Genomic DNA, 57,671 nt, shown 5'->3' on the forward strand with positions numbered 1-57,671 from the left:
TGGTGATCCGGGATATAAATTTGACGATGAGTTTCATCCAAGTTTGAAACACGATCGCCCGGGAGTTTTAGCAATGGCGAATTCTGGTCCTGCAAGTAACGGTTCTCAATTTTACATTACACACGTTCCAACTTCTTGGTTAGATGGAAAACATACTGTTTTTGGTCATGTAATCGAAGGTCAGGATGTTGTTGATGCAGTAGCTCAAGGAGATTCTCTTGATAATGTAGAGATTATTAGAGTTGGAGAAGAAGCAGAAAAATTCAATGCTATTGAAGCTTTTATTGCTTTAAAAGGAGCTCGTTTGAAGCGTGATGCTGCTTTAAAAGCAGAATCAGAAGCGAAGATGGAACAATTGGCTGCAGGTTTTGATAAAACGGATAGCGGATTACGTTATAAAATGATTCAAAAAGGAGAAGGTAAGAAAGCTGAAGCTGGTAAAACAGTTGCTGTACATTACGAAGGTTCTTTAGAAAATGGAAAAGTTTTTGATTCATCTTACCCACGTAAAAAACCAATCGAATTTAGATTAGGTCAAGGACAGGTGATCGAAGGATGGGACGAAGGTATCGCTTTGCTGCAAGTAGGTGACAAAGCTCGTTTTGTAATTCCATCTGATTTGGCTTATGGAGCTGCGGGTGCAGGAGGAGTTATTCCACCAAACGCAACTTTAATTTTTGACGTTGAATTAATGGACGTAAAATAAAAAATTTACAAACAATTTAGTATTGTTTTAAATAGTAATCCCATTCGCCTGCCGAATGGGATTTTTTTTATATTTACTTTAAAAAAAACAAGAACAATGAAATTAAGGATCTTAACTTTAACCGCTGTGACGTTGCTTTTGGTTTCGTGCGGTATTAAAAAAGCGGCTGAGGTTGCACCAGTTGCACCGGTTGTGACTGAGACAGTAAAAACTACAGAATTAACTCCTGCATTGGCGGAAGGTAAAAACTTGTACGAAAACAGTTGTGCAAGATGTCACAAACTATATGATCCGAAGAAATTTAGTCAGGAAGACTGGAAACCAATTCTGGTAAGAATGCAGAAAAAAGCGAAAGTAGACGATACTCAGATCGCTTTAATATCAAATTATATCACTTCTCAATTGTAAGAAGCTGATATTTTAGATTCATAAAAACTATTCAATTAAGTTGGATAGTTTTTTTTTGCTTTAAAAAGGACATAAAAAAACACCTTCACGCAGGAGGTGTTTAAAAAACTAAGATATGCTTTCAGGTAAATTGGTAACGGCTGTTATTTTTAATGTTTTTATTCCGGCCGGTAATTCCCAATCGACAACATCATTTTCTTTAAAGCCAATAATAGCAACACTAAGCGGTGCTAAAATGGATATTTTTCCCTCTTTTACATCGGCAAAGGATGGGAGGACAATCTGAACCTTCATGCTTTTATTTGCTTTTACATCTTCAATAGTGACCTGCGAATTGATTCGTATAACGGTTTCGTCCAATTCACTTTCTTTACGGATAATGGCTCGGTCTAATTCGTGCGAAAGCTGTCCAATTTCTTTGGCATTTGTTGTGTTTTTACTTTTTAGTATCAATTCTCTTAAAAACTGATAATCTGTCTTACAGAATGTAGGGGTTGGTTTCATATCGATTCTAATTTATTGTGATTTGAATGTTCGGAATTTTCAGATGCAGTTTATAATGAAAGTCATTAGCGGCGGCCTTTAAAAGGAGACTGCGACTGAAGACTACAAGTTGTAACTGAAAACTAATAAATAAATCCTCCGTCTGAGAGAAGAAATTGAAATAGACGGAGGCCTAATTGATAAAGGCCTTACTATGTGAAGTAAATACAGCAGTAAGCGTTCTTCTTGTAAGAGAAAACGATAGCGAGGAAGCTGTAAATAGATTGATAGTAATCACTAGGAAAATAATTAATTGGATTGGTAAAGATAAGCAAACTTTTTGAAAACACTAAAGAGTTGTTTTCCATTTGATGTTACAGCCAATACTTGGTTTTTGAGGATCTTTTAAACTTCTGTTGTAAATAAGGGCGTCAATTGCGCTGCGAAGATCGCTTCCGCTTAACGGAATTCCATTTCCTGGTCTTGAATCGTCTAATTGACCGCGGTAAAACAATCGGTCCTGATTGTCAAATAAATAAAAATCAGGAGTACAGGCGGCTTCATAAGCTCTGGCAACGTCCTGACTTTCGTCAAACAAGTACGGAAAATCAATCTTGTTCTGAAAAGCAAATTCAGTCATTAATTCAGGAGCATCTTGTGGATACTTCTCAATATCGTTGCTTGAAATTGCAATAATACCAATTCCCTGTACACGATAATCATTGGCGATCATTACAACTTCCTTGATAACATGAAGTACAAACGGACAGTGGTTGCAAATAAAAATAACCAAAGTGCCTTTTGATCCTCTCAAATCTTCAAATGAATAAACATTATTAGAATTGGTATCTCTTAATTTGAATCCCGGAGCTATTGTTCCAAGGGGGATCATATTTGAAGGAGTTCGTGCCATTTTGTAGAAATAAGTTTCTCAAAAATAGCTTTAAAATTCTGTAAAAGAAAGCGTATAGTCTTGTTTTTGATTTTTTACCACAGATTATACAATTTAAACAGCATTGCTTGCGAGCGACTGGAAAATCATCAGAATTGTATTAATCTGTGGTGTCTGGAATAAATTAGGCGTTTAGAAAGTCTAATAAATCTTTGTTTAATTTGTCTTTATGGGTGTAAAATAAGCCATGTGGAGCACCTTCATAAATAATGTAGGTGTTTTCTTGAATCGCTTTGGCTGCTTTTTTTGAGGTAAGATCAATAGGCACAATTTTGTCATCGTCACCATGAATAATTAAGGTAGGTACTTTTACAGCATCTAGTTCATCTCTAAAATCAGTAAAAGAAAAAGATTCGGCACATTTTAGCGTAGCACGCGGTGAAGCAAAAGAACACAGCATTCTATAGTATTCTAACAAGGGTGTGCTTAAAGGTCTGTTGATGATATTGATGCCAAAAAAGGTCTTGCCAAAATTATCTATAAAACCAATTCGGTCTTCCTTGATGGTGTTTGCTGTAACTTCACTTTTCTCTTTCGGATGTCCGTCGGGATTATCGTGGGTTTGTAATAAGAATGGAATGATAGAAGAAAGTAATGCAGCTTTTGTAACGCCTTTACCTCCATAGCGGCTAAAGTAGCGAACTACTTCACCACCACCCATTGAAAATCCTATCAGAGTAACGTTTTCTAATTGAAGCTGCTCTATTATTTCTTTTAAATCATCGGTTAGTGTATCATAATCATAGCCGTCATAAGGTTGTGATGACTTGCCAAATCCACGACGGTCATAAGCGATGACGCGATAATTATTCTGAACCAGAAAATCAATTTGATATTCCCACATTTCATTCGAAAGCGGCCAGCCGTGAATTAGAATTACCGGTTTACCTTTTCCGTAATCTTTTACATATAGCTTTACGTTTTTGGCAGTTTCTATATATTTATCGGTATTTGAAAGTTGAATATCAAAGTCAGAATCTCTAAGGGAGGTACTGTTATTTAGGGTGTTATTTTCCATTTTTATATTTTTTTGCGTTAGCGTACCAATTTGATTCGTAAAGTTAGAAGCTACTCAAAAAAAGCAGTTATAGAATTAGGGATAATAATTACAAAATTAATAGGTTTGTAAATCATTAAATACTGAAGCAAAAATGGATTTAACCTGGAATGAATTTGAAAGAACAGATATGCGTGTCGGAACTATTATTGAAGTAAATGATTTCCCCGAAGCCAGAAAACCGGCCTATCAGCTTACGATTGATTTTGGTTCCGAAATTGGAATTCGTAAATCATCCGCCCAGATAACGACACATTATAAAAAAGAAGATTTATTAAACCGACAAATTATCTCAGTAGTAAATTTTCCCAGAAAACAAATTGGAAAATTTATGAGCGAATGCCTGGTTCTTGGTGCCATAGGCAAGGAAGGAGATGTTATTTTACTCGCTCCTGATTTTAAAATAGAAAACGGATTAAGAATCGGGTGATTTTTTTAGTCGCAGTTTTCAGTCTCAGTCTCAGTTTTCAGTATGCGACTGCGACTGTAAACTGCGACTGAGAACTATCTTATTTTCTCGATCAATTGTTTCAGAATCAATTGTCCTTCTTCCCAGTATTTTAAATCTGAATCCGAGTTGATATGTCCTTTTTGTCCGATATTAACAAAATCACTTCCCCACATTTCAGCAAAATACTTTTTTCTTTCGAAAGTTGCGTAAGGATCGTTTTCACTCGCTACAACAACTGAAGGAAAGGGCAATTTTGAAATGGGCATTGGCGAAAAGTTTCGAATAGAATCGGGTGTATGTTGAGGTGAATCTACATCGGCAGGGGCTACGAGCAAGGCTCCAACAATATTTGGATTTTGGTTTGCCTGTGCCCAGTGCAGGACAAGTGAAACTGCTAAGCTATGTGCCACCAGTACGGTTGGACTGTTTAGTTTCGAGATTTCGTCGTTTAAGCGTTCGAGCCATTCTTCACGGATAGGATTGTCCCACTCGGCGTGAGCAATGCGGGTTGAATTTTTGAATTTTTTATGCCAAAATGTTTGCCAGTGTCTGATTCCGGAATTTCCAAGTCCAGGTAGAATTAATAGTTGCGTTTCCATTTCTGGTATTTTATAAAAATATTTGAATAGCTCCGTTTTGGACAACAAATAAATGTCGACTAAAATGGTAGAGTTTATGTATTTAAAAAAAGTCCAAAATGTCAAACAGAATGGACTTAAACTTTTAAAAAGTATTTTTTTGACTAAATATCGTCAAAATCAATATCGGTAAAACTGGTTCTTTGCCCTTCAGGCTTGTCAGAACCGTATTCTTTTTTGAAATCTTTTTGGTGTCTTTCAGAAATTACTTCTTCGCCTTTGTGGTTCAAGACGTATGAAGTCATTTCTTCTAGTATTTCGGCAAAAGCACTAAAGTCTTCTTTGTACAAGTAGATTTTGTGTTTTTTAAAATGAAAAGAACCATCCTCCTCAGTAAATTTTTTACTTTCGGTAATTGTGATATAATAATCGTCAGCTTTAGTAGCTCTCACATCAAAGAAATAAGTTCTTCTTCCTGCTCGTAATACTTTAGAAAAAATCTCTTCTTTTTCTAACATGTCATTTTCTCTCATAATACGTTCTATCATTTTTGGAATTAATAGTACTCAAAAATCATAAAAAATTATCGATTACGCAACAATTAAAGTAATTCTTTTTCCGAAAGTTGTTTTAAATATAACGATGCATAATAGCCTTCCTGATTTATTAATTGATTATGAGAGCCTTGTTGAATGATCTTACCGTCTTCCAGAATGATTATTTTATCGGCGTTCTTTGCAGATGATACCCGGTGACTTACTATTATTGTAGTTTTATCTTTACAAATTTCAAACAAATTGCTTAAAATGGTTTCTTCTGTTTCTGTATCTACTGCTGACAAACAATCGTCGAAAAGTAAAATTGCCGGATTTTTAATAATGGCGCGCGCTATAGACACACGCTGCTTTTGTCCGCCCGAGAGAGTGATTCCTCTCTCTCCTAAGATCGTGTCGTATTGTTTGTTAAAAGCAATAATATTATCGTGAACTACCGCATTTTTGGCGGCCTCGATTACTTCTTTATCTGTAGCGTTCTGATTACCAAATTTTATATTGTTTTTAATAGTGTCCGAAAATAAAAAAGCGTCTTGAGGTACAATGCCAACATTATTTCGCAAATCGTATAGGTTCAGTGTGCTGATTTCATTTTGATCAATTGTGATTTTCCCTTCGGTTACATCATACAAACGGGAGATGAGTGATAATATTGTAGATTTACCTGAACCTGTTTTTCCTAAAATGGCCAATGTTTCTCCTTTTTTGACTGTGAAAGTAACGTTTTTCAGTGCCTCGATATTGGTGTCTTCATAGGTATAACTTACGTTTTCAAAGGCAATCGTGCCCTGAATGTCAGAATGATTTTCGTTTTTGTTTTTTATTTCAGGTTCAATCTTTAAAAATTCGTTTAAACGTTTCTGAGAGGCTTCAGCTTCTTGAACCATTGAGGAGACCCATCCTAATGAAGCCACCGGCCAGGTTAGCATGTTTACATATAGAATAAATTCGGCAATAGTGCCTATATTCGGAATCGTTCCGTTAATGTACATAACGCCGCCAAAATAGATTACGACCAAATTACTGATTCCGATTAAGGCAATCATCAAAGGACCAAATAGGGATTGCACTTTAGCTAAATCTAAACTCTTTTTCTTGCTTTCCTCCGCCAGAGCGATCATATTGTTTTGATGCTGATTCTCCAGTGAGTTAGCTTTTATAACCCGGATACCCGAAAAAATTTCCTGTGTAAAACTGGATACTTTAGATAAGTATTGTTGAAAGGTGGTACTTCTTTTATTGATTTCCGAACTTAGCTTGAAAATGCAATAGGAAAGAATCGGTAAGGGTAAAATAGTGTACAGTGTCAGTAATGGTGAAACATTATACATATATATAATGACGATGGCAAAACGGATGAAAGTATTAATGGTGTACATTACCGCAGGACCCACATACATACGAACTTTTGAAACATCTTCGCTAATACGGTTCATTAAATCTCCGGTGCGATTTTGTTTGTAAAAGTTCTGCGAGAGTTTTTCATACTGTTTGAAGACCTCATTTTTTAAATCAAACTCAATATGACGCGACATTACAATTAAAGTCTGACGCATTAAGAACGTCAGAAAACCGGCAACAATGGTAGTAGCAATGATTAACAGTACGTTATGGATTAATCCTTCGCGGTAAGTATTGATAACTATTTGAGAAGTCTGATCGGCTTCGGGAAGTTTATCGAACTTTTCAATCGCGTTTAACGACTTGCTGATTAGCTTTGGGGTGAACAGAGAGAATATTTGTGCGATTATGGTGATTAAAATTCCTAAAGAGAAACTATATTTATATTTGATAAAATATTTGTTTAAATAGCTTAATTCTTTCATTTTTTTAAGAGATTCAATGTTAAAATGTTTTGATTTAGGGAAATATTATGAATAAAAATTAATGTAATGTATAAATTTCTCAAAACAAAACGATTGTTAGATTGTTATTTTAAAGATAATAAATTAGCACATGTATATTTTTTATATAAATTTGAGAAGTCTTTTTGACAAATTCATAATTTTAACAAATAATATAGTAGCGCTATGGATGCAACTTTCGCAACTGGAAAAGAACTTCAAAAAATGGATCCTGTTTTTGGTCAATTGTCTTTTGACGATCACGAACAAATTGTATTTTGCAACGACAAAGATACAGGTTTAAAAGCAATTATTGGTATTCATAATTCGGTTATGGGACCAGCTTTGGGAGGTACTAGAATGTGGAATTACAATACTGAATGGGAAGCATTAAACGATGTTTTGCGTCTTTCAAGAGGTATGACATATAAATCTGCCATTACCGGATTGAATATCGGTGGAGGTAAAGCAGTAATTATTGGTGATGCTAAAACGCAAAAAACACCTGAATTAATGCGTAAGTTTGGTGAATTTGTTCACTCTTTAGGTGGTAGATATATTACTGCTGAAGATGTTGGAATGGAAACAAAAGACATGGATACTGTTAGAGATGTAACGCCTTATGTTACTGGTATTTCTGAAGAAAGAGGTGGTTCAGGAAACCCTTCTCCAATAACAGCTTATGGTGTTTATTTAGGAATGAAAGCTGCTGCTAAAAGTCAGTTTGGTACTGATGTTTTAGAAGGTAAAAAAGTTTTAGTTCAGGGAATTGGTCACGTAGGAGAAGCTTTAGTAGAATATTTAACTAAAGAAGGAGCAATCGTTACAATTACTGATATCAATGAAGAGAAATTGTATCAGGTAGCTTCAAAATACAATGCTTCAATCTATTCTGGTGAAGATTTATATACAGCTGATGTTGATATTTATGCGCCATGTGCTATGGGAGCAATCATTAATGATGCAACAGTAGATAAGATTAAAGCTAAAGTTATTGCAGGAGCAGCGAACAATCAGTTGGCTGACGAAAATATTCACGGAGCAAGATTACAGGAAAGAGGTATTTTATATGCTCCTGATTTCTTAATCAACGCTGGTGGAATTATCAACGTATATGCTGAATTAGAGCACTACGGTAAAGCTGAAATCATGACAAAAACCGAAAATATCTATAACACTACTTTAGAGATTATCGATTACGCTGTGAAAAACGGAATGACAACACACAAAGCAGCGCTTACAATTGCTCAAAATCGTATCGATTTGAGAAGAATTGAGAACGCAAAAAAATAATTTTTTTAGTTAACGGTCTCGGTTTTCAGTCTCAAGTTTCGCAAAAAGTGAAAACTGAGACTGAAAACTGAGACTTTTTTTATGTTTTAATTTTAATATCAACTGCGAAATTCATACTTTTGCAGACTAATTTTTAAATGTTCTTACAAGGTGGTAAATAGAAGACACATACGCGTTAAAGTAATGCAATCCATTTATGCAATGCATCAAAGCGGTTCTGATAATATGGAAAAAGAAGAGAAGTTTCTTTTTTACAGTATTGATAATATTCAGGATCTATATCTTATAATGCTTTCTTCATTGATTGAAATTTGCAAAAAAGAATCAGTTTTTTTACATCTTTCTAGTAAAAAACATCTTGCAACCGCTGCAGAACGTAATCCGAATGAAAAATTCGTAAAAAACAAAATTTTCCAACTTCTTGCCGAAAGTAATTCACTTAGTATTGCTTTAGAAAATCGTAAAATCAACAACTGGAATCTGAACGATGATTATATCATTTTGCTTTTAAATGATATTAAATCAAGTGAATTGTATGCAAAATACATGAGCACTACAACAAATACTTTTGAAGAAGACAGACAATTTGTAATTGATTTGTTTGCAGATGTAATTGTTCCAAATGAAAAATTATATGAGTATTTAGAGGATGATAAATTAACTTGGGTTGATGATATTCCAGTTGTAAATACACATATCATCAAACAATTGAAGGCTATTAAAACTGAAGATCCGGATGATTTTAGAGTGCCTAAGTTGTACAAAGATGTTGAGGATAAGGATTTTGCTAAAGACTTGTTTAGAAGAACAGTTTTAAATGAATCGATTCTGGCAAAAGAATACGATGATAAAACACCAAACTGGGACAGTGAAAGGATTGCTGAAATTGATACGATTATCCTGAAAATGGCAATCTGCGAATTTTTAAAATTCCCTTCTATTCCTGTAAAAGTAACTCTTAACGAATATTTAGAAATTGCAAAAGAATATTCTACACCAAAAAGTAGTATTTTTATCAACGGAATTTTAGATAATCTGGTTAAGGAGCTTACAGCGAATAAAAAGATGGTTAAAGTAGGACGTGGGTTAATGTAATTGATACCGATTTTTATAAATAAATTCCAAACTCTCGTTGATGACGTCGCTTTAAGTGAAGTTATGGGAGCTTAAAACGTAAATATTAATAACAAAAATAAAAACTGAATACTATGCAAGATTTAATGAAATTTGCGCCTTATTTACTAATGTTTGTAGTGTTGTATTTCTTTATGATCAGACCACAACAGAAAAGAGTAAAAAACGAAAAAGAATTTGAAAGCAGCCTGAAAGTAGGTGATAAAATAATTACTAAAAGTGGTTTTCACGGAAAAATCGTTGAGCTTGCTGATACAAGTGCAGTAATCGAAACAATGTCCGGAAAATTAAAAATTGAGCGTTCAGCGATTTCTATGGAAATGAGTGCTGCTTTGAAAAAAGCTTAATTTTTTAAATTACAATATTAAAAATCCCAAATTCCAATACAGGAGTTTGGGATTTTTTTTAATTGTCATTTCTACTGAAAGGAGAAATCACACAATCTAATTCAGTAAAAGTAACCACAATATTGTCATCCCGAGGAATGAGGGATCTACGCAAGAAACTCCACATAGTGATTCTTTAATCTTTGTCGAGCTGCTTTCGAAGATTCCTCGTTCCTAAATGACTCGTCTTTGCGTAAAAAAAACCTTTGTCAAAGTTTTAAACTTTGACAAAGGTTTTTGTGTAGCTTGGAATTTGGAGTTTTAAAAATTTGAAATTTAACCCTATCTGTATTTATCATTCAGTCCGATGTTTTGTAGTATCATCGGAATAACTTTTTCGATCCTTGAAAGCTTGGTTTTCTCTTGTTTAGCTGTTTCAATGTATTCCAGGAATTCATATTGCTTGTAAGGGCTAAATTTCTGAAACGCTTCTGCTAAAGTAGGATTCTGAGCTGTTTCTTTTTGAAAAAGCTCAGAAATGATAGCTTCTTTTTTTGTAGGTTTTATGATCTTACCTTGTTTTTCGTTTTCAATCGCTTCTGCAATATAAGCTAAAACGTCGGCTTCGTTTACTTCGTCTTTTGAAGTAAAGCGCCATTGGCGTAACGATTTTGTTTTGTCTTCCTGAGCGTTGATGAGCTTTTTTTTCTCATCTTTCAGAAAAACACCATTAAAAAACCAAATCGTAAAGTACTCTTTAAAACCTCCTATGCCGATAACATTTTTTTTGTTGTAAACATAAACTGGGCCGCCCCATTTTACGGTTTCAATCAGTTCGGTTTTATCAATAATCGATTTTAGGAAAAGAAGTTCTTCTTCCCAGCTATTGACTTTGTCCCAAACGTGTTTCTTATCAGGCATATTTTTTGGATTTATCTTTTTCTTTTAGGCTTTTCAGGTGCGTCAAAAATACCCGGAATTGCAGTTAATTCGACTATTTTTACAATGACATCTGTAGCTTTTTGCATGCTTTCAGCAGGAACATACTCGTATTTTCCATGGAAGTTATGACCGCCGGCAAATATATTCGGGCAAGGAAGTCCCATAAATGACAATTGAGACCCGTCGGTTCCTCCACGAATAGGTTTGATGATTGGTTTGATGTTTAATTCGCGCATTGCTTTTTCGGCAATATCAACAATGTGTTTTACGGGAAGTACTTTTTCTTTCATATTGTAGTACTGGTCTTTTACTTCAGCAGTTACAATATCTTCTCCAAATTGTTTCGCAAATTTCTTATTGATTTTTTTTGCAATTTTAGCAATTAGGTCTTTACGTTTTTCGAATTTTTTCTTGTTGTGATCGCGAATAATCAATTCTAAAACAGTTTCTTCAATACTTCCGGTAAGGTGGTGGACATGGAAAAAACCTTCATAACCTTTGGTTTCTTGAGGAGTTTCCCCTTTAGGAAGTTCGTTGATGAAATCGTTGGCAATCAACATCGAATTGATCATTTTTCCCTTGGCGTAACCCGGGTGAACGCTTTTTCCTTTGAAGGTGATTTTAGCTCCGGCTGCATTAAAATTTTCGTATTCTAACTCACCAATCTGGCTTCCATCCATGGTGTAGGCCCATGCAGCACCAAATTTTTTCACATCAAAATGATGCGCACCGCGGCCAATTTCTTCGTCAGGAGTAAAACCAATTCTGATTTTTCCGTGTTTGATTTCAGGATGCTGAATTAAGTATTCCATCGCTGAGACAATTTCGGTAATTCCTGCCTTGTCGTCGGCTCCTAGCAAAGTGGTTCCATCTGTTGTAATAATGGTTTGCCCTTTGTATTGTAATAAATCCTTAAAGTAGTTTGGTGATAAAACAATGTTTTTCTCAGCATTTAAAAGGATGTCTTTACCGTCGTAATTTTCAACGATTTGAGGTTTTATATTGGCTCCGCTAAAATCCGGAGAAGTGTCAAAATGAGATACAAATCCAATTGTTGGAACTTCGTGATCAACATTAGAAGGCAATGTAGCCATGATATAGGCTTTGTTGTCTATGGTAACATCCGATAAGCCAATTGTTTTTAGTTCTTCAACTAGTTTATTGGCAAGATTCCATTGTTTTTCTGTACTTGGAGTTGTCTTTGAATTTGGATCTGATTCAGTATCAATAGTTACATAACTAATAAAACGATCTATGATATGTTGCATTTTTTTTATTTTTAGGCAAATATAAGTAAATAGTTAAGCGTTGTAAAGCTACAAATTATGAAAACTGTAAATTAGACAGAAAAAAGTTTACTAAAAATTTCACTGATTTACATTAGGTATTCAAAGTTGAAATCCAATTTCACGAATTTAAATTTGTGAAATTGGATTTGCAAGTGATATGAAATGTATTTTAATTCGTGCTAATTTGTTAACTAAAAAAAACTTATTGGACACATCTAAAGCCAATGTGGTTTGCGGGTGATTTGTAATCTCCTTTTCCTCTAGTGCCTACCATGTAGCGAGTGCAATACTGATCGGTACATAAAAAGGATCCGCCACGCTGTACTTTTTTAGGTAAGTTTGGTTCTCCGGGATCATAAGAAGATTTAGGGCCCTGTGGGTTTTTGGCAACCTGGCCGTTTTTACTTATTACTTTGTAATAGTCCGCAGTATACCAGTCGTTTGTCCATTCCCATACATTTCCTCCTATATCATAAAGACCGTAAGAATTGGGCGCAAATTTTGCAGTTGGTGCAATACCGATATAGCCATCTTCGCCAGTGTCTCCCTTTTCTATCGGAAAGTGTCCCTGGTATATGTTGGCTTGAAATTTTCCTTTAGGTTTTAGGGTATTTCCCCAAGCATACAATTCGCCTGATTTCCCACCACGGGCTGCGAATTCCCATTCTGCTTCTGTTGGTAATCTTTTTCCGGCCCACTTCGCATAAGCGGCAGCATCATCATAAGAAATTTGAACAACGGGATAGCTGCCTTTTCCTTTAATAGAACTTCCTGCTCCTTCAGGATGTCTCCAGTCTGCACCATGTACATAGGACCACCATTGCATGTAGTTGTTTAAGTCTACTTTGGCAGGAGTAGGGGTAAATACAGCCGATCCGGCAACAAGATTTTCTATTGGTGCATCCGGGTATTCTTCCTGAGTAGGTTTTATTTCGGCAAAAGTGACATAACCGGTTGCTTTTACAAAGGCTTCAAACTGATCATTTGTAACTTCAGTTTTGTCCATGTAAAACCCATCTACATAAACACGATGTATTGGGGCGGCATCTTTCGTGACTCCTTTTATACTGCACAAGCTTTCGTCTTCAACATTGCTTCCCATAGAGAATTCTCCACCCGGAATCCAGGTCATTCCCGCCGGAGCTTTACCAGAAGGTTTGTTTTTATTTTCGATCGTTGGTTTAAATAATGAAGCTTCTGCTGTATTTGGAATTTCGGCACAATCCATTGAGGCTAATTTTTGTTTCGGTACAATAAGTTTTGTATAGCCATAAGCAATTGTAATAACGAATAGGATTAGGATTGCGAATATCCAGGAAGTTTTATTTTTCATCATAAGTGTTTTTTATGGAGTATAGTAGTTGAGGGTAAAATTAAGAATAAAGTTTAATAGAGGATTTAATATAACTATATTTATTTCATAGAATTACTATTGTTTTTTTGCTCTGTTGCCTTTCAATTGCTTCGTGTTTGTTTTCAGTGTTATATATGTGAGGAAAGAATGTTAGAAACAGTTTTCTATAAATCATAGTCACTTTCAAGTATTATATTTAAATTTGCATCAAAAAAAACAACAACACACTAATATGTATAAATTGATAATTCGTCCAATACTTTTTTGGTTTGATCCGGAAGAAGTACATTACTTTACTTTTTCATTTGTTAAATTCATTTCAAAAATCCCTGGTGTTTCATCAATTATCAGATCGATTTACGAAGTAAAAGACAGCCGTTTGGAGCGCGAAGTTTTTGGAATCAAATTTAAAAACCCGGTAGGACTGGCAGCAGGATTCGATAAAGATGCTAAGTTGTTTAAGGAATTATCAGATTTTGGATTTGGTTTTATTGAGATTGGTACCGTGACTCCTGTTGGGCAGGAAGGAAATCCTAAAAAACGTTTGTTTCGATTGAAAGAAGATCAAGCGATTGTTAATCGAATGGGATTTAATAATGGTGGAGTTCTGGAAGCTGTAGAACGTTTGAAAAAGAATTCAGGAGTTTTAATCGGCGGTAATATTGGGAAGAACAAAGTTACGCCAAACGAAGATGCAGTTAACGATTATATCATTTGTTTTGATGCCCTGTTTGATCATGTAGATTATTTTGTGGTAAATGTAAGTTCGCCAAATACACCAAATTTACGTGCTCTGCAAGACAAAGAGCCTTTGACAGCTTTATTGCAAACGCTGCAAAACAGAAACGTGGAGAAGCAAAAAACAAGCACACAAAAAATAAAACCAATTTTATTAAAGATTGCTCCGGATCTTACAGATGAGCAATTACTGGATATTATTGATATTGTAAAAACTACTCAGATTGCAGGTGTAATTGCGACGAATACTACAATTTCCCGCGACGGATTGCAGTCTGCTAACCAGACTGAAACTGGAGGACTGTCAGGAAAACCATTAACGAAACGTTCTACTGAGGTGATTCGTTTTCTTTCGGAAAAAAGCAATAAAGCTTTTCCAATTATTGGAGTAGGTGGAATTCATACTGCAGATGATGCGATCGAAAAACTAAATGCAGGAGCCAGTCTGGTTCAATTGTATACAGGTTTTATTTATGAAGGGCCAGCGCTTATAAAAGCAATCAATAAAAAGGTTTTAGCACAATTGTAAAAGCAGCGTCTGAACAATTAATCCTATAATAATAGCAATTCCAAAACTCATCAAAGTACCAATCATAACGTACTCGGTGAGTTTTCTGTCTTTAGCTTCTTTTAGGTCTCCAAATCTAAAAATGGATTTAGCTGCCAATAAAAACCCGATAGCTTCAAAATGGTCTGTTAAGATAAAGCAGAAGACAAATAATCTTTCTAAAATACCAATGTAATTTCCTGCTTTGGAGAGTGAATTTTCATTGTGGCTATTTTGACTTTCAGGATTCCAAATCGAGATAATTGTTTTAATGAGAATAGAAGTTGGTTTTGTGAGGAGTAAAACTCCTGTGACTAAAATCCAAAATTGATTGTTGAACCAATGAAAATTGATTGTTTCGTCTTTGTAGAGAAAAACAACTCCAATTAAAACTAGAATGTGCATCAATTGGTCTACTATAAACCAACTGCGTTTCGTTTTATTTTTCTGGAAAAGGAGTTTGATTAAATCAATAATACCATGAGATACGGCAATAAGAAATGCATATGGGAGAAATTGGATTTCTCCAACCAAAACGGCGGCTAAAATTCCATGTAAAAGAATATGAAGATATAGATAAATACTTTTATGTTTTTTGGCTTCTTTGTCGGCTACCCATGAGTTGGGCTGCGCTGTAAAATCACCTAGTAAATGTGCTAAAAGTAGTTTTATAAATAAAATCATAACGTTGCAAGTTGTTTTATTTGTGTTCTAAAATAGCGGTCTAAATTTAATACTAAATCAAATTGAGCTCGTTTTTGTCTTCGGCTTACAGCGGCTCTTTTTATTCCTAATTTCGGGGCTAATTCTTCTTGTGATAAACTTGGATTTTCTATTGCAATTGCTACAAATTCGGCAGATTGAGCTGGCCAATTATCCATAAAAGTGAGAGCAAGCTGAATCATTAAATTCATTTTTTCATCGATAACAGTATCGCCGGTTCGCAGCGCTAAACTTACTTTTAGTTTTTTTAAAGTCTCAAAAAGTTCACCCGAGTGTATAAAGGCAGAACCATTGCTTTCAGAAACTTTTTCAGCATCATGTGTTTTATTTCCAATGCCAATACTCATTCGGGCATCCAGTTTTAAGGCTTTTAAATGTGCTTTGATGAGAATGGCGACCAATAAAGCTTCTTCAGGATTCTTTATTTCAATTTGAAATTCATCCCCTCTGTAAATTTCCCATTGGAGAGGTGTTTGTCCAAAAGGAGATAAGATCTCCTTTAAGGATGTTACCCAGTCTTTTGATTTTTGCTTTCTGGAATCGATTATATCTCCTGTAATTACACTAGTCATAGCTTCAAATATAAATAAAAAGAATAATAATAGTATTACAAATGTAGTTAATATTTTTTTAATGTTACGTTTTTGTGTAACATTTCGGATTGTTACGTTTTTGTGTAACATAATAAAATGTTACTATATCTTGTAATGTAATTAAAGAAAATTATAACTTTTATTTCTTTAAAAAAGAAACTAACTTAGCCACTATAAAAGAGTAAGCTTTGAATAAAGAAATCAAGATTATCGAATGTCCACGTGATGCTATGCAAGGCATCAAAACTTTCATACCTACCCAAAATAAGGTTTCGTATATACAGGCTCTGTTGAGAGTGGGTTTTGATACTATTGATTTTGGAAGTTTTGTGTCTCCAAAAGCCATTCCTCAAATGCAGGATACTGCTGAAGTTTTGGCGCAACTTGATTTATCGCAAACCACAAGTAAATTGTTAGCGATTATTGCCAATACACAAGGAGCATCACTGGCTGCAGCACATGAGCCTATTCAGTACTTAGGATTTCCTTTTTCGATATCTGAAAACTTTCAGATGCGAAACACACATAAAACGATAGCCGAATCTTTAGTTACTCTCGAAGAAATTCTTGAAATCGCCGATCAGAAAAACAAGGAAGTCGTTACCTATCTTTCTATGGGTTTCGGAAATCCTTATGGTGATCCGTGGAATGTTGAGATCGTAGGCGAATGGACAGAGAAGCTGGCCGGAATGGGGGTTAAAATATTATCGCTTTCTGATACTGTTGGTAGTTCTACACCGGAAGTAATCACGTACCTTTTTTCAAATTTGATTCCGAAATATCCGCAAATTGAGTTTGGAGCACATTTGCATACTACTCCAAACAGCTGGTTTGAGAAAATAGATGCCGCTTCTAAAGCTGGTTGTACCCGTTTTGACGGTGCTATTCAGGGGTTTGGCGGTTGTCCAATGGCAACAGATAAGCTCACCGGTAATATGCCTACCGAAAAGTTGATCTCTTATTTTACATCCAATAAAAAAGCCACAGGCCTGAATTCTTTAAGTTTTGAGAGTGCATACAATGAAGCATCAAAATTGTTTGGGAAATTTCATTAGAAAATAACTATATTTACTTAGCAAAGACAAATAATAAGTGATAGCAAATCATCGTTGTTAGTATTTAGATAATGTATAAATACCATGAGACTACATTTTATAAAGAGAATTTCTCAAATACTATTCTTATCCATCTTTATTTCTTCATGTTCCAGTGATTTGGACTTTGATCAGACTAAAGACTTAAAGTTAGAACCTGCTTTTGTGGCTAATCTGGCTTATTTTGATGTCCCTGCAGCTTCGTTTATAGACAATGGAACCGAACAACAAATAGGTTTTGATGTTCAGGATTTTGACATTTTTAAAGAAAAATTTTTTAAGGACAATCTCGTTAAAGCTGAGTTTGATTTTGAAATGGAGAACACCATAAACAGAGCTTTTACACTCAATATATTACTTCTAAACGATAACAATCAAATTCTTCAAACCATTACACTTGCTGTTCCTGCCTATACAGGAGGTAGTAATGTTATAAAATATCCCACCGAAGTATTCGAAAATCAGCGATTAGGTTTATTAAAACAGTCCAGAAAGCTTGGGTTTGTAGTTGTAATGGCACCAGGTCCGCCTTTAAACGGAAACAGTGCAGGAAGTTTAAAATTACGTTCAAGTGCAACTGCTTATATGGTAATCGAATGAGAAAGTTGCATCTGGTCTTAATATTGGTATTTCAACTGTCTTGTTTTGCTCAAAATAAAGAAGTGCTGTATAATTTTACCGCCATTCCACAATCCTCGCTTGTGAATCCGGGTGCTGATGTTGCTTATAAATTTTATTTTGGAGTTCCCGTTTTATCTGGAGTTTCAGCAAATTTGGGCTCAAGCAGCTTTTCGGCTTATGATTTATTTGCCAATAATGGGGTGAATTTTAATGATAAAATCCGAAATGTCATTAATAAATCATCAAGCAAAGATAAAACTCAGATTAATCAGCAGCTCGAGTTATTCTCAGGAGGTTTCAGAGTTGGAGGAAGAGACAGTCAGTCATACATTTCGTTTGGAGCCTATCAGGAATTTGATTTTTTAATGTACGTTCCTAAGGATCTTGGAGTTCTGGCATTAAACGGAAACAAGGATTATATTGGGAAATCGTTCAATTTGGCTGATTTAAACATGAGAGCCGAAATACTCTCTGTGTTTCATGTAGGCTTTCATAAAAAGCTAAGTGAGAAATTGGTTCTGGGTGGCCGTGCCAAAATTTACTCGAGTGGTGCAAATGCAACATCAACCCGAAATTCAGGATTTATTTATACCGGTCAGGCAGCCGGAACCCCTAATTTGTATAATCAGGTAATATCTTCTAATTTAGAGGTAAGGACATCCGGGATCGCTACATTTACAAAAGACGAGTACGAAGGAAGTATTCCAAAAGATATTATACACAATACTTTTTTTAACGGAAGTCTTGGCTTAGGGCTTGACGCAGGATTTACGTATTATTTTAAAGAAAATCTTCAGTTAACCGGAAGTATTGTCGATCTGGGTTTTGTGAGGCAGTCAAAAGATATCGAAACTTTAACCTATAAAGGAACATATCAATACGATGGGGTAAATCCTGATTTTATGAATTCAAACGAACCGAAGAATATCTTTGATGACTTTGATAAGGCAATACCACGCGACACACTTTATAATAAATACACCACCCGCAGACCAACAAAATTCTATTCTTCGCTACAGTACTCTTTTGGCGAATCACATTCTGATGAAGACTGTAATTGCAAAGGAAAAGTCGCCAGAAAATACGTGAATGGTGTAGGAGGGCAGCTGTTTGCTATGGCTTTACCAGTCGAACCTTTTGTGGCGGTAACTGCTTTTTACCGACGCAGTATTTTTGAGAAATTAGATGTTAAGGCTACTTATACAATTGACTCTTATTCTAGTAAAAATATAGGTTTGGGACTTTCAGGCACCCTTGGAAAACTTAATATGTATGTTCTCGTCAATAATGTTCTGGAATTCAAAGACGTTTCAAAAGCCAATAGTATGGCATTTCAGTTTGGGTTCAATTTTATTTTTAATGATAATCAGGAGGAATAAATTTTTTGAAATTCCAAATCTCAAATCCCAAATTCCAAATTTCAGGTTTCAGGTTTCAGGTTTCAAGTTTCAAGTTTCAGGTTTCAGGTTTCAGGTTTCAAGTTTCAGGTTTCAGGTTCTAACAATTGGAATTTGGAATTTCAAAAATTGGAATTTACCATATTAAACATTTGTAAGATTTATTCCTTAACTATAAAATTAAGAATAACTTAGTATTCAAGTTATCAATTTATTCACTATATTTGCACGCAATTCAACTAGAAATTGCACCATGATAGCACACAACTCCAAGATTATCGGCGAAGGTTTAACTTACGACGATGTATTATTAGTACCTAACTACTCTAATGTGCTTCCCCGCGAAGTGAGTATTAAATCAAAGTTTTCACGAAATATAACACTTAATGTTCCAATAGTATCAGCTGCTATGGATACCGTTACCGAAAGTTCAATGGCAATTGCTATGGCTCAGGAAGGTGGAATTGGTGTTTTGCATAAAAACATGACGATCGAGCAACAAGCTGCGAAAGTTAGAAGAGTAAAACGTGCGGAATCCGGAATGATTATCGATCCGGTAACTTTACCAACGAATTCAACTATTGCAGATGCAAAAAATGCAATGAAAGAATTCGGAATTGGTGGTATTCCAATCGTTGATGAAAATAAAATACTTAAAGGAATCGTTACTAATCGTGATTTACGTTTCGAAAAAAACGGAGCAAGACCAATCGCTGAGGTAATGACAAGCACGAACTTAGTGACTGTTGCCGAAGGAACCTCTTTAGAGCAGGCAGAAGTCGTTTTACAAGGACATAAAATCGAAAAATTACCAGTAGTAAATGCTAACTACGAACTAGTTGGTTTAATTACTTTCAGAGATATTACAAAACTGACTCAAAAGCCAATTGCAAACAAAGATGTTTTTGGACGTTTAAGAGTTGCGGCGGCAATTGGAGTTACCGGTGATGCAGTTCAAAGAGCTGAAGCCTTAGTTGCTGCAGGTGTTGATGCTATTATCATTGATACTGCTCATGGACATACCGAAGGTGTTGTAAACACCCTGAAAGAAGTAAAATCTAAATTCCCAAACATTGACGTAATTGTGGGTAACATCGCAACTCCAGAAGCAGCTAAATATTTAGTTGAAAATGGTGCTGATGGTGTAAAAGTTGGAATCGGACCTGGTTCTATCTGTACAACCCGTATTGTTGCAGGTGTTGGTTTTCCACAATTCTCAGCAGTTCTTGAAGTAGCTGCAGCGATCAAAGGAACAGGAGTTCCGGTAATTGCTGATGGTGGAATTCGTTACACAGGAGATATTCCTAAAGCTATTGCTGCAGGTGCTGATTGTGTAATGTTAGGATCTTTATTAGCAGGAACAAAAGAATCTCCGGGAGAAACGATCATTTTTGAAGGAAGAAAATTCAAATCTTACCGTGGAATGGGTTCTGTTGAGGCAATGCAGGGCGGATCAAAAGACCGTTACTTCCAGGATGTTGAAGATGATGTTAAAAAATTGGTTCCGGAAGGAATTGTGGGACGTGTTCCTTATAAAGGAGAGCTAAACGAAAGTATGCTTCAGTTCATTGGTGGTCTTCGTGCCGGAATGGGATACTGTGGTTCAAAAGATATTCCAACGTTACAAGAGTCTGGACGTTTTGTTAGAATCACGTCAAGCGGAATTACGGAAAGTCATCCACATAATGTTACCATTACAAAAGAAGCTCCAAATTATTCAAGATAATTTTTAGTTTTCAATATAAAACAAAAGGCATAAGAGTTAGTTTCTTATGCCTTTTTTTTGTTTTATTATTCGTTTTTATGGCCAATGCGACTATTCATGATGTCTTCGGTTGTGATATCTGAGTGCAGTAAATTCTCCATTTTACAAGTTTCCATTTGTGCTTCTAAAGCGTAGCTAAACATCTTTTGTTCATAATCATCAATGGCATCCTGAAGGGTGATAAATTTTCCGCTGGTTAAATTTTCGGTTAATTGATATGCGTCCATCAATCCCATATTGACCCCTTCGCCTGCAAAAGGAGGCATTAAATGTGCGGCATCACCAACAAGTGTAATGTTAGAATGTTTTTTCCAGGGTTCTTCCAAAGAGAATAAACGTAAAGGCAGTCCGGAAAAATCAGTGGCAACGGCAAAGAACTTTTTATAGTCGTCATTCCAATTTTTAAAAGTTTCATTTAAAAAAGTTCTTGCGGTTGCATGGTCTTCAAAATCAATTCCGTTGTTTGAAATCCAATTTTCATCTGCTTTAAAAGAAACTCCAAAATGAATGGAACCGTCGCGTAAGGTATGAGTATAAAACATTTTCTGTTCGCCCATTGCCATTACATTTCCGTCGCCATATTTGGTTTTGAATTCCGGATAATCACGATCAGGATGGGTAATTTCTCCCTGAATAATATAAGTTCCCGAAAGTTGAGGTTCCTTATGAGTTACAAATTTTCTGGCATTCGATCTTCCACCATTGGCAACAATCACAAAATCGGCGGTTATGGTAGTGCCGTTTTTGAATTCTAAATGGTATTGTTCTCCTGTTTTTTCAATATTGGTTAAGTGACTGTTCCAAACTACTGTGTTTTCATTCAGGTTTTCCAACATGATTTTTCTTAAATCATTACGGTCTATTTCCGGTCTTGCGTAAGCATTTTTTTCGTCGGGCATCTCAGCCGAAGTAATGTTTCCATGCATATCAGCCATTTTTTCGCCGGTTGGACGTGCGTACTGATAGAAGACGTCCATTAAAGCTGCTTTTTCGATTGCTTTTTGACCTGAATCCGAATGAATATCCAATGTCCCACCCGAAGTTCTGGCTTGGGCATTAAGATCTCTTTCGTAAACGGTTACGTCAGCACCGTTAATTTGTAAAATTCTCGCTGTTGTTAAACCAACAGGCCCGCCACCAATAATGACGATCTTTTTGTTTTTTATAAGTGAATTGTTCATGTCTTATTTAATTAGACAGCAAATATATAAATAATAAATGAACGTTTATTCATTTATGGAATAATTTCAAGGTTCCAAGTTTCAAAGATGCAAAGGTTGACAGGTTACGTGGGGTGTAAATTTTATAAAAAAAATCAGTCAGAACCTTTTAAGAGATGGTTTTGACTGATTTTAAAGATGTTGTTTTTTTATAAAATAGAGTTAAGGCGTAGCAATTGGTTCGGCTTCTCTAAGCTTTTGATTTTCTAAGATCTCTTGTATAAAGGACTGGGTTTGGGTTTTTATTTCTGATTCTGATATATCCAGTGCTTTAGGATTTTTTACTAATGCATACCAGGGTTTTGGTGTGTCAAAAGGATAACTTCCAAAAACAATGACTGGAGTTCCTTTTACTTTTACATTTTCGCGGTCCTTTAAAATCCATTCGTCAGCCCATTTGTAAAGATCTTTGGCGTCGTTTTCCTGTAATCTCAAACAAGAATGCGATGCGGGGTATCCTGGTAGATCATACTGGTGGAAGCCGACTCCCAATTTATTTTCGATATTAAAATTCCATTTTAAGTCCCATTCATCATTAAAGGTGCTGGTTGTTTTCTCGGCCTTCCAGTTGGTAAAGAACAATCCTGTTGGTGTGCGATCTTTTTTCCGGCCCATATTGGTTGGACCTGAGTATATTAACTCTCCATTTTCATAAGCAGCAAATGCCTGAGCAGGATAGGAGAAAAGAATCACTTTCGAAACTTCTTCTAAAGCGACGACATGAGTTGGAAATGGGAGATAATAGGCCAAATCACCTGTAAAATCAGCAGGAATAATAACCGAGTCCATTTTGACAAAATTCTTTCGATCTGTTCGATTTATGGCGTATGCAATGCGGAGTTTGCTGCTGTCGGACGCATTGGTTTTAAGCCATTCTTTTGTGTTTTCAAAATGATAGGAAACGGATTTCGGTTTTGTACGTTCGATCGTTTTTTTAAGCTTTGCTTTGCCCTTGGTTTCGGTTGTTTCATTCTTTTTACAAGAACTTATTAAAACCGAAAGAACAAGTAGTAAAATACTTGAGGGGTATCGTAACTTTCTCATAATTGTATTTTTTATACAAGTAAAGTTATTTTATTACCAGCCAAATCGTTTATACAATTACCTGAATAATTTGTTGGATTTTCATTTACAATTTTTCACTGTACCGAATTTATAAATCCTGTGACATCTTTTGTCCATTGAATTTTATTCTTAATTAGATAATTTTCATGTCCGGTTGCTTTATAGATATTAATTCTTTTTTGACCTTTTAAATTTTCATAAATCGCATTTATTTCTTCTCTGCTTACGCTTTTATCTTTTTCTCCGTAAAGTAATAAAGCTGGACAGGAGATGTTTTTTGCATATTCTGCCGGATTGTGGCTAAATCCCCAAAAGCCATTTTGTAAGCCGCCCCAAAACACTAATAAACCTGCCATTGGAAATGTGGGTGCATTCATCTTTTTAAATCTGGCACAGACCGTTTTATACATTGATCCAAAGGGACATTCGATAATTATACCTTTGGGATTTATTTTATAATCATTAATGCATTTCATTATTGAAACAGCTCCCATGGAAGTTCCAAATAAATAAATATTTTGTTCTCCAGTCGTGGTAATGTAGTCAAAACAAGTTTTTACCTGTTTAGCCTCCTTATAACCAATTGTAGTTTGATTTCCTTCCGAATTTCCACTTCCCATAAAATCAACAAGAACGGTATTGAATCCTAATTTGATAAATTCATTTGATCTTTCAATCATTGAGGATTTTTCTCCTCCATAACCATGAAAAAGTATAACAGTTCCTTTAGGTTTTTTATTTTTAATAAACCAGCATTCAATTTCCTTGTTGCTTTTAAGGTTTAAAATCTGATATTTTTGGGTTGGAACTTTATTGTTTTCTGGTTTAGGGTTATTGACTCCCAGGAATAGAGTTTTTGCTTTATCGATTAGAGATAATTTCTCGGGACTTTTAGTTTTTTCTGAGTGATTTTCTGCAAAATGAGTAAACTTATAGGCATGAAAGAAAGCAATACTGTTCATAAGTATTAATATGAATAGTATTATCCTTAAAAATTTATTCTTTAGTAATTTCATTTATTTCTGATCAATTAATTTTAATGTATATTCAAATGGTGTATCCTTATTTTGTATAAAATCGTCAATAGTTTGTTTAACCTCATGATCGGGAATTACACCTCTGCCAAAAAGTTGATTAGGTTTTTTAGGGGCATCCTGTTCGAGGTTAACGATCGAAAATTGCGTTTTTATCTTTGTATTCGGAAGTTCGTATTCCACGGGTGTGTGTCCGTTATGACCGTAATAACCGCCCATTGTTTCTTCACCAATAATTATAGCGTTGGTATGGCCTGCGACTAAAGAAGCAAAGAGTGATCCTGCAGATGCTATTCTGGGGCTTATTAATAAATAGATCTGCCCTTTAAAGCTGTTTTTATCGGGCTGTAACAAACGATTGAATTTAGGATCTTGCAGGTAGTGTTGTCCTTTCAATTCAGGGTATTCTTCTTTAAGTTCGGCTTCAAATTCATGGAGTTCTTCGAGCTTTTTTTGTGACTCTGTTTCTTGATAAACAAAATACTGAGGGTAGGGGATTTTTTGAAAATTAATAAATGCAGATGTATTTTCTCGATACGGTTTTTGTGTCAGATAAGAAAAAGCGACAAGGTCGTTAGGATCGCTTCCGCCGCCATTACTTCGAACATCTACAATTAAATTTTTGATTTCCGGATGCAGTGTGAGAAGCTGAAAACAGCTGTCGAGATATTTTTTATAGACGATATGTTCTTTGTCTTCTGCGTTCCTTCCAATTGCAAAAGTGGGTATAGAAAGTAATGCTGTATTTGGAGCAGCGAGTTTGAAAGTGTATTTGTTTTTAATTTCCCTATAGAACAGGCTGTCAATAGGTAGAGAATGTCGATTTTTGAAATTATCTTTTCGTGTTTCGTTCGAAACTGCAGTAATTGTTTTGGATTGTTTTTGAGTTTGACTTGGTAGTGAATATTCGACCAGGAAATGATTTTTTGGGCCATATTCCAGTTCGAAATATCTTCCAAATGAAGCACTGATTCCGATTGATTTCCCTGAAATATTATAACCGTCTGTGGTGTAATATTTATAGAATCGAGAAATTATTTTCTCGATTTTAATACCGTTGATTTTATGAATTTGAGATCCAATAGGGATTTCGGAATTCTTAAAATTGACAATTATTTTATTGCTGAGTAGTTTTACGGGATACGGAAAGAAAACTTTTCCCGATGTATATTTTTTTTGAAATTCATCGGGAAGAGTGGTATTATTGTGTACGCTGCCTTCAAAATCAGTGATTTTTAGTACTATTTTGTAGAAATCCAGTAGCGATTTTGGTTTTTTTAATTCTGAAAACGCCCACGAATAAATACTGTCGATCTGCTTTTTGGTTCGGTATTTATAAACTCCTGAATTGGCTTTTTCTCTAATTTCCTTAAAAGTAGATAAATCCTGTTTTAGTTTTGCGGTGGGCCATTTTTCATTTTGTGAAAAGAGCAGAAAAGGAAAAAATAGAAAAAATAATGTTTTAAAATGGAGCATCTAATAGATTTTAGTTTTATCTAAAATACTCAAAAAATCTTAAATCAAACCTTTTATTTTGGCATGCTGTAACAATAAAATAGTTTTTGCATCTGTAATTTCACCGGATTGAATCATGGAATAGGCTTGATCAAAGGTGTATTCCAGAACTTCTATGTTTTCTTGTTCTGCGTCTAATCCGCCACCGTCGTTGACTTTCATTGTCTCGTCGTATGCTCCAATAAAAAGATATAAAATTTCGGTTACAGATCCCGGTGACATATAGGTTTCGATAACTTTCTCTACTTTTTGCAGGCGATATCCGGTTTCTTCTTCAGTCTCGCGAATGATAGCTTGTTCCGGATGATCTTGGTCCAAAAGACCGGCACAGACTTCGATCATCATTCCGGTTTTATTTCCGTTTAGATAGGTTGGCAAGCGAAATTGTCTTGTTAGAATAACAGTTTTCTTAGAGGTATTGTACAGTAAAATGGCTGCTCCGTTTCCACGGTCATACACTTCACGAATATGAGATTCTATTTTACCATCTTTCATTTCGTAATCAAAAGTTACCTTGTTTAGTAGGTACCAATTGTTTGATAATAACTGAGTTTCGGTAACTTTAATTTTTGGATTTTTCATCATTAGAAATGTTTTGTATAAAAAAAACGCTCTGATTATCAGAGCGTTTAGAGGTGTTATTTTGTTATCGTTTGCTTTCTGTCTGGTCCAACCGATACAATTTTGATTGGCACTCCAACTTCCGCTTCAATAAACTCAATATATTCTTTTAGCTCGATTGGCAATTGATCGTAAGAGGTCATTCCTGTTAAGTCAGCTTGCCATCCTTTAAATTCTTTATAAATAGGAGTCACGTTTTCCGGCTCGATGTTGTAAGGAAAGTGAGAGATGTTTTGCCCTTTGTAGTTGTATTCAGTACAAACTTTTAAAGTTTCAAATCCGGAAAGAACGTCACCTTTCATCATCATTAACTGAGTCACTCCGTTTACCTGTACGGCATATTTTAGAGCTACTAAATCCAGCCATCCACAACGTCTTTGCCTTCCTGTAACAGATCCAAATTCGTTTCCAACTTTCGCCATTGTTGCACCTACTTCGTCAAAAAGTTCAGTAGGGAACGGGCCGCTACCTACACGTGTAACGTAAGCTTTGAAAATTCCGTATACTTCTTTGATTTTGTTAGGGGCAATTCCTAAACCGGTACAAGCTCCGGCGGCTGTAGTATTTGATGAAGTTACAAATGGATAAGTTCCAAAATCAACATCTAATAAAGAACCCTGAGCTCCTTCACATAAGATTGATTTACCTGCTTTTTGAGCTTGGTACATGTATTCTTCACTGTCAATGAAATCTAATTTTTTTAATTCTTCAATAGCTTCAAAGAACTCTTTTTCAAGTTCAGCAAGGTTGTATTGAATAGCTACATCATAAAAAGCAATCATAGCCTCATGTTTGTCAGCTAGCGCTCTATAACGATCTTTGAAGTCTTCTAATTCGATATCTCCAACGCGCAATCCGTTTCTTCCGGTTTTGTCCATATAAGTTGGTCCAATTCCTTTAAGGGTAGAGCCAATTTTTGCTTTCCCTTTTGATGCTTCAGATGCGGCATCTAATAAACGGTGTGTTGGTAAAATTAAATGTGCTTTTCTTGAAATGATCAGTTTGCTTTTAATGTCAAGTTTAAATTTCTCTAAACCTTCGATTTCTTTTTGAAAAACTACCGGATCTATTACAACACCATTACCAATGATGTTTACTGATTTTTTATGAAAAATTCCGGAAGGAATGGTTCTAAGTACGTGTTTAATTCCGTCAAATTCTAATGTGTGTCCAGCATTTGGTCCTCCTTGAAAACGTGCAATAATATCATAATTTGAGGTAAGAACGTCAACAATTTTTCCTTTACCTTCATCTCCCCATTGTAATCCTAGTAATAAATCTACGGTCATTCTATTTTTAATTTGCGTTGAGGCAATCCGAGTTGCCCTACTGATTAATGTAGTTAATTTTCTTTTTTATATTTCTTGAATAATGCCTTTCGGAATTATTGTTTTTGCTTTTTGTTTCCGTAGAAATACAAAGAATGATTTGTAATTTCAATATCAAATATTTCTTCGATTGTTTTTTTGATGGTTTGAATTCTTGGATCACAAAATTCAATTACCTCACCAGAATCCGTCATGATAATATGATCATGCTGTTTATCAAAATATGATTTTTCGTAGTAAGCCTGATTTTGCCCAAATTGATGTTTTCTAACCAAAGCGCAGTCTAACAATAGCTCAATTGTGTTGTACAATGTAGCTCTACTCACACGATAGTTCTTGTTCTTCATTTTGATATATAAGTTTTCTATATCAAAATGTTCTTCGCTATCGTAAATTTCCTGAAGTATAGCATAACGCTCAGGAGTTTTGCGATGCCCTTTTTGCTCAAGATACATTGTAAAAACATTTTTTACAATTTCTTGATTTCTAGTGTTGTCAGTTGAAATGAGTGTCATATCCGGCAAAGATAAATTTTTATTTTTAATGAATAAAAGTTTCGGGTTTAAAGTTTAGTTATAAAACCCTTATAGATAGGTTAAAAAGTTAGGTTCTGTATTCTCGGGTTACTTTATCAACTCCATCAATTTTCTTAATAGCATTGATCATTTTCTTCAAAATGGTGTTGTTTTGAACGATAACAGCAATCTGTCCGTGAAAAATTCCGGCATCTGTACTTAGCGAAATGCTCTGAATATTTACGCTCATATTGTTCGAAATAACTCGGGTCAATTGATTTGTAAGTCCTAAAACATCCATTCCGGTTATGTTGATAATGGCTTTGAATTCTTCCTGGGAAGAATCAATCCATTTGGCGCTCATAATTCGGTATGCATAATTGGATTGCATGCCAATGGCGTTAGGGCAGTCTTTTTTATGAACTTTGATCCCTTCGTTGATAGTTACGAATCCAAAAACATCATCTCCCGGAATTGGGTTACAGCATGGTGAGAGTTTGTAATCGAGTTTATCATGTTCCGTTCCAAAAACCAACATGTCATAGTTGCTGCTGATGACCGGTTTGTGAATGTCTTCGGAAGCAGTATTGTCTTTGTTTCGTTTAATTTTATTTTTAAAGAAATTGATAAACGTATTGCTTTTTTGTGCTGCGTAATCTTTTAATTGCTGATTTTCGATCGCACCAATACCCATTCTGTAAAATAAATCTAAACTGGTTTTAAGTTTGAAAAAGTTAACCAATTCATTAATCACCTGCTCATTAATAGTGATTTTTAGGTGTTTCAGTTTTCTGGTAAGCAGTTCTTTTCCTTCTTCGGCGATTTTTTTGGTGTTCTCGTTAAGAACGTTTTTGATTTTATTTTTAGCTCGCGAAGTGGTTACATATTCTAACCAGTTGACGGTTGGTTTTTGATTGGCAGAGGTGATCACTTCTACCTGATCGCCACTTTTTAATTCGTGATTTAAAGGAACAAGTCTTCCATTAACCCGGGTTCCTCTCGTTTTTATTCCAATTTCGGAGTGAATACTAAAAGCAAAATCAAGCGATGTGGCACCTTTTGGCAATGATTTGATTTCTCCTTTTGGTGTAAATACGAAGATTTCTTTTGAATATAAATTCATTTTAAAATCTTCTACAAAATCTACCGCATTGGTTTCCTGATTTTCTAATGCTTCTCGAAGTAAATTCAGCCAAACATCCAAACCACTTTCTTCGGTTGCGCCGTTTTTGTATTTGTAATGTGCGGCATATCCTTTTTCTGCGATTTCATCCATACGTTCGCTTCGAACCTGTACTTCAACCCAGCGGCCTTTCGGTCCCATCACGGTAATGTGCAAAGCTTCATAACCGGTTGATTTTGGAGAGGAGATCCAGTCGCGCAAACGGCTCGGACTCGGTCTGTAATGGTCGGTAACAATGGAGTAGATTTTCCAGGCTACGAATTTTTCGTCATGCTGATCGGATTTATAGACGATTCTTAAGGCAAATTTGTCGTATACTTCGTCAAAACTCACATTTTGGGCACGCATTTTACGGCGAATTGAATAGATAGATTTTGGACGTCCCTTGATTACATAATCGATGCCCTCACTGTCTAATGATTTTTTTAAAACATCCGAAATGTCTTTGATGTAAGCATCCTGTTCTTCTTTTGTCTCTCTGATCTTGCTTACGATATCATTGTAAACAGCCGGCTCGGTATATTTTAAACCTAAATCTTCAAGTTTGGTTTTGATATTGTAAAGTCCCAGACGATGGGCAAGAGGAGCGTAAATGTAAAGTGTTTCTGAGGCGATTTTAGTTTGTTTGTATTCCGCCATAGAATCCATCGTTTGCATATTGTGCAAACGATCGGCCAGTTTGATCAGAATAACACGAACGTCATCGTTCAGTGTTAGAATCATTTTTCGGAAATTCTCTGCCTGCATAGAAGCATTTAGGTCTCTCTGAACCAATGAAATCTTGGTTAAACCTTCTACCAATTGGGCTACTTTCGGATTGAATAAACGTTCGATATCCTCCACTGTCAATGGTGTATCTTCAACAACATCATGCAATAAGGCCGCAGCGATAGAGGTAGCTCCCAAACCAATTTCGGAGGCAACTATTTTTGCAACTGCAATAGGATGAAAGATATACGCCTCACCAGATTTACGTCTTTGTTCTTTGTGTGCATCAACAGCAACATCAAATGCTTTACGAATAAGTTTTTTGTCGGTTGGGCTTAAAGTCTGATAACTGATTCGAAGTAACTCTTTATACTCTTGCGCAATTGCTTTATTTTCTTTTTCAATATCTATTTCTATCATAACGGCATAGTTCAAGTACTAAAAATAAGAATAAGTTTGAATATACGCAAGGGAATGGAGGGTTGATTTTAGAATGAAATTATTTTGTTTCAGGTTTCAGGTTTCAAGTTTTTGTAGACCATTTTTAGACGTAGCTTTCGACCTGAAACCTGAAACCTCAAGTTATTCTTTCAAAAAATCCAAATCCTGAAAATCATAACTAAAATCAGTCAATTCGGAGATAGCAAGCATTTTTAAGTTCACCACTTTTCCGCTTTCATCATATTTGAAATTCAAGTGCGCATCAGCATGAAAAAAAGCATTATTCCATTTCACGACATAGTTTTCATCTTTATAAAAAAAGACTTCACCAGCCAATTGTGGCGAGCGTTTAGAAGCAAAGTACAATTTTCCTTTTTTCTCAGAAATCGTAATTTCGCCAAACCAATTGTCTTTATAAGTTCCAACAATATTGGTAAAATCAGTTTTTAATTTGTCTTTTTTATTCTTTGCAATTGTCGCCCAAACTTCATCAGTCACTTTATCGGCTGATGCTTCGCTGGCTTTCATTCGATTGCTGTAAAGTGTTACATAATCATCAGATTTAATGCCAAGATAACTGTCTTTTATGGTATTGGTGATCGCGCTAAAAGCGGCTCCTGATTGTTGATTGGTTAAAACAATGATACCTAAGCCTAATTCTGGAATCAAAGTAGTTTGCGTTACATTTCCTTCTAATCCCCCTGTGTGTGAAACCTGTTTATGTCCTTTTACATCACTCAGGAACCATCCCAGACCATAACCTGAGAAATGAATGTTGTACGGAGGTCTTGTTTTTGCAGGAATGATAGTTTGCAATTGCCACATTTCATCATGTTCTTTTTCTGAAAATAACTGTTTGTTATCACCATATTTTCCATTATTGATTTGCAAAATAGCCCATTTACTCAAATCATTAACACTGGAATAGATTCCGGCTGCTCCATCGAAAAGCTGATTTTCATAACGTTTGATGGTTTTGAGTTTGCCATCAACCGGAACATGAGGAGTGATAACGTTTGTAGTATCTTTTAAACGCTTTACTGAAGCTACACTATTGTTCATTTCCAGAGGTTTCATAATGCGCTCTTCAACAAATTCGGCCCAGGTTCTACCGCTTACCACGTGTACAATCTCACCTGCTACAATGTATAGTAAGTTGTCGTAATCGTACTTAGTTCTAAAACTGGAAACGGGCTTTAAGTATCTTAAATTATGCACAATATCGACTGCTTTAAAATCGCTTCCGTCAGGCCAGATCATTAGATCTCCGGCTCCGAGTCCGAGTCCGCTTCTATGCGTTAATAAATCACGAATCGTGAATTCACGGGTTACATAATCGTCGTACATTTTAAAATCCGGAAGGTATTTTACGACTTTATCGTCCCATTTTATTTTGCCTTCATCTACCAGTATCGCCAATGCTCCCGAGGTAAAAGCTTTACTATTAGACGCAATCCCGAAAAGGGTATTAGCATCTACTTTTTGCTGTGTTGTGATTGATTTTACTCCGTAACCCTTTGCCAGAACTACTTTTCCGTCTTTTACGATAGCGACTGCAATTCCGGGTACATCAAATGCTTTTAGAGTGCGATCGACCAGTTCATCGACTTCCGGATTGGTTATTTGAGCTGAAAGGGTAAGGCTAAATAATAAGGCTAAAAGTGATAATTTGTAGTTCATGACGGTATGTTTTGGTTTAGTTAAATCCGCGCTGACGTTTGGCTTCAAAAATTAGAATAGCAGCCGCGACCGAGACATTCATGCTGTCGATTTCGCCCTGCATGGGGATGATAATATTTTGAGTGGCAGCATCTCGCCAATCCTGTGTTAAGCCAGTGGCTTCTGTACCTACAACCAAAGCGGTTGGGGTTGTGAAGTCCTGTGTATGATAAGAGGTAGAGTTTTGAAGGGTAGCACAGTAAAAGTCAATCTTTTTATCTTTTAGAAAGGCAATGATTTCAGCTGTTGTTCCTGTTGCAATTTGATTGGTAAACAAACAACCCACACTCGAGCGTACAATATTTGGATTGTATAAATCACTTTTTGGGTTTGCAATTAATACAGCATCTAGATTTGCAGCATCTGCAGTTCGCAAAAGCGCGCCAATGTTTCCTGGTTTTTCCGGTGCTTCAGCAACAACTATTAACGGATTGTCTGATAATTTCAGATCAGATAACAGCATCGATTTGGTTTTAGCCACAGCCAGAATCCCTTCGGTTGTATCGCGATACGCTAGTTTTTGATAGACTTCTTTATTGATTTCGATGAGTTGAACCGGACCGTTCACCAATTTTTGAATCTGATTTTCTGTAACCAGTTCGGGTAAAAACAAAACGGTTTCTATTTCGTAGCCTCCTTTTGTTGCCAATTGAATTTCACGTAAGCCTTCAATCAAAAATGTTCCGGTTTGTTTGCGGGCTTTGGCCTTTTCCTGTAGTAAAACAAGTGATTTTATAAACGGATTTTGTATTGAAGTAATTTGTTTCATTTTTTTTTGAAGGTACTTAGGTTCTGAGGGGCTAAGGTACTGAGATTTTTTTTAAAAGTTGCAAAGGTTTTTTGAAGGTACTTAGGTTCAGAGGAGCAAAGGTACTTGGGTTTTTTATAGGGAGCAGAGATGCAAAAAAGATATAAAAAAGTTGCCACGAATTTCACGAATTTTCACTAATTCATATTTTGCTTAAAGCTGGTAAAAATTAGTGAAAATTCGTGAAATTCGTGGCAAAAAAAAAATAAAGTGTTGAGTGAAATTGCTTCGCCTATTCGCTATCGCTCAGGTTTTGGCAAAAAGAACCTTCTTATTTTTGAAGTACTTCCGAAATTTCGTTTGCTACGGGATGTGATGTTTCAAAAGTATATCCCATGATTTTTGCAATGGTTTGTGCGACTTGTTTTTGATACAATTGCGAGTCTGTTTTTATTTCTCCTTTTGGTGCGATTTCAGGTCCCATGGCAGCGAACCAGATTTGTGAAGCACCTTCAACATCAGCCCCATGATCGGTCCACTGTGCTTTTACTTTATCACCGCGTCCGTGATCTACGGTAATTAATATCGTAGTTTTGTTTTTGTATTGCGGATCATTTTGTACAAAGTTCCAGATTTCCTTAATCCATTTGTCTACTTGGTTTGCAGCGTCAAGATACGATCTGTAATGTCCGGCATGTGCCCATTCATCAGTTTCTCCGTAGGCGATGTAAAGTACCTTTGGTTTTTTGGTTTTAAGTTCGTTCAAAGCCTGATAATGTGTAAAAACATCCAGACATTCATCCTGATGAAAAGGTTTGAAAGAGTTGTTGCGCATTTCATTCAACAATTTCTGAGTTTCTGTAGGCTTATCTCCTCCAACGTTGTCAAAAGCAGAAATTACAGGAAAATCACTTCTTTTTTCGTTTAAAATTCGATCAAATGCATCCCAGGCACCAAAAGCGGCAACTCTTCCTTTTAACTTCGATTGCTGGTTTAAAAATTCGAGAACATTCACATTCGGATTGTCTTTGTAATGATTGGAATTGACAGCAACATCAACATTTCCGGTCATGATTTCGCTGTATCCGGGATAACTAAACCAATACGGATTTGAGACGTCTACTTTATTGCCTAAGTCGCGATTGCCATAAATTTGCCCTTTTGTAGCAATTTCAGACCATAGGAAAGGCATGATTTTTTTTCGGCTTTCTTTCAGGTCAGCACTTGCATATTTCTTGTGAATATAAGTACTGTCTCCCTGATTGAATTTTTTATCATTGGCAATTGCAGGATCCATTCCTTTAAAAACTTCCTGCCATCTAAAGCCGTCGGTAGTGATAATAATGATATTTTCTGTTTTTTGTGCATGAGACAAAAAGCTTGTAAAAACGAATACAAGTACAAGTAGTTTTTTCATTTTTTTAGAAATTACAAAGGTTCAAAGTAACAAAGGTTTAAAGATTTTTTGATTAATCTTAATTTTTATAAAGAACTTGATGTTTTAATAATACTTGCAAAAAAAAAGTCTCTGCATTTTACTTCTCACAAAGAAAAGTATTCCTTATTGCTACAAAATTCCTCTGGCTTTAATTTCTAAATACTTATTAATCGCATCCAGAGTTAAATTTTCAGGCTGTGTTAAAACAGAGTGTATGCCGTATTTTTTGAGTTCGTTTGCGATTAAACGTTTTTCGAACATGAATTTTTCAGCGATTACTTTGTCATAAATTTCCTGAATGGTATCCGTTTTTTTGTTGATGATCGCATTGAGCTCTGTATTGCTAAAGAAAACGACAACCAATAAATGACTTTTTGCAATTCCTTTTAAATAAGGCAACTGTCGGTTTAAACCGTCCATCGTTTCAAAGTTAGTGTATAAAATGATCAAACTTCTTTGATTGATGTTTTTCTTGATGTCTACGTACAAACGGCTGTAGTCACTTTCGAAAAAATCGGTTTTGATATTGTATAGGGTCTCCAGAATTTTTTGCATCTGAGAGGCTCTTTTTTCGGCAAAAACACGGTTTTCTACCTTTTTTGAAAATGAAAAAATTCCTGCTTTGTCCTGTTTTTTCAGAATAACATTCGACAAAACCAAGGTCGAATTGATCGCATAATCCAGTAAACTCAGTCCGTCGAAAGGCATTTGCATGGATCGGCCTTTGTCGATTGCCATGTAAACGGATTGCGATTTCTCGTCCTGAAACTGATTGACCATCAGAGCATTTTTCTTGGCTGTGGCTTTCCAGTTTAGCGTTCTGAGGTCGTCGCCCTGAACATATTCTTTAATTTGCTCGAATTCCATGGTATGGCCAATTCTGCGGATTTTTTTGATTCCGTATTGGTATAAATTATTTGAAAAAGCCAGTAAATCATATTTTCTTAATTGGATATAAGACGGATAGGTGGGAATCATTTTATCTTTATCGAATGAAAATCTTCGGGAAATTAATCTTAATGGGGAAGAAACGTAAACGTTCAGGTAACCAAAGTAGTATTCGCCACGTTCTGTAGGTCGCAATTCATAGCCAATCTCTTTTTGCTCAGAAGCTTTGACAGTCTTTACAATTTTAAAATCACGTACCTGAAACTGAAACGGAATTTCGTCAATAATTTTGACCGAAATTTTAAACGTATAATGGTTTTTGATGCTAATAGTAACAGGATTTAGGTCTCCGTTCGAAAGTTTTTCCGGTGTAGTTCTTTCTGCTTCAATACCCGTTTTGCTAAGATAGAGCAGGAGTACGTCGAGCCCCAAAAAAGTCAATAAAATTAAAACGACAAACCAAACTGCGTTGTACAAATTTGGGAAAATAAAAGCACAAACAAACAATCCAATAATGCCCAGAAGCATATAGAAGAAAAAGTTATTAAGGTAAAGGCTTTTGATGAATTTCACGCTTTAAAAGGTTTCAGTTTTTTATCGTTTCAAGTTTCAGTTCTCAGACTCAGTTCTCAGACTCAGTTTTCAGTTTTCGGTCTCAGTTCTCAGTCTCAGTCTCAGTCTCAGTTTTAACTGTATACTGCTAACTGTGACTGAAAACCGGGACTAAAAACTACCTCGGTATTTCGACCGTTTCAATAATTTGCCTGATGATTTCTGAACTTGTAATGCCTTCCATTTCACGTTCGGGAGCTACGATTACACGATGTTGTAAAACCGGAACTGCAGCTTCTTTAATATCTTCAGGAGTGACAAAATCGCGGCCGCGGATTGCAGCGAAACCTTTGGCAGCATTCAAAATAGCAATTGAGGCACGTGGAGAAGCTCCTAAATACAGGAAGGCATTTTCACGTGTGTTGACTACTATTCTGGCTATGTATTCCAATAGATTTTGCTCAACTCTGATTTGTTTTACCAAAGCCTGGTACTCTTTTATTTCAGCAGCAGACAGTATGGTTTTGATGGCTTCCAGTTTTCCATGATCCTGTAGTAAATGCTCTCTTTGGATAATCAGAATTTCTTCGTTTAGTTTCGGATAATCAATAGTGATTTTGAATAAAAAACGGTCCAATTGTGCTTCCGGCAAACGGTAAGTTCCTTCCTGTTCAATTGGGTTTTGAGTGGCAATGACCAAAAATGGAGTTTCCAACTGGTAGGCCAATCCGTCAATCGTAATCTGGCGTTCTTCCATTACTTCAAAAAGCGCGGCCTGTGTTTTGGCTGGAGCACGGTTTATTTCATCGATTAAGATTAAATTGGAGAAAATAGGGCCTTTTTTAAATTCAAATTCAGATGTTTTTAAATTAAAGATCGAAGTTCCTAAAATATCCGATGGCATTAAGTCAGGCGTAAACTGAATTCGGCTAAAGCCAATGTTCAGGGTTTTCGATAAAAGCTTGGCAGTGATGGTTTTTGCAACTCCCGGAACCCCTTCGAGTAAAACGTGTCCATTTGATAAAATAGCAACCAAAAGCTGATCGATCATCTTGTGTTGACCTACAATTACAGTCTCGAGTTCTTTTTTGATCGTGCTAACATGATCTAAAAGTGGAGTTAAGTTTATTCTGGTTTCAAAATTTACATTTTCATTTGTGATTTCGGGTGTTGTATTGCTATCGTCCATGATGGGTTTGTTTTCTTTATATTGAGTTCGGCTGTTTTTTTAATGTAAAATCTTTTCTATCGCAGTATTGATTCGAATTAAATCTTCTTCAAGGCTGCCATGATAACTATTTCGATGTTCATTGATCAGGAATACAAGTTCCTGAATATCGGTTACATTTTTACCTGTTTTATGATGCAATTTTTGAATAAAACTATCGTCTAGTTTTGTCGTGTCGATTAAATACTCATTTCTAATTTTTTCCAAAAAGTAAATGATTTTTTTATCAATGATATTAGCATGATCGCCTTCCTGATAATATAAATTTCCGATGGTTTTTGTAAAATCGACGGTTAAATTGGGCAAAGGTTTCAATATTGGAACAATTCGTTGTTTTCGTTTGGCATTAAAAATAATGAAAATCAACATTCCGAACAAAAAGAAATACCAGGCCCATTTTAAACCGGGCTGACTTAAAATGTAACGTAAGGGCGATTCAGAAATGCTTTCATTATTTTGTCCTTTGGTGTACCAAAAAATATCTCCCTTAGGCAAACAGGAAAGGACGCTTTCGGCATACTCATAATGGTTTGCTTTTAGTAAATGATAGTTTGTAAAAGCAACCGGTTGTGTGTGCAGGTAAAAATAGCCTTGATGATAGGGTACTTTGATAAAATTGACGTGCCTTTTTGCCTTTTTGAATGAAGCAATCTGATAGCCTAAAGCGGTTGTGTTTGCCGTGTCAATTTTAGAAAAATAGTCCTCTAAGGTCTGCGGGAATTTATACTTTTTCTTTTTCAGTTGTGAATTGGCAAGCCAAACGGTTGTATTGCCAGAGCTTTGAAAAACGGAATTTACTTCGACTTTTAAACTGTCTAACAGGTACTGTGGAATGGTTTTCATGCTTAAAAAAGCATTATTCCCGCGTGATACAAAATAAAAAAGCTCGTTTACAGACTCTTCGTCAATCGTATTTGATTCGGAGATGTTTATAAAAGTTCCTTTTATTTTATAGTCTTCTACCAGAGTATCATTGTTATATTTTGAATCTAAATATTCATAGGGCGTTAAAGTTGAAATGCGTTCTACAGCATGATTTTTAAAAAAGCCATTGATTTCTTTGTCAAAAATATAAAGTCCAAAAGGAATTTTATCATTAACAGAGTAGGTTGGTCGCCAGTCAATAGGCTTTGGGCGGTCGTGATCTGCTACCAAAATTAAGGTCAGAATAAAAACCAGTACAGCAATATAAATTTTAAGTGTTTTACTCATTGCTAAACGTTTTTATGGCATTCTTAAATCGGTTTTCTGCCTTTTTAAAAGTGACTTCATCAATTTCAAATTCACCGTACCAGATGTAGTTGTACAGATAAGACAAATAGGTGAATTCTTCTTTGTGTGCGGCTTTTTGAAGTTCGTATAAATAATCAGAATTGGTTTTTTCGATATCCCATTCGATGTAGTGATTTTGTGCCATCACTTTTAAAAGCCAGAGATAATAATATCGAACCGCAGTTCTTTTTTCTCCCGATTGTAAACATTCTTTAATTAGTTTGTCAAAATCTAATAGATGTATGTTTTTCTCGATTTCTGAATAGTAAATGTTTTTCTTTTTAGCGTTTTTTCCAAAAATCCACTGTCCCTCTTTGTTAATTATGGCTTTTACAATTAAATAAATGACAAAAATGATGATTAAAACGGCCAGTACTTTTAATAAAACCGAGACGAAATTAATGGAGGTCTCAGGACTTTCAAACTCAAACCAATTTCCAAAAAGGCTAGCCAGCCATTCTTTAAAACGTTGCCATAGGCCTTTTTCGGGAGTTTTGAATTCGTACACAAAACTAGCATCGGTATATTTTTTTTTGAAGTTTTTACCGAAATTTTTAATTTCTATGGTGTCGGAATCTATTCGAATATCTTTTTCCGTGTATTTTACTGAGGTTATTTTCGGAGGCTCGGTTGTAGCCAAAGTATCCTGTGCACGAATGATGCCCGAGAAAAGGATAAAAGATAAAAGGAATAGAATTTTATTCATTATCGGTTCCGATTAACTCAATGTCGCGATTTGAAATTTTCTCTTTTGCCCCAAGGCTATAGTACATAATTCCCTGATTGACCATGATCATGTTGTTGAAGATATTACCCAATGTAAAGATCAGAATAAACATCGCAGTCAGAAAGAAAATCAAGAAGGGAGAATCGCCCATAGCTTCCGGATTGAACTCTGAAGTACCCATAGCTGTCAGGAAAACCATAAATATTCCGATAAAATAGAAAACCATCGTGATAGATCCCTGAATCATCTGCATCATAATGATAACTAAAAAAGTTGCACCGATCGAAGTCCAGAAATCCTCTCTTAACAAAAGATAAGCATGATTTAAGGACTGGAAGAAACCTTTGTCTTCTGTCAGGTAAGCATAAAAACTAAAATTAACCCAGGTAAATAAAGTGGGGATGGCAATTAGCAACAATGGAATACCTACTATTAAAAAGCACAGGAAGAAGAGTAAAATTATAACAACAAACAATATTGGAACGACCAGAAATATAAGACCAACACAGAATTTGATTATTTTCCAGATGTTTTGTCTAAAGATAGTTGCGACATCTGCTGTTGTGAAGCTATTTTTATTTTTTTGGTCGATTAGTTTTAAGTATAGAATGGGATAAGTCGAATTGAAGAGCGATAAAGCTATTATAACAACAAAAAAAATGACAATAAAACCAATCAAAAGACCAAAATTGTCATTGAAATAACCAGCAAGATTATCAGAGCCTGCATGGTTTAGACTTTCGTTAAATATGGCTTGAAAATTACTTTGTAAAAAGAAAAAGACTAAAGTACCAACAATAAGCAGGAAGGCTCCGTTGATGATAAAAAAGATTTTAAAAAAGTGTTTTCCAAAAGTTTTGAAAAAGCTAAAGGTATCTATGATATAGTCGCCTAACTGTCGTTTTTTGTAAAGCTCAAACATTATAATAAAGTTGTTTTTTTGTGAACAATAAAAGGGTAAATCAAATAATAAAATGAAATTACGGCTAATGTAAGCAAAATGATAAGACTGCTTAACCAATTGGGCATGTCAATTGAATATCGGGTAATGAAACCTTCCAGAAAACCTGCACTGATGGTAAACGGAAAGGTGCTCAGGAATATTTTGAAACTATTTTTGAAGCCTATTTTAAAGGAGTTCATTCGCGAGAAAGTTTTTGGAAACAGGATCGAAGCTCCTAAAATAAAACCGGCCGTCGTTTCGATTACAATTGCAAAAATTTCCATGGCTCCGTGAATCCAGATTCCGCGTACGCTTTTCCAGAAAACGCCCTGTTCGTAGAAGAAATACTGAAAAGACCCCAACATAATACAGTTTTGAAGGAAAATATAAAAGGTGCCAAGGCCGCCAAAAATTCCGTAAATGTAACATCGTGCTCCTACATAAAGGTTGTTCATGGTGATGCCAATAAAACTTCCCCAGTTGCTTCCAGAGCCGTATACAGCCATCGGATCTCCTTTTTTGATATTTTCTAAGGTCATATTAACATAACCGTCACCCAGAATGAGGCGAACAAAATCCTGATCGTATCTTGCGGAGACTACGCCAATTCCTACCGTGATAAAGAATAGAACAAAAGCATACATTAAATAGCGTTTGTATTCATACATAAGCAATGGAACTTCAGTAATAAAAAATTCCAGAAACTTATTTTTTTCTGTTCTTTTGGTTTTATAAATTTTCTGATAAATTTGTGAGGCGAGATGATTGAGGTAAATAACGGTTTTGCTCTTTGGATAATACGTTTGGGCATACGACAAGTCATTCATCATCTGAATGTACAAATTAGCTAACTCATCCGGATTTTTTTTAGCTTTACCAAAAATAGCTAACTCAAATTCCAGCCATTTTTCTTTATTTTGTTTTATGAAGGCGACTTCTCTCATTGTAGGCTAAAATATAAAATATGTCAGAATTATCTATAAATACAACACAAAATGTCAAAATAAATTTTATCGCCGCAACGGTGGGGGAAAGAATAGGCTCTTATTTCATCGATTTGGCTATTAAATTGGCCTATGTGACTGTAATTTCTCTTATATTTTTTTACGGTTTTAATTTTGACAGAGTTCTTGACAGTTTAGACAGCTGGTCGAGAGCATCGGTACTTTTGCTATTGTATTTTCCCTTTATAATTTACACGTTAATCTTAGAAAGTATTTTTGAAGGACAGACCATCGGAAAGAAATTAGTAAAAATAAAAGTCGTTAAAATTGATGGTTATCAGGCAGGCTTTGGTGATTATTTAATGCGTTGGTTTTTTAGACTTGTTGATATTTCGATTCTGGGAGGAATCGTAGGCTTAATATCAATAATTTCAAGTCAAAAAGGACAACGATTAGGTGATATGGTTGCGGGAACAGCTGTAATTACATTAAAAAATAAAATCAATATCAGCCATACCATTCTGGAAGAAATAGGAGATGCTTATGTTCCGACTTATCCTTTAGTAATTAAATTATCGGATAATGATATGCGAATTATCAAGGAAACTTTTCAAAGTGCACTTGCAAAAAACGATCATGAAATCATTTATAAATTGGTGTCCAAAATAGAGAGTGTTACAGGAATTAAAAATCAGTCAGGAAATAATAGTGATTTCTTAAGGGTTATTCTTAAAGATTATAATTTTTACACGCAGAATATGTAGCCGTAAGATGAATGGTTAAAAGGGTGTTATGACAAATATCATTTTTTAAATGCGAGAAATCCCGTAATTTTACTAATGTTAAAATCAACTTATTGTTTATTGTATAGGTTTGATTAGTAGGTTGTTATTTGTTGTTTGTGTTTTAAAAGGAGAAACCGAAAATCCATAAGAGTAGGATCATTTAATTTAGAGAAATAATGAAAATTACAAAGATTTTTGCATTTATAATGTTGCTAATTTCCGTTGCCAATTTTGCTCAGACCGGAAGTAAAAAACTGGATAAAATTATAAAAAGAGATTATCAGATTATTGAATGTACGGTTGCGAAAATGTCGGATAAAACGGTTGAATATTCTTTGCCGGGAGAGACAGTTCAAATCTCGCTTGATGTATCTCAAATTGCCAGAATTGATTTCGCCAGCGGTCGTTCACAAACTTTCGATGTGTCTGTAAATACAGCAGTGTCAAGTACTATGAGTTCCGCTAATTCAGGTCAGACTATCGCTGCGGCAGAAATGAAACCCAATACAATTGCTGTGCTGCCTGTGCCTTATGTGAATTCGGGTACTTTAGAAAGTTCAGAAGAAATGGCAAAATTTGCTCAAAATGATCTTTATAATAAACTATTGGATAAGTCATCAAATCTATTCCCATTAACCGTTCAGGATCTAAGAGTAACAAACAGTTTGTTGCATAAAGCCGGAATTGATTATAAAAACATTGATGAAACGCCAATCGAAGATCTTCAAAGAATTTTGGGAGTTGATAATATTATAGCAACAAAAGTTTCATATACGATAACCGAGGGCTCAACCGCTTCAACGTATAACAGTGGAAGCGCCAAAGTGAGTGATAATAATAAAAAAGTGAAAACGAGCGATATTTCAACTACAAATTCGAGTACACAAACCTACTATAACTACATGGTTTATTTTGATATGTATAAGAACGGAACGAAAATTTACTCACAAACCCGTAAGCCATTCTTAAACATAAAAGACAGTTGGATGGATTCTGTTTCTTATCTGTTAAAAAGAAGTCCGATTTATGTGAAAAAATAAATTCTCAGATAGAAGAGTATCTAAAGAATAAAAAACAAATTTAACCTTTGTACCTTTGCAGCTCTGTATCTTTGCAGCAAAAAAGTAAAAAATGTTTCATTTATTAGATCTTATCGGTACTATGGCTTTTGCTATGTCGGGTGCTTTGACAGCGATGCATAAGAAACTGGATCCGTTTGGAGTTTTTATCATTGCTTTTGTTACGGCTGTTGGTGGCGGAACACTTCGTGATGTACTGATAGGCAGAACACCGGTAGGATGGATGCTGGATTTGCAGTATGTATATGTAATTATCGTTGGTTTTGCCTTTGCCATTCTCTTCAGAAAGAAGTTTGACCGATTGCGTACTTCGCTGTTCCTGTTTGATACGATCGGGTTGGGTGTTTTTACCTTAATTGGACTGGAAAAAGGAATTATGATTGGTTTGCATCCCGTTATCTGTATTGCCTTAGGAACTATGACAGCTTGTTTTGGCGGTGTTATCAGAGATATCTTGTGTACAGAAATTCCAACGATTTTCAGAAGAGAAATTTACGCAACTATCTGTATTTTTGGAGGAATCGTGTTTTTTATCCTGAAAAAACTGAATTTAGAAGACGATATTTTATACTTAGTAACTTCTGTTGTAATGATCATCGCGCGTTTATTGGCCGTAAAATATAAATGGTATTTGCCGGCATTTGAACACAAATAAGATTTTTTAAACGATATTAGCGTGCTGAAAATTTAAGAGCCGCGAATTCACAAACGTAATTTAAATTTTTGTTACCAATAAAAATTAAATTTGTGAATTCACGGCTCATTTTTTTTAATAAGTTTGTTCGGGTAAAACGCAGAAGAAGAACTATAAAACGACCTTCGGGACCATGACAAAATACATCGTAAGGAATTATTATAAAAGCGATCATGAGATTTGGAATGCATTTGTGGCACAGGCTAAAAATGCAACATTTCTATTTCATCGTGATTTTATGGAATATCATCAGGACCGTTTTGAAGATTTTTCGCTTCTTGTTTTTGAGGATCACAAATTAAAAGCAGTTTTACCGGCGAATAAAGTTGGGGATTCGGTTTACTCGCATCAAGGATTGACTTATGGAGGTTTGATATTCTCAAATAAACTGAAAGCGGAGAAAGCAGCATTAATTTTAGATGCCATTTTAGCTTATTTAAAAGAGGCTGCCGTTGCAACTTTTTATTATAAACCTATTCCAAACTTTTATTTTAAGGAAGGAAATCAGGAAATGGACTTTTTTTTATTTAAAAACGATGCCGTTTTAGTACGAAAAGAAATGAATTTGGCAGTTAACCTGAAACTACCTTTGCGCATATCCAAAAGTAAATTGAAGCATTTCAGACGAATTGAAAATCTTTATCTGGAAATTGTCGAGGAGCAGCATTTTCAGCCTTTTTGGGAATTGATTCTTGAGCCAAGATTGCTGGAAAAATTTGATGCTAAACCGGTTCATAAATTGGAGGAGATGGACTTTTTGAAACAAAAATTCCCTCATAATATCAAACAATATTCGGTTTATCAGAATGATGAGATTATTGCCGGAATTACCGTTTTTGAAACTGAAAATGTTGTAAAATCACAGTACGGTGCCACTTCAGAAAAAGGCGAACAAGTTAGGGCTCTTGATTTTTTGTTCATTAATTTAATACATAAATACAAGCGCAAAGGAAAGCTTTTTTTTGATATGGGTATTGTAAATGGAGAAAATGAAAAAGGTTTTAATTCGGGACTTTTGACACAAAAAGAAGAATTAGGCTGTACAATCTATAATCAGGATTTTTATAAAATTGCTATTAAATGATACCATTTCTTGACAAAAAAAAAATAAGTGAGCCATACGAAACTGCCTTTAAGGAGAAACTGAAAGTTCTTTTAGATAATGGCTGGTACATATTAGGAAAAGAAGTAGTAACATTTCTGGGAGATGGCGGAGCAATTGTTACAAATGATTCAAAGTTGACACAAGTACTTTTTTCACTTCGCAATTGTGGTTCTGAAAAAAAATATTGGAATGAATATGTAGGTGTAAATTCGAGACTATACGAATTTCAGGCTTCTTTTCTAAATCTGAAACTATCAAATTTAAATTCAGACAACATTAAACGACCTAATATTGCAAAGCGCTATTTGGCAGAAATTATTGTTAAAATTTTGAATCAATATTAATTCGTGTCTGGCGGTAGAACATATCAGCAAATTTTAAAAATGACTTCGCTCTTTGGTGGTGTGCAGTTTTTTACGATCTTAATTTCGATTTTCAGAACTAAGTTAATAGCGGTTTTTATTGGCCCTGAAGGAATGGGGATTATTACGTTGTTAAATTCAACTTTAAGCGTAATAAATAGTATTTCGGGTTTTGGAATAGAAACCAGCGCTGTGAAAAATATTTCCGAAAATTATGGAAGCGGGAACCTAAAAGGAGTTTCTGCAACCATTCAGGTTGTAAAAAAAATTGTGTTTTTTACAGGTGTTTTAGGAATGGTACTCACAATCTTTTTCTCGAAAGTATTGAGTGTAATTACTTTTGGAGATTCCAGTCAAACGTATTCGTTTGTATTTATTGCTGTTACAGTTTTATTTAAGCAACTAACGTCAGGTCAATTGGCCATTTTACAAGGTTTGCGACAAATGAAATTAATGGCAAAAGCGAATTTGTTTGGAAATCTTTTTGGGTTGCTTTTTTCGGTTCCTCTGTATTGTTTTTTACGGATTGATGCGATACTTCCAACCATTTTGATTGCTTCTTTGGCAGCCTTTGTCTTTTCTTTTTATTATTCAGGTAAAATTAAAATTAGGCAGGAAAAAGTTTCTAAAGATTTTTTTTTATCGGAAGGTAAAACAATAATAAAACTGGGATTCATGTTGACCATTAGTAGTGTTTTGACACTATTATCTACTTATTTGGTTCAGGTTTTTATAAGTAAAAATGGGGGATTGCAGCAGGTAGGTTTTTATAATGCGGGCTTTACTTTATTGAACTCGTATGTTGGAATTATTTTTACCGTGATGAGTACAGATTATTTTCCGAAATTGGCTTCAATTAATTCTGATAATGAAAAAATAAGATCGAGTGTAATGCAGCAGGCCTTTGTTTCGATTATCATCATAACACCAATTATTGTTTTATTTTTGACTTTAATTTCGATCATCATCCCCATTATTTATACGCCAAATTTTAACGTTGTTATCCCGATGGTTTGTTTTGGAATTTTAGGAATGTTGTTCAGAGCTGTTTCATGGGCTATGGGTTTTATTTTGATTGCTAAAGGAGATTCCCGAATGTTTATTAAAACAGGAATAGGTTTTAATGTTCTGTCTTTAGTAATGAATGTTTTTGGTTATTATTTTTACGGATTAGAAGGTTTAGGATGTAGTTTTTTTCTTTACTTTTTATTCCATTTTATTGGATTAAAGTGGATCACAAGGAAAAGATATGATTTTTATTTTGACAATGAATTTTACAAGATATATTTTGCTTGTTTTATAATAAGTGTTGTTACATTTTTACTGCGATATATTGAAAATTCGACTTTAAAGTACATTTTAATGACATGGATGGTTTTGATTTCTATTAGTTTTAGTTTGTATCAAATCAGTAAAAAAGTAAATTTGAAAGAAATGGTAACGTCATTAAAATCTAATAAAAAGAATAATAATGATTCAAAGTAGTTATAGGAAATGTCAATCTTTTTATCATAAACTCAGTTTTTACTATTCGGTAAACTGGAGTAAGACATTGTATTTTAATTTTAAGAAATTTCCTTTTCAGGTCGCTAAAAAACTTCCTGTTTTCTTTTATGGGAGAGTTAAGTTTACTGCTATTTCAGGTGAGATTCAAATTGAAGGAGATATTCAAAAAGGAATGATTGGATTTGGTCAGCCTTACGAGCTAGATTCACTTCATAAAGGTATTGCCGAAGTTTATGTTTTAGGAAAACTTGTTTTCAAAGGGAAATTCCAATTTGGTAAAGATTATTTTATTTTTATTGGAGAAAATGCCTATTGTGAATTCGGAAATATGGCCTCTATGGGATCAGGAGGAAAATTAATTTGTACAGAAAAAATTGTTTTGGGCGATTACGCACGTTTTGGCTCCCAAGCTCAAATTATTGATACCAATTTCCACGATTTAATTGATACTCAGACAGGGGAAAAGCTGCAAAAAACAAGCCCTATTTTTATAGGAAGTTACAATTTTATAAGCAATAGAGTTACAGTTCTAAAAGGAACCCGAACGCCTGATTTTTGTACCATTGCCTCTAACAGTTTGTGTACCAAATCGTATGATGCTTTAGGCGAAAATATTTTAATTGGAGGAGTTCCCGCTAAGTTAATCCGAAATGATATTTCAAGAGACTGGGAAGGAGAAAAACAACAATTAAACGATTTTCTTACTGTTTAGATTAAGCAAACAGAATTCGGAAGCGTTGCTTGATTTCAAGCAAAAGGTATTTCAGTAACAATTTAAAATCAGACATTTTATAAGCTAAAACTATTTCAAAGTGCATTCTCTTTAAAATGGTTTTGTGCTCATTTTTATTTCGGTTTAAGCGAATTGCCTTTTTGAGAATCAAATAAGTAGAGTGATTTATTTTTCTGGATTTTGAATCGTTTTTAATAAAAAAATGAGTTCCTAACGATGTTTCTATGATTCTTTTTTTAATTAAGATTTTGTCGATATAATCAAATTCATAAGAGCGCGAGGCGCGAATCCAAATATCTAAATCTTCATACCCTAAATTCTCGTCGTAGCCATTCAAAGCATCAAAAACAGACTTTTTTATCATCGACGAAACAGAACAAATACTATTTCCACCAGAAAGCACGCTTAAGTAAATATCTCCGGTTTCTCTATTTTCTATTGTTTTCTTTGAGTTATCAACCGGAAAATAATAAGAATCAAAATTGCCATTTTCTGTAATCAATTCAACATTGCCATAAACAACACCAAGGTTTTTAAATGAACTGTTTTTGAATGTATTAATTTGTGATGAAATACAATCCGGAAGTAAAATATCATCTGCGGCGAGATCAATAATATAATCACCTTTTGCAAGTCGTAAGGCCTTATTGAATGATTTTGTATTTCCCAGATTGGTTTTGTTGTCAATGAATTGAACCTCCGGATAATTGATAAGCCAGTTTTTAATTGTTTCTCTTGAATTATCTATGCTAAAGTCATCTACAACAATCAGTTCAGTAAAAGGATAGTCCTGATTGATGACCGAAAGTAAACTCTCTACAACAAATTTTTCGTGGTTATAACACAAGCAAATTACGGTTACTAATGTTTTATCTTGCATATTGTTTTTAAAGAGTTATATATTTGATACGAAAATAAGAAATCACAAATGATATTGTCTCAGAAAAAAAATAAAATTGCTTTAATTGGTTATCGTCTAAATGGGGGAGGAAGTGATAAAGTGATGGCAAATTTATCTGTCTTTTTTGAAAGCCAGGGATTTGATGTGACTATTCTTATTGTTTTAAATGAAATTAGTTTTCCATATTCAGGTACATTAGTGAATCTGGGATTATTGAAAAACGAAAGCAATGGTTTTTTTAATAAAGTAAAAAGACTTAGAGCTTTGCATAAATATTTAAATGAAAATAAATTTGATTTTATCATTGATTTTCGTTTTCGGACAAAAGTGATTCAGGAGTTAGTTTTGGCACGTTTTATTTACAACACCAAAACTATTTTTACAGTTCATAGTTTTTTGATTGATCATTATATGCCAAATAATTCTTGGCTTACACGATTAATGTACAATCACTGTTATGCAAATGTGGCAATTGTGGAAGAGATGAAAATGTTGATTGAAAATAAACATCGACTAGAAAATGTAGTCACAATTCACAATCCCGTTTATTTGGAGGAAATTAATGAGAAACGGAGTGAAATGATTAATATTGAATTTGATTTTATTATTGCGGTTGGACAATATGAAAACAAAATAAAACAATTTGAGCAGTTGATTTCCAGTTATGCCAATTCGGATTTGTCTCAAAAAAAGATCCATCTGGTTATTTTGGGTAATGGTAACGAATCAGATCTTCAGAAAGCAATTTTAGAGAGCAATATTACTGGATTTGTACATTTGTTAGGATATGAGGTTAATCCTTTTAAGTATATTAGTAAAGCAAGGTTTTTAGTGCTAAGTAGTAAAAATGAAGGTTTCTCAAATGTTATTGCAGAAGCACTGACTTGCCAAACTCCAGTTGTAACTTTTGATTGTGATTTTGGGCCGAGAGACTTGGTGAAGAATTTAGAAAATGGTCTTTTAGTAGAAGATCAGAATTGGGATAAGCTAACAGAAGCAATGAATCTCTTTATTGAAGATGAAATTTTGTACGCATATTGTAAAAGAAATAGTTTTGAAAGTGTTCAGCCTTTTCTACTGGAAAAAATTGGAAAGCAATGGTTAAATTTGATGCAGGTACATTAAAAATATGACAACAATTCAAGATATAGATTTATTAAAAATTCCTGTAATAGAGGACTTAAGCGGGAATTTGGCTTTTATTCAAAATGATATTTTGCCATTTGATTTTAAACGGGTCTATTATCTTTTTGACGTGCCTAGTACAGCTTTTCGCGGTGGACATTCGCATATAGAGCAACATGAAATTTTAATTGCTCTTAGCGGAAGTTTTGAGGTTACTGTTAATGACGGGACTAATAAAGAAAGCTATTTGCTTAATAAGCCAAATTTTGGGTTACACCTGCCAAAAGGAATTTGGAGAGAATTGGAAAACTTTTCTTCAGGTTCTGTTTGTTTGGTTCTGGCATCAGATGTTTTTGACGAATCAGATTATATCAGGAATTATGATGTCTTTTTGAACTCCAAAAAATGAGACTGCTTTATATTGTGCCTAAAATAAAAATTGCGGGAGGGGTGGCAAGAGTTACTTCTGTTAAAGCTAATTATTTTATACAACATTTTGGTTATGAAGTGCATATTTTGTCGCAAGATGAAGAGGATACTTTGCCCTTCTATGATTTCAATTCTAAAATTGTTTTTCATTATATGACCTTAAAAGGAAGAGGTTTTAGTTTTTTTGTTTCGTTCCAAAAAGAAATAAACAAAAAGGTTAAAGAAATAAAGCCGGATGTTATTATGATTGCAGATAATGGATTAAAAGCTTTTATATATCCCTTTGTTTGCAGAACTAAAATTCCAATTATTCTGGAGTGTCACGGTTCAAAATTTATCGAAGAAAAAGATCTAAAAGCGGATTTCCTTGCGAAATCGATTCGAAAAATAAAATATCAGTTTAAAGATTTCGGCGCTCGAAAATTCACTAGAATAGTGACTTTGTCTGGAGAAAGTTTAAAAGAATGGAATGTCGAAAATGGAGTTGTAATCCCAAATCCGTTGTGGATTAAAAACAATAAAATTTCTAATCTACAGCATAAAAAGGTAATCGCAATTGGCAGATATTCGTTTGAAAAAGGATTAGACCGATTGTTATTAATCTGGAAAGAAATTATTCAAAAGCACTCTGATTGGACATTAGATATTTATACAGACAACATTCATTCTTTGAAAGAAAAGGCCCTAGATTTAGGTTTAGAATGGGGTATAAATTATCTGGATTTTGTTAAAAATATTGAAGAGAAATATTACGAGGCTTCTATTTATGCAATGACTTCGAGAACGGAAGGTTTTGCAATGGTTTTGTTAGAAGCAATGGCTTCAGGTTTGCCTTGTATTGCGTACGATTGTCCAATAGGCCCAAGGACTCTTATTACCAGTGGTGAGAATGGTTTTTTAATTCCGGATGATTGTATGGAAATTTATGTTGATCAACTGTCTTTTTTAATCGAAGACCAAGAAGTAAAATCAAAATTAGGTAAAAAAGCCCAAGCAACTTCCGAGAATTACGCCGTCGATAAGGTAATGGAACAGTGGAAGTCTTTTTTAGAAACGGTAATAATTAATTAGTCTTTTTTAAGTTGCAAAAATACCCTAGCTTGTACAGATCAAATAAAAATAAAGAAGGTTTTTTAGAAAGAATGTTTTTTTCGATTTTGGATCTGTTATTTTTAAAAAGATAAGCTGAAATAGATATTAGTTTTAGTTTTTTTAAAAGTTCAAATGAAGTTGTAATTTTGCTGTCTTCTTTTTGTATTTTATTTGAATCATAAAGAAAAACAAGATTTTCCAAAGCAATTTTGGTTTTATTTAAAAATACCTGTGAAGTTTCCAGATTCAAATGAAAAGTTGGGTTTTCTATTCGAAGAATTTCAAAATGATTTGCCTTTAAAACAGAAAAGAAACATAAATCTTCATAACCATACCTTGTGATGGATTCGTCAAAAGGAAATCGAATAAAAATATCTTTTTTGACTACTAAATTTGAAGTGAGGAGAGAAAGCGCTTCTCTTTTATTTCCATAAAACCAACGAAGAAATTGTTCCTCTTGAGGTTCTTTGTTCTCGTAAATGATTCCGCCAAAAAAGATATCATTTTTCAAATCAGAAATAATATCAATGTACTTTTTTATGAAATTGTTTTTAGCTGGAAAAGTGTCGCAGTCTAAAATAAGCAACCAATCAAATTTAGCTTTTTGAGCCATAGAATTGATATTTTTTCCTCTTCCTAAATTAGTTTCGTTTTTAAAAAAGAAGCAATTAGGTAAAAGATTTATCTCATGATTGAGAGTGTTTTCTCGAAAATCGGATGCGTCGTCCTGACAAAGAATTTCAAAATTAATTCCAATAATATTACATTGTTTTGCAACTTCTTCGACAAGTGCAAAAACATTATAATTATAAACCGGAATTAAAATAGAAAGCACTATACGCTGCGTTGTACCACTTCAAAAATTCTTTCGTCTTCACATTTTAGGGTTTTAGACGGAAATTTCATCAGTAAAGCATAATCATGGGTAACCATGATCACTGTTTTACCGTTGGCATTAATTTTTTTCAAAACTTCAAGAACTTCTGAGCTTGTTTGCGGATCAAGGTTTCCGGTTGGCTCATCGGCTAGAATGAATTCAGGATCATTTAGTAATGCTCTTGCAATAGCTACACGCTGCTGCTCACCCCCCGAAAGTTGATGTGGCATCTTGTTTAAGAATTCTTTCATGCCTACCTTATCCAAAACTTCATCGATTTTATGCTCCATAGCTTCTTTTTCAGACCAGCCGGTGGCTTTTAAAACAAAAAGCATATTGTCTTTTACCGAACGATCCGGAAGTAACTTAAAATCCTGAAATACAATTCCGATTTTTCGTCTCAAATATGGAATTTCGCTTTCTTTTAAAGTTGCCAAATCAAATTCTACAATATGACCTTCACCCTCAGTTAAAGGTAAATCACCATACAGCGTTTTCATGAAACTACTTTTTCCGGAACCTGTTTTTCCAATTATATAGATAAATTCACCATGTTGAACATCTAAATTAATATGAGATAAAATTTTCTTTCCTTCCTGATATATAGTGACTTCTTTAAGAGACAGTACGGTTTGCGACATAATAAAATTGATTTGAATGGTAAAAGTAATAAGATAACGCTTGGATTCAAAATAAATTTCAATCATTTCTGTGGGAAATTTTTAAAAAGCAGCCACGAATTAAGAGGATTAGAAGGATTTAAGTCTTTTTTTAGACAGAAACGTAAAATTTACTTAGTTGAATCTTCACAATAAAATGTATAGATGAAATGAAACGTAATAAGTTGTATAAGTTTGTTTTATGACAGAGTGTTGACTGTTTTTAGGTTAAATTAATTAAAGGTTGGTAATGGAGTTAAACTCAGTTGATAAAGCATCTAGTTTAGAATTATTTATACGACTGATAGGGTTTAATTAATTTTTTGTTCATAATAAAAGCCAGAAACGTTTCGTTATAAACGGTATAAAATGATACATTTGAATACTAAATATAATTAAAATGCGTAAACTTCCCTGGTTCTTTTTATTACCAATTATTCTTTTTTCGACCATAGTTTCGGCACAAAAATCAGCTATTTATACTTGCGACTTAAAGGATTTTGACAAAGCACTGGCTTTATACAATGACAAACAATATGCTTCGGCACAACTTATTTTCGAACAGGTTAAAAACAATGCAACAACCGAAGAGGTTCAATCAGATTGTGCTTATTATATTGCCAATTGCGCCATTCGGACAAACAAAGTAAATGCTGATGCTCTGATCGAAAAATTTGTAAACGATTATCCAACGAGTACAAAACAAAATCAGGCCTATATTGAAGTTGCCCAATACTTTTTTGAACAGGGAAATTATCCAAAAGCCTTACAGTGGTTTGATAAAGTGGATGAAAGCTATATGAGTAAATCTGATTCGGATAGATTTAATTTCCAAAAAGGATACAGTTATTTCAATGCTAAAAAGAAAAAAGAAGCCACAACTTATTTTAATAAGGTTGTAAACTCTCCTGATTTTGGTTCACAGGCCAAATATTACTTAGGATTTATGGCTTATGAAGGCGATGATTATAAAGAAGCAACTAAATATTTTGATGAAGTTTCGGGAGAAGAGAAATACAAAGAAAAGCTTTCGTATTATCAGGCCGATATGAATTTTAAATTAGGAAATTTCCAAAAAGCAATCGATTTAGGGCAAAAAGCCATGAGCAAATCCAATGATTTGGAAAAATCTGAATTGAATAAAATTATTGGAGAGAGTTACTTCAATCTGAAACAATATGACAAAGCGATTCCGTTTTTAGAGCAATACGCCGGAAAAAAAGGCAAGTGGAATAATACCGATTTCTATCAGCTGGGATATGCTTATTATGAGCGCAAAGAGTATGAAAAAGCAATTTCTCAATTCAATAAAATCATTGAAGGAAAAGATTTTGTAGCTCAAAATGCCTATTACCATTTAGGTTTGGCTTATTTAAACACGGGTAAAAAACAGGAGGCTTTAAATGCGTTTAAAAATGCTTCTGAAATGGATTTCAATACCCAAATTCAGGAAGATGCCGCTTTGAATTACGCAAAGCTGAGTTATGAAATTGGAAATGCCTATCAAACCGTTCCGGGAATTTTACTTGATTTCCTAAAAAAATACCCAAACAACTCCAGTAAAGCAGAGGTAGAAAAATTATTGGTTGACTCTTATATTTCTTCTAAAAATTATAAAGAAGCGTTGTCCTTATTAGAGAAAAACAGGTCGCCAGAGAATAAAGCAGCTTATCAAAAAGTACTTTTTTATAGAGGTGTTGAATTGTACAATGAATCAAACTATCAGGAAGCAGGGAAAATGTTTAAAAGTGCTATTAGCGAACAAAAAACACCTGAATTTACAGCCCGTGCTACTTTTTGGAAAGCAGAAGCGGAATACATGACTGATGATTTTCAGAACGCTTTATTAAGTTACAAACAGTTTGCCGGATTTGCTGCTGCTAAAACTACCAATGAGTACAAAAATATCAACTATAATATTGGTTATGCCTATTTTAAACTCAAAGAATACGATCAGGCAGGGAATTCTTTCCAGGCACAAATTGATAATTCGAAGGAAGATAAAGTGCGTTTAAACGATTCGTACTTGCGTTTAGGAGACAGCCGATTTGTGAATTCGAAGTACAGTGCGGCAAATGAAGCGTACTCGAAAGCTATTGAAGCAAAAGGCGTTGATGCCGATTATGCACAGTTTCAAAAAGCAATTTCTTACGGATTTATGTCCAAAAATGATAAGAAAGCCGATGAATTGAGTAATTTCCTTCAGATGTATAAAAAGTCGTCTTATCGTGATGATGCTTTATACGAATTAGGGAATACTTATGTTGCGGAGAAAAAGAACGATCAGGCACTTAAAACCTATGATCAGCTGATTTCAGAATTTAAAAACGGTTCCTTTACTTCGAAAGCAATTTTAAAACAAGGATTGATTTATTACAATTCAGATCGCGACGATCAGGCTTTGGTGAAGTTTAAAAAAGTAGCAGCAGAGTTTCCTAAAACTCCCGAAGCTTTAGAAGCCGTTTCGACAGCCAGATTGATTTATGTCGACTCAGGAAAGGTGGATGAATATGCGACTTGGGTACGTACCTTAGATTTTGTGGCGGTTACCGATGCCGAATTGGATAATGATACTTATGACGCGGCTTTCAAACAATATAGTCAGAACAACAGTAAGCCGGCCATAACTGGTTTTACAGGTTACATAAACAAGTTTCCAAAAGGAATGCATGCACTTGAAGCTAACTTTTATCTGGCACAATTGTATTTTGCCGAAGGTTCAGAAGCAAAATCGACTGCAAACTATCAGTATGTAATTGATCAGCCGAGAAGTGAATTTACGGAGCAGTCATTGACCAGACTGGCACAAATTTTCCTAAAAGCAAAAGATTGCGATCAGTCGGTTCCGGTGTTGGTTCGTTTAGAAAGTGAAGCCGATTTCCCTCAGAATAAAAGTTTTGCACAGGCTAATTTAATGAAATGTTATTACGACAAAAAAGATTATGATAATTCAGTAGTATATGCTGATAAAGTATTGCAAAATGCAAAAGCCGATGCAAACGTTAAAGCGGATGCTCAGATTATCGTAGCACGTGCAGCAATGCAGACAGGAGATGAAGATAAAGCCAAAGTGGCCTATGCTAAATTATCAGCGACATCTAAAGGAGAATTGGCAGCAGAAGCACTGTATTATGATGCGTATTTTAAAACCAAAGAAGGAAAATTTGATGCTTCGAATGTTTCCGTGCAAAAGTTGGCTAAAAACTATTCAGCCTACAAATATTACGGGGCGAAAAGTTTAGTCCTGATGGCAAAAAATTTCTACGGATTAAAAGACAGTTATCAGGCAACCTATATTCTAGACAACGTCATTAATAATTTTACAGATTATCCGGATGTTGTGGAAGAAGCTAAAAAAGAATTAAGTGCAATAAAATTAGAAGAGTCTAAAACGAATTCATCGATCACGAAGTAGTTTTATGTGAAATGTGAGATGTGAAATGAAATACATTTCACATCTCACGAAACATATTTTACAAATTAATTTATTTAGTGAAAATAAGATGTTATCTGCAATATGAAATATAGCAGAAGCATATTTCACATTTTACAAATCACATTTAACAAGTTATGAGTTTACCTTTTTATATAGTTGATGTTTTTGCCGATAAAAAATATGCCGGGAATCAGTTGGCCGTTTTTTTAGACGCTGAAAATTTAAGTTCTGAAGAAATGCAGCAAATGGCGCGCGAGATAAACTTCGCTGAAAGCACATTCATTACGAAACTGGACCGGGAAAAAAATAAGGCCGAAATTAGAATTTTTACTCCAGCTCATGAAATGGAGTTTGCAGGACATCCTATAATTGGAACTTCATGGGTTTTGATCAATAAAATATTTGAGAATTCTCCTGAAAAGATCACTTTAAATGTTCCTATTGGAGAAATTTCAATTCAACAGTCTGAAGATTTAATTTGGTTAAAAGCGGCACAGCCTAAATTTTGGGATATTTTTTCGAAAGAAGATTTTACATTATTCAGCAATCTGAAAAAGGAAGATTTCGAAAATCAATTTCCAATTCAGGAAGTGACAACCGGAAGTGCGTTTGTGATGGTTGGACTAAGTAACAAGAAAGCATTGGAAAATTTAGTTTTAGATAAAGATAAAGCAGATCAATGGATGAAAAGGAACTGCAAAACAAGTCATAGAGGTCTTTATTTTTATTATTTAGAAGACTCCAAATTGTTTAGCAGAATGTTTTGTGTAGAACACAATCAATTGGTTGAAGACGCAGCAACAGGGAGTGCAAGTACATGTTTGCAAGCTTTTCTTTTAAAGTATCATTTGCCGCAAATTGAAATGATTAATTATCAGGGGGATTATATCAATCGTCCGTCTCAAATCTATTTTAATGGAAAATTAACTGAAAATCAGTTTGAGATCAAAATAGGTGGAAAGGCACAGTTTGTTGCAAAAGGAGAATGGGAAGTATAACAAATAGAAAAGTTAATAATGTAAAATGTTAATTGTGAAATGTGAACTGAAATGCATCTTACATTTTACAACTAACATTTCACGAAAAGAAATAAATATGAAAATTAATTGCCAGAATAAAATCATCATTTTACTAGTATTGTTTGTTGTGCAGCTTTCGTTTTCGCAAAAGAAAAATGAAACAATCGGAACAGAAACAGTAAACGTAGTAAAACCGTATTCGCCAACGATTTCAGATGCTTTTAAAGTAAAAGAAACACCTTCGCTTGACGATACTGGAAATCAGCCAAAAGAAACTATAAAATATAGTATTTTATCTGTTCCGGTGGCTTCTACATTTACTCCATCAAAAGGAAAGGCCGAAGGTGTTGAGAAATCTAAAAAAGAAAAATTATTTAACAATTATGCCACTTTAGGAGTAGGGAATTATGGTACTTTAAATGCTGAATTATTTGTAAATCAGGATTTAGGGAACAATGATTATGTAGCCGGAATGTTTCGTCATCACTCTTCTCAGGGCGGAATTAAAGGTGTAGATTTAAATGATGAGTTTTACGATACGGCGCTAAATGTAGGGTATGGCGTAAACAATCGTGATATGTCCTGGAATGTTGATTTGGGCTATCAGAATCAATTGTACAACTGGTATGGTTTACCGACTGCTTTCGGTGCTACTTTGGCAGGACAAACCCGCGATGATTTAATCCGGGGGATTAATCCTAATCATTCTTATAATACCATTTCTTTGGGTGGTAATGTAGCTTTTACAGAAGGGATTTTCAGTAAGATCTCGACAAAGTTTACACATTTTTCTGATAGTTTTTCATCGTCAGAAAATCGGTTCTATGTGAAACCCTCTTTCAAGGTAGAAGTAATGGATCAATCCATAAATACCAATATTATTGTAGATCATGTTAGCGGATCTTTCGAACATAATTATGCTCACGATAAT

55 protein-coding genes (2 of these 55 running past the window's edge) are annotated in these 57,671 nt (G+C 34.6%); 24 read left to right on the forward strand and 31 right to left on the reverse strand.

The window, feature by feature from the left end; all coding sequences use genetic code 11:
• On the forward strand, positions 1-706 hold the 3' portion of the coding sequence (locus tag AC3IS6_RS12030; RefSeq protein ID WP_489159622.1) for a peptidylprolyl isomerase. Its footprint begins 227 nt before the window's first position; only the last 706 of its 933 coding nucleotides appear in the window; the start codon falls outside the window, past its left edge; the stop codon is at positions 704-706.
• A 96-nt stretch (positions 707-802) separates the two neighbouring features.
• Positions 803-1,114, forward strand: coding sequence for a cytochrome c (locus AC3IS6_RS12035; protein WP_489159623.1), 312 nt, complete (start codon positions 803-805; stop codon positions 1,112-1,114).
• 108 nt (positions 1,115-1,222) lie between these two features.
• Here AC3IS6_RS12035 and AC3IS6_RS12040 read toward each other — a convergent pair whose 3' ends face one another.
• From AC3IS6_RS12040 to AC3IS6_RS12050, 3 genes are all read right to left on the reverse strand, one after another.
• On the reverse strand, positions 1,223-1,618 hold the full coding sequence (locus AC3IS6_RS12040; RefSeq protein ID WP_489159625.1) for a GreA/GreB family elongation factor: 396 nt from the start codon (positions 1,616-1,618) through the stop codon (positions 1,223-1,225).
• A gap of 328 nt (positions 1,619-1,946) precedes the next feature.
• Positions 1,947-2,510: a thioredoxin family protein gene (locus AC3IS6_RS12045; RefSeq protein ID WP_489159627.1), complete on the reverse strand. Its 564-nt coding sequence runs from the start codon at positions 2,508-2,510 to the stop codon at positions 1,947-1,949.
• A gap of 163 nt (positions 2,511-2,673) precedes the next feature.
• Positions 2,674-3,567 carry an alpha/beta fold hydrolase gene (locus tag AC3IS6_RS12050; RefSeq protein ID WP_489159628.1) on the reverse strand — a complete coding sequence of 298 codons (894 nt, stop codon included), beginning with the start codon at positions 3,565-3,567 and terminating at the stop codon, positions 2,674-2,676.
• A gap of 133 nt (positions 3,568-3,700) precedes the next feature.
• On the opposite strand from AC3IS6_RS12050, the gene AC3IS6_RS12055 reads away from it, so the two are divergent.
• Complete coding sequence (locus AC3IS6_RS12055) at positions 3,701-4,036, forward strand: tRNA-binding protein (RefSeq protein ID WP_263363074.1); 336 nt, start codon at positions 3,701-3,703, stop codon at positions 4,034-4,036.
• Positions 4,037-4,110: 74 nt separating this feature from the next.
• Here the strand turns inward: AC3IS6_RS12055 and AC3IS6_RS12060 are convergent, their stop codons facing one another.
• From AC3IS6_RS12060 to AC3IS6_RS12070, 3 genes are all read right to left on the reverse strand, one after another.
• Positions 4,111-4,656, reverse strand: coding sequence for an RBBP9/YdeN family alpha/beta hydrolase (locus AC3IS6_RS12060; RefSeq protein WP_489159630.1), 546 nt, complete (start codon positions 4,654-4,656; stop codon positions 4,111-4,113).
• 143 nt (positions 4,657-4,799) lie between these two features.
• Positions 4,800-5,168 carry a PUR family DNA/RNA-binding protein gene (locus AC3IS6_RS12065; protein WP_017495419.1) on the reverse strand — a complete coding sequence of 123 codons (369 nt, stop codon included), beginning with the start codon at positions 5,166-5,168 and terminating at the stop codon, positions 4,800-4,802.
• A gap of 68 nt (positions 5,169-5,236) precedes the next feature.
• Positions 5,237-7,015 carry an ABC transporter ATP-binding protein gene (locus AC3IS6_RS12070; protein ID WP_489159632.1) on the reverse strand — a complete coding sequence of 593 codons (1,779 nt, stop codon included), beginning with the start codon at positions 7,013-7,015 and terminating at the stop codon, positions 5,237-5,239.
• A gap of 204 nt (positions 7,016-7,219) precedes the next feature.
• On the opposite strand from AC3IS6_RS12070, the gene AC3IS6_RS12075 reads away from it, so the two are divergent.
• The 3 genes from AC3IS6_RS12075 to yajC all read left to right on the forward strand — a co-directional run bounded on the left by AC3IS6_RS12075 (position 7,220) and on the right by yajC (position 9,807).
• Positions 7,220-8,326: a Glu/Leu/Phe/Val family dehydrogenase gene (locus tag AC3IS6_RS12075; protein WP_281922148.1), complete on the forward strand. Its 1,107-nt coding sequence runs from the start codon at positions 7,220-7,222 to the stop codon at positions 8,324-8,326.
• A gap of 183 nt (positions 8,327-8,509) precedes the next feature.
• The gene (nusB, locus tag AC3IS6_RS12080; RefSeq protein WP_264523209.1) at positions 8,510-9,421 is read left to right on the forward strand and encodes a transcription antitermination factor NusB; all 912 of its coding nucleotides are present in this window, start codon (positions 8,510-8,512) and stop codon (positions 9,419-9,421) included.
• A gap of 113 nt (positions 9,422-9,534) precedes the next feature.
• Positions 9,535-9,807, forward strand: coding sequence for a preprotein translocase subunit YajC (gene yajC / locus AC3IS6_RS12085; RefSeq protein ID WP_173967012.1), 273 nt, complete (start codon positions 9,535-9,537; stop codon positions 9,805-9,807).
• A gap of 321 nt (positions 9,808-10,128) precedes the next feature.
• Here yajC and AC3IS6_RS12090 read toward each other — a convergent pair whose 3' ends face one another.
• The 3 genes from AC3IS6_RS12090 to AC3IS6_RS12100 form a co-directional block, all read right to left on the reverse strand.
• On the reverse strand, positions 10,129-10,707 hold the full coding sequence (locus AC3IS6_RS12090; RefSeq protein ID WP_489159635.1) for a YdeI/OmpD-associated family protein: 579 nt from the start codon (positions 10,705-10,707) through the stop codon (positions 10,129-10,131).
• An 11-nt stretch (positions 10,708-10,718) separates the two neighbouring features.
• On the reverse strand, positions 10,719-11,996 hold the full coding sequence (gene pepT, locus AC3IS6_RS12095) for a peptidase T (protein WP_489159637.1): 1,278 nt from the start codon (positions 11,994-11,996) through the stop codon (positions 10,719-10,721).
• A gap of 223 nt (positions 11,997-12,219) precedes the next feature.
• A complete protein-coding gene (locus AC3IS6_RS12100) occupies positions 12,220-13,353 on the reverse strand; it encodes a formylglycine-generating enzyme family protein (protein WP_489159639.1) in 1,134 nt (377 codons plus the stop codon).
• Between the two features lie 250 nt (positions 13,354-13,603).
• Between AC3IS6_RS12100 and AC3IS6_RS12105 the strand changes: the two genes are divergently transcribed.
• On the forward strand, positions 13,604-14,638 hold the full coding sequence (locus tag AC3IS6_RS12105) for a quinone-dependent dihydroorotate dehydrogenase (protein WP_489159641.1): 1,035 nt from the start codon (positions 13,604-13,606) through the stop codon (positions 14,636-14,638).
• Here AC3IS6_RS12105 and AC3IS6_RS12110 read toward each other — a convergent pair.
• Together AC3IS6_RS12110 and AC3IS6_RS12115 are read right to left on the reverse strand one after the other, a co-directional pair.
• Positions 14,624-15,340, reverse strand: coding sequence for a DUF3307 domain-containing protein (locus tag AC3IS6_RS12110; protein WP_489159643.1), 717 nt, complete (start codon positions 15,338-15,340; stop codon positions 14,624-14,626). The two genes, AC3IS6_RS12105 and AC3IS6_RS12110, sit on opposite strands and share 15 nt — an antisense overlap.
• Positions 15,337-15,951: a SatD family protein gene (locus tag AC3IS6_RS12115; protein ID WP_489159645.1), complete on the reverse strand. Its 615-nt coding sequence runs from the start codon at positions 15,949-15,951 to the stop codon at positions 15,337-15,339. Before AC3IS6_RS12115 ends, AC3IS6_RS12110 begins: the two co-directional genes overlap by 4 nt.
• Before the next feature lie 209 nt (positions 15,952-16,160).
• Here AC3IS6_RS12115 and AC3IS6_RS12120 point away from each other — a divergent pair, with 209 nt between their 5' ends.
• From AC3IS6_RS12120 to guaB, 4 genes are all read left to right on the forward strand, one after another.
• The gene (locus tag AC3IS6_RS12120) at positions 16,161-17,027 is read left to right on the forward strand and encodes a hydroxymethylglutaryl-CoA lyase (RefSeq protein WP_489159647.1); all 867 of its coding nucleotides are present in this window, start codon (positions 16,161-16,163) and stop codon (positions 17,025-17,027) included.
• An 84-nt stretch (positions 17,028-17,111) separates the two neighbouring features.
• Positions 17,112-17,666 (forward strand): hypothetical protein, encoded by a 555-nt coding sequence (locus tag AC3IS6_RS12125; protein ID WP_489159649.1) that lies wholly within the window; start codon positions 17,112-17,114, stop codon positions 17,664-17,666.
• On the forward strand, positions 17,663-19,066 hold the full coding sequence (locus AC3IS6_RS12130; protein ID WP_489159651.1) for a DUF5723 family protein: 1,404 nt from the start codon (positions 17,663-17,665) through the stop codon (positions 19,064-19,066). The genes AC3IS6_RS12125 and AC3IS6_RS12130 overlap by 4 nt, the downstream gene beginning before the upstream one ends.
• Before the next feature lie 271 nt (positions 19,067-19,337).
• The gene (gene guaB, locus AC3IS6_RS12135; RefSeq protein WP_264523219.1) at positions 19,338-20,810 is read left to right on the forward strand and encodes an IMP dehydrogenase; all 1,473 of its coding nucleotides are present in this window, start codon (positions 19,338-19,340) and stop codon (positions 20,808-20,810) included.
• A gap of 65 nt (positions 20,811-20,875) precedes the next feature.
• Here guaB and AC3IS6_RS12140 read toward each other — a convergent pair whose 3' ends face one another.
• The 17 genes from AC3IS6_RS12140 to AC3IS6_RS12220 form a co-directional block, all read right to left on the reverse strand.
• Entirely contained in the window at positions 20,876-22,030 is a 1,155-nt protein-coding gene (locus tag AC3IS6_RS12140; RefSeq protein WP_489159653.1) for an FAD-dependent oxidoreductase, read from the reverse strand.
• A gap of 201 nt (positions 22,031-22,231) precedes the next feature.
• Positions 22,232-23,113, reverse strand: a complete 882-nt coding sequence (locus AC3IS6_RS12145; protein WP_489159655.1) for a L,D-transpeptidase — start codon at positions 23,111-23,113, stop codon at positions 22,232-22,234.
• Between the two features lie 95 nt (positions 23,114-23,208).
• Positions 23,209-24,096, reverse strand: coding sequence for an alpha/beta hydrolase (locus AC3IS6_RS12150; RefSeq protein ID WP_489159657.1), 888 nt, complete (start codon positions 24,094-24,096; stop codon positions 23,209-23,211).
• 54 nt (positions 24,097-24,150) lie between these two features.
• A complete protein-coding gene (locus tag AC3IS6_RS12155) occupies positions 24,151-25,644 on the reverse strand; it encodes a S41 family peptidase (RefSeq protein WP_489159659.1) in 1,494 nt (497 codons plus the stop codon).
• Between the two features lie 39 nt (positions 25,645-25,683).
• Entirely contained in the window at positions 25,684-26,265 is a 582-nt protein-coding gene (locus AC3IS6_RS12160) for an NUDIX domain-containing protein (RefSeq protein WP_489164920.1), read from the reverse strand.
• Positions 26,266-26,321: 56 nt separating this feature from the next.
• Positions 26,322-27,593 carry an adenylosuccinate synthase gene (locus AC3IS6_RS12165; RefSeq protein ID WP_489159661.1) on the reverse strand — a complete coding sequence of 424 codons (1,272 nt, stop codon included), beginning with the start codon at positions 27,591-27,593 and terminating at the stop codon, positions 26,322-26,324.
• A 95-nt stretch (positions 27,594-27,688) separates the two neighbouring features.
• Complete coding sequence (locus tag AC3IS6_RS12170; RefSeq protein ID WP_029268726.1) at positions 27,689-28,147, reverse strand: Fur family transcriptional regulator; 459 nt, start codon at positions 28,145-28,147, stop codon at positions 27,689-27,691.
• 88 nt (positions 28,148-28,235) lie between these two features.
• Entirely contained in the window at positions 28,236-30,458 is a 2,223-nt protein-coding gene (locus tag AC3IS6_RS12175; protein ID WP_489159664.1) for a RelA/SpoT family protein, read from the reverse strand.
• 162 nt (positions 30,459-30,620) lie between these two features.
• Positions 30,621-32,159, reverse strand: coding sequence for a serine hydrolase (locus AC3IS6_RS12180; RefSeq protein WP_489159666.1), 1,539 nt, complete (start codon positions 32,157-32,159; stop codon positions 30,621-30,623).
• Positions 32,160-32,175: 16 nt separating this feature from the next.
• Positions 32,176-32,967, reverse strand: coding sequence for a TrmH family RNA methyltransferase (locus AC3IS6_RS12185; RefSeq protein ID WP_489159668.1), 792 nt, complete (start codon positions 32,965-32,967; stop codon positions 32,176-32,178).
• A gap of 310 nt (positions 32,968-33,277) precedes the next feature.
• Positions 33,278-34,363 carry a phosphoglyceromutase gene (locus tag AC3IS6_RS12190; protein ID WP_489159670.1) on the reverse strand — a complete coding sequence of 362 codons (1,086 nt, stop codon included), beginning with the start codon at positions 34,361-34,363 and terminating at the stop codon, positions 33,278-33,280.
• A gap of 150 nt (positions 34,364-34,513) precedes the next feature.
• Positions 34,514-35,800, reverse strand: a complete 1,287-nt coding sequence (locus AC3IS6_RS12195; RefSeq protein WP_489164921.1) for a DUF58 domain-containing protein — start codon at positions 35,798-35,800, stop codon at positions 34,514-34,516.
• 202 nt (positions 35,801-36,002) lie between these two features.
• Entirely contained in the window at positions 36,003-37,013 is a 1,011-nt protein-coding gene (locus AC3IS6_RS12200) for an AAA family ATPase (RefSeq protein WP_489159672.1), read from the reverse strand.
• Between the two features lie 39 nt (positions 37,014-37,052).
• The gene (locus AC3IS6_RS12205; RefSeq protein ID WP_489159674.1) at positions 37,053-38,264 is read right to left on the reverse strand and encodes a DUF4350 domain-containing protein; all 1,212 of its coding nucleotides are present in this window, start codon (positions 38,262-38,264) and stop codon (positions 37,053-37,055) included.
• The gene (locus AC3IS6_RS12210) at positions 38,257-39,030 is read right to left on the reverse strand and encodes a DUF4129 domain-containing protein (protein WP_489159675.1); all 774 of its coding nucleotides are present in this window, start codon (positions 39,028-39,030) and stop codon (positions 38,257-38,259) included. Before AC3IS6_RS12210 ends, AC3IS6_RS12205 begins: the two co-directional genes overlap by 8 nt.
• Positions 39,023-39,973, reverse strand: coding sequence for a hypothetical protein (locus AC3IS6_RS12215; protein WP_489159677.1), 951 nt, complete (start codon positions 39,971-39,973; stop codon positions 39,023-39,025). The genes AC3IS6_RS12210 and AC3IS6_RS12215 overlap by 8 nt, the downstream gene beginning before the upstream one ends.
• Positions 39,973-40,938 (reverse strand): stage II sporulation protein M, encoded by a 966-nt coding sequence (locus tag AC3IS6_RS12220; protein WP_489159679.1) that lies wholly within the window; start codon positions 40,936-40,938, stop codon positions 39,973-39,975. Before AC3IS6_RS12220 ends, AC3IS6_RS12215 begins: the two co-directional genes overlap by 1 nt.
• Positions 40,939-40,958: 20 nt before the next feature.
• On the opposite strand from AC3IS6_RS12220, the gene AC3IS6_RS12225 reads away from it, so the two are divergent.
• From AC3IS6_RS12225 to AC3IS6_RS12255, 7 genes are all read left to right on the forward strand, one after another.
• A complete protein-coding gene (locus AC3IS6_RS12225; protein ID WP_489159681.1) occupies positions 40,959-41,702 on the forward strand; it encodes an RDD family protein in 744 nt (247 codons plus the stop codon).
• A gap of 197 nt (positions 41,703-41,899) precedes the next feature.
• Complete coding sequence (locus tag AC3IS6_RS12230; protein WP_489159683.1) at positions 41,900-42,763, forward strand: hypothetical protein; 864 nt, start codon at positions 41,900-41,902, stop codon at positions 42,761-42,763.
• 91 nt (positions 42,764-42,854) lie between these two features.
• Positions 42,855-43,457, forward strand: a complete 603-nt coding sequence (locus tag AC3IS6_RS12235) for a trimeric intracellular cation channel family protein (protein ID WP_489159684.1) — start codon at positions 42,855-42,857, stop codon at positions 43,455-43,457.
• A 172-nt stretch (positions 43,458-43,629) separates the two neighbouring features.
• Positions 43,630-44,580 carry a FemAB family protein gene (locus tag AC3IS6_RS12240; RefSeq protein ID WP_489159686.1) on the forward strand — a complete coding sequence of 317 codons (951 nt, stop codon included), beginning with the start codon at positions 43,630-43,632 and terminating at the stop codon, positions 44,578-44,580.
• Positions 44,577-44,945, forward strand: coding sequence for a DegT/DnrJ/EryC1/StrS family aminotransferase (locus AC3IS6_RS12245; protein WP_489159687.1), 369 nt, complete (start codon positions 44,577-44,579; stop codon positions 44,943-44,945). The genes AC3IS6_RS12240 and AC3IS6_RS12245 overlap by 4 nt, the downstream gene beginning before the upstream one ends.
• 39 nt (positions 44,946-44,984) lie before the next feature.
• On the forward strand, positions 44,985-46,448 hold the full coding sequence (locus AC3IS6_RS12250) for an oligosaccharide flippase family protein (protein ID WP_489159689.1): 1,464 nt from the start codon (positions 44,985-44,987) through the stop codon (positions 46,446-46,448).
• Entirely contained in the window at positions 46,435-47,181 is a 747-nt protein-coding gene (locus AC3IS6_RS12255; RefSeq protein WP_489159691.1) for an acyltransferase, read from the forward strand. The genes AC3IS6_RS12250 and AC3IS6_RS12255 overlap by 14 nt, the downstream gene beginning before the upstream one ends.
• 1 nt (position 47,182) lies before the next feature.
• On the opposite strand, the gene AC3IS6_RS12260 is transcribed toward AC3IS6_RS12255, so the two are convergent.
• Positions 47,183-48,082 (reverse strand): glycosyltransferase family 2 protein, encoded by a 900-nt coding sequence (locus AC3IS6_RS12260; protein ID WP_489159693.1) that lies wholly within the window; start codon positions 48,080-48,082, stop codon positions 47,183-47,185.
• A gap of 48 nt (positions 48,083-48,130) precedes the next feature.
• Between AC3IS6_RS12260 and AC3IS6_RS12265 the strand changes: the two genes are divergently transcribed.
• Genes AC3IS6_RS12265 through AC3IS6_RS12275 form a run of 3 tightly spaced genes read left to right on the forward strand, consistent with a single transcriptional unit; the run spans position 48,131 to position 50,728 of the window.
• Positions 48,131-49,228, forward strand: a complete 1,098-nt coding sequence (locus AC3IS6_RS12265) for a glycosyltransferase (RefSeq protein WP_489159695.1) — start codon at positions 48,131-48,133, stop codon at positions 49,226-49,228.
• 4 nt (positions 49,229-49,232) lie between these two features.
• Complete coding sequence (locus tag AC3IS6_RS12270) at positions 49,233-49,637, forward strand: sugar 3,4-ketoisomerase (RefSeq protein ID WP_489159696.1); 405 nt, start codon at positions 49,233-49,235, stop codon at positions 49,635-49,637.
• The gene (locus AC3IS6_RS12275) at positions 49,634-50,728 is read left to right on the forward strand and encodes a glycosyltransferase family 4 protein (protein WP_489159697.1); all 1,095 of its coding nucleotides are present in this window, start codon (positions 49,634-49,636) and stop codon (positions 50,726-50,728) included. Before AC3IS6_RS12270 ends, AC3IS6_RS12275 begins: the two co-directional genes overlap by 4 nt.
• Here the strand turns inward: AC3IS6_RS12275 and AC3IS6_RS12280 are convergent.
• On the reverse strand, positions 50,721-51,584 hold the full coding sequence (locus tag AC3IS6_RS12280; protein ID WP_489159699.1) for a glycosyltransferase family 2 protein: 864 nt from the start codon (positions 51,582-51,584) through the stop codon (positions 50,721-50,723). The two genes, AC3IS6_RS12275 and AC3IS6_RS12280, sit on opposite strands and share 8 nt — an antisense overlap.
• Complete coding sequence (locus AC3IS6_RS12285; RefSeq protein WP_026109865.1) at positions 51,584-52,267, reverse strand: cell division ATP-binding protein FtsE; 684 nt, start codon at positions 52,265-52,267, stop codon at positions 51,584-51,586. The genes AC3IS6_RS12280 and AC3IS6_RS12285 overlap by 1 nt, the downstream gene beginning before the upstream one ends.
• A 418-nt stretch (positions 52,268-52,685) precedes the next feature.
• Between AC3IS6_RS12285 and AC3IS6_RS12290 the strand changes: the two genes are divergently transcribed.
• The 3 genes from AC3IS6_RS12290 to AC3IS6_RS12300 form a co-directional block, all read left to right on the forward strand.
• Positions 52,686-55,700, forward strand: coding sequence for a tetratricopeptide repeat protein (locus AC3IS6_RS12290; RefSeq protein WP_489159701.1), 3,015 nt, complete (start codon positions 52,686-52,688; stop codon positions 55,698-55,700).
• A 155-nt stretch (positions 55,701-55,855) separates the two neighbouring features.
• Complete coding sequence (locus tag AC3IS6_RS12295) at positions 55,856-56,719, forward strand: PhzF family phenazine biosynthesis protein (protein ID WP_489159703.1); 864 nt, start codon at positions 55,856-55,858, stop codon at positions 56,717-56,719.
• Between the two features lie 97 nt (positions 56,720-56,816).
• Positions 56,817-57,671, forward strand: partial view of a TonB-dependent receptor gene (locus tag AC3IS6_RS12300; RefSeq protein ID WP_489159705.1) — the 5' end (the start) only. 897 nt of this gene lie beyond the right edge of the window; the window shows 855 of its 1,752 coding nt (coding positions 1-855); it begins with the start codon at positions 56,817-56,819; its stop codon lies beyond the right edge, outside the window.

It is taken from the genome of Flavobacterium sp. KH_035, from assembly GCF_057839565.1.

Excerpts from the sequence above, each read along its gene's own strand:
- AC3IS6_RS12160 (WP_489164920.1), bottom strand. The coding sequence starts at position 26,265 with ATGAAAAATCCAAAAATTAAAGTTACCGAAACTCAGTTATTATCAAAC.
- AC3IS6_RS12270 (WP_489159696.1), top strand. The coding sequence starts at position 49,233 with ATGACAACAATTCAAGATATAGATTTATTAAAAATTCCTGTAATAGAG.
- AC3IS6_RS12185 (WP_489159668.1), bottom strand. The coding sequence starts at position 32,967 with ATGAAACAAATTACTTCAATACAAAATCCGTTTATAAAATCACTTGTT.
- AC3IS6_RS12055 (WP_263363074.1), top strand. The coding sequence starts at position 3,701 with ATGGATTTAACCTGGAATGAATTTGAAAGAACAGATATGCGTGTCGGA.
- AC3IS6_RS12235 (WP_489159684.1), top strand. The coding sequence starts at position 42,855 with ATGTTTCATTTATTAGATCTTATCGGTACTATGGCTTTTGCTATGTCG.
- AC3IS6_RS12100 (WP_489159639.1), bottom strand. The coding sequence starts at position 13,353 with ATGATGAAAAATAAAACTTCCTGGATATTCGCAATCCTAATCCTATTC.
- AC3IS6_RS12175 (WP_489159664.1), bottom strand. The coding sequence starts at position 30,458 with ATGATAGAAATAGATATTGAAAAAGAAAATAAAGCAATTGCGCAAGAG.
- AC3IS6_RS12255 (WP_489159691.1), top strand. The coding sequence starts at position 46,435 with ATGATTCAAAGTAGTTATAGGAAATGTCAATCTTTTTATCATAAACTC.
- AC3IS6_RS12040 (WP_489159625.1), bottom strand. The coding sequence starts at position 1,618 with ATGAAACCAACCCCTACATTCTGTAAGACAGATTATCAGTTTTTAAGA.
- AC3IS6_RS12115 (WP_489159645.1), bottom strand. The coding sequence starts at position 15,951 with ATGACTAGTGTAATTACAGGAGATATAATCGATTCCAGAAAGCAAAAA.
- AC3IS6_RS12290 (WP_489159701.1), top strand. The coding sequence starts at position 52,686 with ATGCGTAAACTTCCCTGGTTCTTTTTATTACCAATTATTCTTTTTTCG.
- AC3IS6_RS12170 (WP_029268726.1), bottom strand. The coding sequence starts at position 28,147 with ATGACACTCATTTCAACTGACAACACTAGAAATCAAGAAATTGTAAAA.
- AC3IS6_RS12195 (WP_489164921.1), bottom strand. The coding sequence starts at position 35,800 with ATGCTTCTGGGCATTATTGGATTGTTTGTTTGTGCTTTTATTTTCCCA.
- AC3IS6_RS12230 (WP_489159683.1), top strand. The coding sequence starts at position 41,900 with ATGAAAATTACAAAGATTTTTGCATTTATAATGTTGCTAATTTCCGTT.
- AC3IS6_RS12090 (WP_489159635.1), bottom strand. The coding sequence starts at position 10,707 with ATGCCTGATAAGAAACACGTTTGGGACAAAGTCAATAGCTGGGAAGAA.
- AC3IS6_RS12215 (WP_489159677.1), bottom strand. The coding sequence starts at position 39,973 with ATGTTTGAGCTTTACAAAAAACGACAGTTAGGCGACTATATCATAGAT.
- AC3IS6_RS12145 (WP_489159655.1), bottom strand. The coding sequence starts at position 23,113 with ATGAGAAAGTTACGATACCCCTCAAGTATTTTACTACTTGTTCTTTCG.
- AC3IS6_RS12140 (WP_489159653.1), bottom strand. The coding sequence starts at position 22,030 with ATGAACAATTCACTTATAAAAAACAAAAAGATCGTCATTATTGGTGGC.
- AC3IS6_RS12295 (WP_489159703.1), top strand. The coding sequence starts at position 55,856 with ATGAGTTTACCTTTTTATATAGTTGATGTTTTTGCCGATAAAAAATAT.
- AC3IS6_RS12035 (WP_489159623.1), top strand. The coding sequence starts at position 803 with ATGAAATTAAGGATCTTAACTTTAACCGCTGTGACGTTGCTTTTGGTT.
- AC3IS6_RS12265 (WP_489159695.1), top strand. The coding sequence starts at position 48,131 with ATGATATTGTCTCAGAAAAAAAATAAAATTGCTTTAATTGGTTATCGT.
- AC3IS6_RS12260 (WP_489159693.1), bottom strand. The coding sequence starts at position 48,082 with ATGCAAGATAAAACATTAGTAACCGTAATTTGCTTGTGTTATAACCAC.
- AC3IS6_RS12150 (WP_489159657.1), bottom strand. The coding sequence starts at position 24,096 with ATGAACAGTATTGCTTTCTTTCATGCCTATAAGTTTACTCATTTTGCA.
- AC3IS6_RS12205 (WP_489159674.1), bottom strand. The coding sequence starts at position 38,264 with ATGAGTAAAACACTTAAAATTTATATTGCTGTACTGGTTTTTATTCTG.
- AC3IS6_RS12240 (WP_489159686.1), top strand. The coding sequence starts at position 43,630 with ATGACAAAATACATCGTAAGGAATTATTATAAAAGCGATCATGAGATT.
- AC3IS6_RS12165 (WP_489159661.1), bottom strand. The coding sequence starts at position 27,593 with ATGACCGTAGATTTATTACTAGGATTACAATGGGGAGATGAAGGTAAA.
- AC3IS6_RS12225 (WP_489159681.1), top strand. The coding sequence starts at position 40,959 with ATGTCAGAATTATCTATAAATACAACACAAAATGTCAAAATAAATTTT.
- AC3IS6_RS12200 (WP_489159672.1), bottom strand. The coding sequence starts at position 37,013 with ATGGACGATAGCAATACAACACCCGAAATCACAAATGAAAATGTAAAT.
- AC3IS6_RS12155 (WP_489159659.1), bottom strand. The coding sequence starts at position 25,644 with ATGCTCCATTTTAAAACATTATTTTTTCTATTTTTTCCTTTTCTGCTC.
- AC3IS6_RS12105 (WP_489159641.1), top strand. The coding sequence starts at position 13,604 with ATGTATAAATTGATAATTCGTCCAATACTTTTTTGGTTTGATCCGGAA.
- yajC (WP_173967012.1), top strand. The coding sequence starts at position 9,535 with ATGCAAGATTTAATGAAATTTGCGCCTTATTTACTAATGTTTGTAGTG.
- AC3IS6_RS12130 (WP_489159651.1), top strand. The coding sequence starts at position 17,663 with ATGAGAAAGTTGCATCTGGTCTTAATATTGGTATTTCAACTGTCTTGT.
- AC3IS6_RS12245 (WP_489159687.1), top strand. The coding sequence starts at position 44,577 with ATGATACCATTTCTTGACAAAAAAAAAATAAGTGAGCCATACGAAACT.
- AC3IS6_RS12275 (WP_489159697.1), top strand. The coding sequence starts at position 49,634 with ATGAGACTGCTTTATATTGTGCCTAAAATAAAAATTGCGGGAGGGGTG.
- AC3IS6_RS12070 (WP_489159632.1), bottom strand. The coding sequence starts at position 7,015 with ATGAAAGAATTAAGCTATTTAAACAAATATTTTATCAAATATAAATAT.
- AC3IS6_RS12075 (WP_281922148.1), top strand. The coding sequence starts at position 7,220 with ATGGATGCAACTTTCGCAACTGGAAAAGAACTTCAAAAAATGGATCCT.
- AC3IS6_RS12125 (WP_489159649.1), top strand. The coding sequence starts at position 17,112 with ATGAGACTACATTTTATAAAGAGAATTTCTCAAATACTATTCTTATCC.
- nusB (WP_264523209.1), top strand. The coding sequence starts at position 8,510 with ATGCAATCCATTTATGCAATGCATCAAAGCGGTTCTGATAATATGGAA.
- AC3IS6_RS12065 (WP_017495419.1), bottom strand. The coding sequence starts at position 5,168 with ATGAGAGAAAATGACATGTTAGAAAAAGAAGAGATTTTTTCTAAAGTA.
- AC3IS6_RS12210 (WP_489159675.1), bottom strand. The coding sequence starts at position 39,030 with ATGAATAAAATTCTATTCCTTTTATCTTTTATCCTTTTCTCGGGCATC.
- AC3IS6_RS12220 (WP_489159679.1), bottom strand. The coding sequence starts at position 40,938 with ATGAGAGAAGTCGCCTTCATAAAACAAAATAAAGAAAAATGGCTGGAA.
- AC3IS6_RS12190 (WP_489159670.1), bottom strand. The coding sequence starts at position 34,363 with ATGAAAAAACTACTTGTACTTGTATTCGTTTTTACAAGCTTTTTGTCT.
- AC3IS6_RS12045 (WP_489159627.1), bottom strand. The coding sequence starts at position 2,510 with ATGGCACGAACTCCTTCAAATATGATCCCCCTTGGAACAATAGCTCCG.
- AC3IS6_RS12050 (WP_489159628.1), bottom strand. The coding sequence starts at position 3,567 with ATGGAAAATAACACCCTAAATAACAGTACCTCCCTTAGAGATTCTGAC.
- pepT (WP_489159637.1), bottom strand. The coding sequence starts at position 11,996 with ATGCAACATATCATAGATCGTTTTATTAGTTATGTAACTATTGATACT.
- AC3IS6_RS12110 (WP_489159643.1), bottom strand. The coding sequence starts at position 15,340 with ATGATTTTATTTATAAAACTACTTTTAGCACATTTACTAGGTGATTTT.
- AC3IS6_RS12250 (WP_489159689.1), top strand. The coding sequence starts at position 44,985 with ATGACTTCGCTCTTTGGTGGTGTGCAGTTTTTTACGATCTTAATTTCG.
- AC3IS6_RS12060 (WP_489159630.1), bottom strand. The coding sequence starts at position 4,656 with ATGGAAACGCAACTATTAATTCTACCTGGACTTGGAAATTCCGGAATC.
- AC3IS6_RS12285 (WP_026109865.1), bottom strand. The coding sequence starts at position 52,267 with ATGTCGCAAACCGTACTGTCTCTTAAAGAAGTCACTATATATCAGGAA.
- guaB (WP_264523219.1), top strand. The coding sequence starts at position 19,338 with ATGATAGCACACAACTCCAAGATTATCGGCGAAGGTTTAACTTACGAC.
- AC3IS6_RS12180 (WP_489159666.1), bottom strand. The coding sequence starts at position 32,159 with ATGAACTACAAATTATCACTTTTAGCCTTATTATTTAGCCTTACCCTT.